The sequence below is a fragment of the Citrobacter sp. Marseille-Q5395 genome, assembly GCF_947057495.1.
Lineage (GTDB): Bacteria > Pseudomonadota > Gammaproteobacteria > Enterobacterales > Enterobacteriaceae > Citrobacter > Citrobacter murliniae.
The window spans coordinates 1-57,671 of the sequence record NZ_CAMSEL010000015.1 but is presented as its reverse complement, the minus strand read 5'-3'; the positions used below and the strand labels follow the sequence as shown (position 1 = coordinate 57,671).

Sequence of the window (57,671 nt, the reverse complement as noted above, 5' to 3'; positions counted from 1 at the left end):
CGCAACAGGCGAAAAAAAAGCCCGTACTTGAGTACGAGCTCTTCTTCAAATATGGCGGTGAAGCGGGGATTGACGCGCTTCGCTCGCCCGTCTGGGGCAGCCCACTCTCTGCGTTCGCGGTCTGTCCAACTGGCTGCGAAAGTTGTCGAACCCCGGCCGGGGATTCTCATCCCCCTGGACGGGTCACAGGCGAAAAAAAAGCCCGTACTTGCGTACGAGCTCTTCTTCAAATATGGCGGTGAGGCGGGGATTCGAACCCCGGATACGTTGCCGTATACACACTTTCCAGGCGTGCTCCTTCAGCCACTCGGACACCTCACCATATTGTATTGCTGCCTGACCGCTTGGGGGGCAACGGGGCGCTACTATAGGGAGTTGCGCTAAAACGGTCAAGCAGAATTTACGCGTTCATACTCGTTTGGTCACGCAATGTACATATTCTTCGCTCTGACAAGCACGGAGAATATTATTAGCGCTGAGAGTCCAGTTTTTCGCCGTTTGTCACGACCTCCTGGGCTTTGCTGTAGCTTTCGATCAGTAACTGATAAGCCGGGAATACTTTTGTATACACTTCCGCCCATTCTGCGGCGTCTTCACGGTTCCATGTACCCTGCAGTTCGGAGGCGACTGCTGCGGTATCCATTGGTACGACACCAGCCTGAACAACACGCGCGAGGGTGATTTCCTGCGCCATTTTACTGTATGTACCCGATGCGTCGATCACGGCGAAGACTTTATAACCCTCCGCAACTGCGCTGATGGCCGGGAAAGCCATGCATACGCTGGTAATGGTACCGGCGATAATCAGAGTCTTACGCCCCGTCGCTTTTACAGCATTAACAAAGTCTTCGTTGTCCCAGGCGTTGATCTCACCTTTACGCGCCACGTATTGGGCATGTGGCGCGTTGGCGTGGATCTCCGGTATCAATGGACCATTGGGGCCTTGTGGGACAGATGCGGTTGTAATCACTGGCATCTTCGCCAGAGTTGCCATTTTCGCCAGCGCGGCGGCACGAGCGCGAAGTTCCGGCATTGGCATATCGCCTACGGTCTGGAAGAGTCCACTCTGGTGATCGATAAGCAGCATGATCGAATCATTCACATCAATGACCGGGCGTGAACCATTAAAATTTGCAGGACTGGACATCGTATTCTCCTTCGATTCAGATTTGGCCAAAGCGGCCGGAGTTAAAATCGCGTACGGCTTTAGCGATTTCTTGTTTCGTGTTCATCACAAACGGGCCGTAACCTACAATCGGCTCATTCAACGGTTCGCCAGATAGAAGCAGCACGCTGGCATCGCTGCTGGCTTCAATGTGTACTGTTTTACCTTGCTGGCTTAATACCACTAGCTGCGCTTCACTCGCGGGCGTGGTGCCGTTGACACTAATATTTCCTTTCAGTACGACCAGTGCGGTGCTCCATCCTTCAGGCTGGGGCAACATGACCTGATGGTTGCGTTGCAGGTGCATATCCCAGACATTTAACGGGGAGAACGTATGTGCCGGACCTTTTATGTCCTGATAGCTACCCGCAATAACGCGAACAGTACCAGCATCATCTGGCAGGGTGACCGTAGGGATGACGTCGCTGCTGATACCCTGGTAACCCGGCGCAGTCATTTTGTCTTTTGCTGGCAGATTCACCCACAGCTGTACCATTTCCAGCTCGCCGCCTTTACGGGTAAATTCAGGCGAATGGAACTCTTCGTGTAAGATCCCGGCCCCCGCCGTCATCCACTGCACGTCACCCGGGCCGATAACGCCGCCGCGACCCGTTGAATCGCGATGTTCAACTTCACCACTGTAAACAATGGTCACCGTTTCAAAGCCACGATGAGGGTGCTCTCCCACGCCGCGCTTTTCGCTACCCGGCGTGAATGTATGCGGACCGGCATAATCCAGCAGCAGGAAAGGGCTTAACTGCTCACCATGAGACTGGTAAGAGAACATTGAGCGAACCGGGAATCCATCGCCAACCCAGTGTGGGCGAGGTGCTGTGTAGACGCCTGTTACTTGTTTCATATTTGTCTCCTCATGGGCATTAGCTTGATGTGAATAAGCTTATATTCATGACAGCGAGCTGAGTAGTCGCTAAAATAGTCTTCACAGTCTCATTAATAGGACAATGCGATGGCGAAGCTGGATCTCAATGATTTCGCGTGGTTTGTTCATGTAGTCGAAGAGGGGGGATTCGCTGCTGCCGGGCGAGCGCTGGATGAACCTAAATCAAAACTCAGCCGACGAATTGCGCAACTGGAGGAGAGACTGGGCGTCCGTTTGATTCAACGAACTACCCGGCAATTTAATGTCACTGAAGTTGGACAGACATTTTACGAGCATTGTAAGGCGATGCTGGTGGAAGCGCAGGCGGCACAGGATGCTATTGCCGCGTTGCAGGTTGAGCCGCGTGGAATTGTAAAACTGACCTGTCCGGTCACTTTGCTGCATGTGCATATTGGTCCCATGCTGGCCAGGTTTATGGCGCGTTATCCGGATGTGTCGGTACAGCTTGAGGCCACGAACCGACGGGTTGATGTCGTAGGGGAAGGTCTGGATGTTGCGATTCGCGTCAGGCCACGCCCTTTTGAGGACAGCGATCTGGTCATGCGGGTGCTTGCGGACAGGGGACATCGGCTGTATGCCAGCCCGACATTAATAGCTCAAATGGGCGCTTTACACTCTCCAGCAGACCTGACTCGCTGGCCGGGCCTGAGTCTGGCATCCGGTAAACATGTTCATCGCTGGGAGTTATTTGGACCACAGGGCGCGCGTGCGGAGGTTCATTTTACGCCGCGTATGATTACTACTGATATGCTGGCATTACGCGAAGCGGCGATAGCGGGAGTTGGTGTTGTTCAACTTCCGCAACTGATGGTAAAAGATCAATTAGCGGCGGGTGAACTGGTGGCATTACTGGACGGGTGGGAACCTAAGCGAGAGATTATTCACGCAGTCTTTCCATCACGCCGGGGATTATTGCCGTCGGTACGCGCATTGGTGGATTTCCTGACGGAAGAATATGCGCGAATGATCGAGGATTAAATTCTTAACCCCGATCCACAAAAAAGGTCGGCTAAACCGACCTTTTATTATCTGGACGCCGGTCTGGCGTGAAAACAATCAGCGACTACGGAAGACAATGCGGCCTTTGCTCAGGTCGTACGGGGTCAGCTCAACAGTCACTTTGTCGCCCGTCAGGATGCGGATATAGTTTTTACGCATTTTACCGGAGATGTGTGCAGTAACCACGTGACCGTTTTCTAACTCTACGCGGAACATGGTATTAGGTAACGTATCGAGAACGGTACCCTGCATTTCAATATTGTCTTCTTTGGCCATCTAATCCTCTGGGGTATCACTACCGTAATTTGAACCGGCAAGATAATGCCGAAGTTCTTTTAATAAGTAAAGATTTGCGCGTTTAAAACACAGCAAATCAGGTTTGGCGCATTACTCTAACCACACACGGCAAAGCCGCACTAAAAGCGCAACGTGTAAGGGAACGATGAGATAAACGATAGGCGTTGCCTGACGCGAACTGTTCCTTAACGGCGGCGGGGTAATGGGCTAAACCAACTCTGCGGCACAATTATAACACCCCGACAAAAAATGTGCCGAAAACATTCACACCTGAGGTGAAAATAACGTTCTCGGCACCCAAAAATGGCTGGGTAGCCGCTGCTGGCGCAGTCTGCTCAGGTGTTCAAGGTACTCCCGCCGGGGAGTTTCAACTGCGCCCAGCGACGCTGTATGGCTATTTAACACCTGGCAGTCGATGAGTTTTCCACCCTGACGTATAAATTCAGCGCAAAATACAAGCAGTGCGGTCTTGGAAGCATTTTCCTGACGACTGAACATCGATTCGCCACAGAAAAGTGTACCTTGTGATACGCCGTACATACCGCCCACTAATTCGTTTTGCCGCCATACCTCAATAGAATGAGCATGGCCCAGTTCATGGAGTCGATGGTATGCGTCAACCACATCATGCGTTATCCAGGTGCCTTCTTCCCGGTCATTTGCACAGCCTTCAATAACCTGGCCAAATGCATAATTGAGAGTTACGCGATAAGGTGAATGTTTATGAAAACGTTTCATGCTGCGGCTAATATGAAATGTCTCAGGCCACAAAATAGCTCGCGGATCGGGTGACCACCAGAGGATCGGGTCGCCAGGTGAAAACCACGGGAAAATCCCGCGCTGGTATGCCATGAGCAAGCGGGCAGGGCTGAGATCGCCGCCAAGCGCCAACAAACCGTTAGGTTCGCGTAAAGCGCCTTCCGGCGACGGGAAGGCGATAGAATTACGAGAAAGTTGCACCAGGCGCATGACAGCGAAACTCCACTACGCGAGTCGGATCGTTCAATAATAGCTTACAGACGTTGCTTAAACTGGTAATAACGACCCTGCCGGGCTAACAGATCTGCGTGATTACCTTGCTCAATAATGTGTCCGTTGTCCATCACTATTATTTGATCAAAACGTGACAGCCCGCGCAGACGATGCGTAACCATCAGTACGGTTTTATCTCGCATCACATCGCCAATTAATTCAAGCATTTGGCTTTCTGTTGTGGCATCCAGCCCTTCGGTGGGTTCATCCAGCAGCATCAATGGGGCATCGTGCAACAATGCACGAGCGATGGCCAGACGGCGGAGTTCGCCACCTGAAAGTTGACGACCACCTTCACCTAACCAGGCGTTAAGTCCATCATCCGCCAGCAGCTTTTCCAGACCGACCCGGCTGAGCATTCCGGACAATACCTCATCACTGGCGTGTGGTGCGGCCAGCAGCAGGTTATCGCGTAATGTCGCGCTGAACAGATGCACGCGTTGCGGCACAACGCTGATGCTTTGACGCAGACTGGATTCACTTAAGGCCGAAATTGGCTGATCGTTGATCAGAATTTCGCCGCTTTGTGGGTCCCAGGCACGCGTCAGCAATTGCAGAAGCGTTGACTTTCCGCAGCCGGTACGACCAAGAATCGCAATATGCTCACCGGGTTTAGCCTGCAAGGAAAGAGTATCCAGCGCGTTTTGCGCCTGTCCAGGGTAGCTGAAAGAAACGTCGCGCAGCGTGAGCGTTATTTGTTCAGTGACCGAGGAGCCCGCCTCAGGGAAGGTGACTTCCGGCTGCTGTTCGCTCAGTTCAGTGATACGCAGAGCCGAAGCAATCACCTGGCCAAGATGCTGAAACGCCCCGGTGACAGGCGCCAGAGCTTCAAAAGCAGCCAGCGCGCAGAAGACAAACAGGGCAATCAGTGCACCCGGTTGGGTATTTCCGCCCACACCGCCAGAGGCCATCCATAACATCATTATTACGGCCAGAGCGCCAACGAGTAGCATGACAGCTTGGGACAGCGCGGTTAATTCAGACTGACGACGCTGAGCTTCATGCCACTGCATTTCCGTCGCTTCCATTTGTGCACGATAGCGTTCGCTGGCACCAAAAATGGTGAGTTCAGCCTGCCCCTGCAACCATGAAGTTAACTGCTGACGATATTGACCGCGCAGATGCGTCAGACTTTGCCCGGTGCTTTTTCCGGCCTGATAAAAGATTGGGGGCAAAATAAACAAGGTGAGCAGCATAATACCGCCAAGTGTGATCGCCAGAGTTAGATCGAGAACGCTAAGTCCCAGCGTCACTACCACGATGACCACAAATGCCCCTGTTAGCGGGGAGAGCACGCGTAAATAGAGATGATCGAGCGTGTCGACATCAGCAACCACACGGTTAAGCAACTCCCCCTGGCCATACCGGGCCAGACCAGCAGGAGAAAGCGGCAGCAGTTTGCTAAAGGTATAAATACGCAGGTGCTGCAGCACGCGGAATGTCGCGTCGTGGCTGACCAGTCGCTCAAAATAACGGCCTGCGGTTCGGGTGATTGCTGCTCCCCGAACGCCTGCCGCCGGGAGCATGTAGTTAAAACTGTAAATCCCGGTCACGCCAACAACTGCGGAGGCGGAAAGGAACCAGCCTGACAGGGTCAGCAAACCGATACTTGCCAGCAGCGTGATTATCGCCAGAACAATACCTAGCGTTAACATCCATTTGTGACGTTTATACAGCGTCAGATAGGGTAGCAAGGCGCGCATTCAGATATCCTCCTGACGGTGAGCCAGCAACGTCGCAAAAGCGCCGTTGGCTGCGCTAAGTTGAGCATAAGTGCCTTGCTCGACGATTTGTCCATCCTGCATGACCCAGATAGCATCCCAGTCGGCAAGATCTTCGAGTTGGTGCGTCACCATCAGCGTGGTCTGGCGGCGTGATGCGGCATTCAATGCCTGCATTACGCGTTGTTCACTGTGAGCATCAAGGCTGGCAGCGGGTTCGTCGAGCAGCAGTAACTGACACGGATTAAGCAGAGCGCGGGCAACGGCAACGCGTTGTGCTTGTCCGACAGAAAGTCGAGCCGCCTGATCGCCTACTGGCGTATCTACACCCTGAGGAAGCAAAGGTAAAAACTCGCTTACCCAGGCACTGTCGAGCGCGGCCTGAAGCTGTTGTTCACTGGCATCAGGACGTGCCAGCAGCACATTATCTCGTAACGTCGCGGCGGGAAGTTGCGGGTTTTGACCAACCCATGAGAGCTGTTTACGCCAGGAGTCAGGCGATAAATCGCGAAGCTCAAAGCCGTTAATCCGCAATGACCCCTGATAAGAGAGAAAACCGGACAGAACGTTCAGAAGGGAGCTTTTACCTGAGCCACTACGACCAACCAGCACCGCACGTTGACCTGCTGGCAGAGAAAAATTGAGTGGCCCAGCCAGAACTTTGCCTTCCGGCGATGTAATGACCAGATCTTCCGCTTCAATCGAAACGGCTTCTTTTGCTGCTAACTCAATGTCACCACGCTCAGGGTGAGCAAGCGGCGTTTCCATGAATGTTTTCAGACTATCTGCAGCACCTACCGCTTGTGCTTTCGCGTGGTAAAACGTACCCAGATCGCGCAAAGGCTGGAAAAATTCTGGGGCAAGGATCAGAGCCAGGAAACCAGCAGCCAGCGTTACGCCAGTTCCGTAATGACCGAAGTTGAGTTCGCCGAGGTAAGAAAAACCGAAATAAACCGCCACCAGGGCGATCGACAGTGACGTGAAAAACTCCAGTACACCCGAGGAAAGGAACGCAAGACGCAGGACTTCCATGGTGCGCTGACGAAAATCTTGCGATGCGGCGCGAATGCTTTCTGTTTCAGCTTCTCCGCGACCAAATATTCTCAGCGTCTCCATGCCCCTTAAGCGGTCGAGGAAATGGCCACTGAGTCTGGCAAGTGCCTGAAAATTACGACGGTTAGCATCTGCTGCTCCCATACCGACCATTGCCATAAAGAGCGGGATCAGCGGTGCGGTGCCCAGCAGGATAAGGGCGGCTACCCAGTTTGAAGGGAAAATTGCTGCCACAATTAATATAGGTACACAGACGGCAAGCGCCATTTGCGGCAGATAACGCGCATAGTAATCATGCATATCGTCAATCTGTTCCAGCACCAGGGTGGCCCAACTCCCGGCGGGTTTACCTTGTATCCATGCCGGACCTGCCTGCTGCAGGCGGTCCAGAACTTGACGGCGAATTTCAAAGCGAATGTGTTGTCCCGCATGGAAACCGACTCGCTCACGTAACCAGACAACCCAAGCACGCAGGATAAATATCAATACCAGCACGATGAAGGGGAGGAGAAGGGCCTCTCGGGGAATGTTGTCCATGATCATATGCTCAAGAATACGAGCCATGAGCCAGGCCTGAGCGACAATTAACAGCCCGCTCACGAATCCCAGCAGACGTGAAATATTTAGCCAGCGTTGTGAAATGACACTTTGCTGTTTTAACCAGTGGGTTAGCTCTTTTTGACGGGTTTTATTCATTGCTCGCTTAGCAGGTGAGTTATTGGAATTTTTGGGCAGGACAATGTTACAACGAGGCAAAAATAAAGGCGACTTATAGTCGCCTTTTTTACTTTTGTTACTGATTTGTAAAAACTATTTGCAGGCGTCAGCCAGACCATCAAGATAGCGTTCAGCATCGAGGGCAGCCATACACCCCGTACCTGCCGAGGTAATCGCCTGACGATAGATATGATCCATTACGTCGCCGGCTGCGAATACGCCAGGAATGCTGGTTTGCGTTGCATTGCCATGAATGCCGGACTGGACTTTGATGTAGCCGTTTTCCAGTTCAAGCTGACCGTCGAAAATGGCGGTGTTCGGGCTGTGGCCGATAGCGACAAATAATCCTGCGACGTCGAGAGACTCAACGTTGTCAGTATTCTGGGTATCACGCAGACGCAGTCCGGTCACACCCATTTGATCGCCGGTAACTTCTTCCAGAGTGCGGTGAGTGTGCAGCACAATGTTGCCGTTCTCGACTTTATCCATCAAACGTTTGATGAGGATTTTCTCAGCACGGAAGCTGTCGCGACGGTGGATCAAATGAACCTCAGAAGCGATATTCGCCAGGTACAATGCTTCTTCTACAGCGGTATTACCACCGCCAATAACCGCAACCTTTTGGTTACGATAGAAGAAACCGTCACAGGTCGCACAGGCGGAAACGCCGCGGCCTTTAAATGCCTCTTCTGAAGGTAAACCAAGATAGCGTGCTGAAGCGCCAGTGGCGATAATCAGTGCATCGCAAGTATATTCGCCGCTGTCACCGGTCAGGCGAAACGGACGATTTTGCAGATCAACTTTACTAATGTGATCAAAAATGATTTCGGTTTCAAATTTCGTCGCGTGTTCGTGCATACGCTCCATCAGCAACGGGCCAGTGAGATCGTGCGGATCGCCAGGCCAGTTTTCCACTTCTGTCGTTGTGGTCAACTGACCACCTTTTTCCATACCGGTAATCAACACCGGTTGCAGGTTTGCACGCGCAGCATAGACCGCGGCGGTGTATCCCGCAGGGCCTGAGCCCAGAATAAGAAGTTTACTGTGTTTGGTCGTGCCCATGAGATCCCCATAGTTGTTGGCAGGCAATGAGCAGGATTGTAGGGAATTTACGAACGTAAAAAAAGAGTATGGCGATTTTGTTAACAATATGTGTAATAGCAGAAACCGATGATTGCTAAAAACGACGGTAATATTATAACGATTTCTACTTAAAATCGGTCAGTTATAAGGTGATAAAATGACGATTTTCCATCACTCCCAATGAATAACTGGCATGTTGTACTAAAAATCGATGTTTTGCTTTGACAATCCCCTGCTGTTTTGCGAAAACATTCAAGGAAGAAAAAAACTGTGTCATGTATATGCTGCATAATCATGCATGTAGATAACATGTTTACCGAGTTAGCGAAATCTACGCATGGCGTGGACAGATGCCATTCGTGATGTCGATAGCCGCCGACAGGCAACGGTCTTCTCACCGTAAACCCAGGCATTGCGCACCGTAAATCCCTCTGGGTTTCGGGTTATTATGATGGGTAGCGGCTCTAAACAGTGATGTTTGTAGAGTCAGGCAGGAGTAGGGAAGGAATACAGAGAGACAATAATAATGGTAGATAGTAAGAAGCGCCCTGGCAAAGATCTCGACCGTATCGATCGTAACATTCTTAATGAGCTGCAAAAGGATGGGCGTATTTCTAACGTCGAGCTTTCTAAACGAGTGGGACTTTCACCAACGCCCTGCCTTGAGCGTGTGCGTCGGTTGGAAAGACAGGGTTTTATTCAGGGCTATACAGCGCTGTTGAACCCGCATTATCTGGATGCATCACTTCTGGTTTTTGTTGAGATTACTCTGAATCGTGGCGCCCCGGATGTGTTTGAGCAATTTAACTCTGCAGTACAAAAACTTGAAGAAATTCAAGAATGTCATTTGGTGTCCGGTGATTTCGACTACCTGCTGAAAACACGCGTACCGGATATGTCAGCTTACCGTAAGCTATTAGGGGAAACCCTGCTGCGTCTGCCTGGCGTGAATGACACACGTACTTACGTGGTTATGGAAGAAGTAAAACAGAGCAATCGTCTGGTTATTAAGACGCGCTAACACGGAACAGGTGCAAAATCGACTCAGTTTGATTACACTCCTGTTAATCCATACAGCAACAGTGCCGGGGTAACCCGGTGCTGTTGTCCGTTTTAGCATCGGGCAGGAAAAGCCTGAAACCTGGAGAGCCGTTTTTGAGCCAGGAATACACTGAAGACAAAGACGTCACATTGACGAAGTTAAGCAGCGGGCGCCGACTTCTGGAAGCGCTACTCATCCTTATTGCCCTTTTTGCCGTCTGGTTGATGGCTGCCTTACTCAGCTTTAACCCTTCGGACCCCAGTTGGTCGCAAACCGCGTGGCACGAGCCTATTCATAATCTGGGGGGAATACCCGGCGCATGGCTGGCGGACACGCTGTTCTTTATTTTCGGCGTCATGGCCTACACCATTCCCGTAATCATTGTTGGCGGCTGTTGGTTTGCCTGGCGGCATCAGGCCAGTGATGAATACGTTGATTATTTTGCCGTGTCGCTTCGCATTATCGGCGTTCTGGCGCTGATTCTTACTTCTTGCGGACTGGCGGCAATCAATGCCGACGACATCTGGTATTTCGCCTCCGGTGGCGTGATTGGCAGTTTGCTAAGTACCACTTTGCAACCTCTGCTGCATAGCAGCGGGGGAACGCTCACACTGTTATGTATCTGGGCTGCTGGGTTAACTCTGTTTACCGGCTGGTCATGGGTGAGTATTGCGGAGAAATTAGGGGGCTGGCTGCTAAATATTCTGACATTTGCCAGCAACCGAACTCGTCGTGATGATACCTGGGTCGATGATGAAGAATATGAAGACGACGAGTTTGTCGACGCTGCCGAAGGAAAACCGCATGAATCGCGTCGGGCACGTATTCTTCGCGGCGCATTAGCGCGCCGTAAGCGCCTGGCTGAAAAATTTACCAACCCGCTTGGGCGTCACACCGATGCTGCGCTGTTCTCCGGCAAACGCATGGATGATGAAGATGAAATAGAATACAGCGCCCGTGGCGTCGTTGCCGATCCTAATGATGTCCTGTTCTCTGGAAATCGGGCGACGTTGCCAGAATATGATGAATTCGATCCGCTGCTCAATGGACACTCCGTAGCAGAGCCAGTGGCAGCTGCTGCGGCGGCCACTGCAGCAACGCAGGCCTGGAGCGCTCCCGTTGATCCATTGATGCAAACCCCGCCTGCATCGGGCACAGTTCCTGTTCAGCCTGCTCCTGCAGTTGCATGGCAATCTGCGCCGGGGCCACAGACTGGTGAACCGGCTATCGCGCCTGGACCAGAAGGGTATCCGCAGCCAAATCAGTACGCACAGCCATCTGTACAACCTTATGAAGCGTGGCAACAACCGGCGCCTGTTGAGCCCCAGCCGCAATATTCCGTTCCTCCTGTGGCTGACGTTGGTTATGAGCAGCCGATGATGCCAGAATCGCAAATGCCCTGGCAGACGCAAGAGCCGGTAGCGGAACAAAGCTGGCAACCTGAACCGGTTTATCAGCAGAATGCTCCTCTCCAGCCACAGTCTGTCTATCAGCAGGAGACTATTCCATCGCAACCAGTTGTTCATCAGCAATCCATTGTTGAACCGCCACCTGTTGTTGAGCCGGAACCGGTTGTTGAAGAGACTAAACCAGCTCGTCCTCCGCTCTACTATTTTGAAGAAGTGGAAGAGAAACGTGCGCGCGAACGTGAACAACTCGCAGCATGGTATCAGCCAATTCCGGAACCTGTGACAGAGCCAGAACGGGTGAAACCGTCTATGCCGACAACTGCCGCCATACCGCCAGTTGAGTCTGTCGTTGCCGCTGCACCAATGGCCACAGGGGCGAAAAATGCAGCTCTGGCTACCGGGGCTGCCGTTGCTGCCGCACCTGTGTTTAGTCTGGCTGGTGGTGCGCCACGTCCGCAGGTGAAAGAAGGTATTGGGCCGCAGTTGCCACGCCCGAACCGTGTCCGCGTGCCAACGCGTCGTGAACTGGCCTCGTATGGCATAAAATTACCGTCGCAGCGAATTGCTGAAGAAAAAGCGCGTGAAGAGCAACTTGATTCGGATACGCAATATAGTGACGATGAAATTGATGCAATGCATCAGGATGAGCTGGCACGTCAGTTCGCGCAGTCCCAACAGCATCGTTATGGGGAAGAGTATCAGGACGGCACAAACCAAGCTGAGGATGAAGATTCTGCTGCAGAAGCGGAGTTAGCCCGTCAGTTTGCATCTTCCCAACAGCAGCGCTATTCCGGCGAACAACCAGCGGGCGCTAATCCGTTCTCACTGGATGACTTTGCATTCTCACCGATGAAAGCTCTGGTCGATGACGGCCCGCATGAGCCGCTGTTTACCCCGAGCGTGATGTCGGAGGAGCCTGCACCAGCGCCGCATTATCAACAGCCGCCGCAGCCTGTAGCGCCGCAGCAGCATTATCAGCAGCCGCCGCAGCCTGTAGCGCCACAGCAACATTATCAGCAGCCGCCACAGCCTGTAGCACCGCAGCAGCATTATCAGCAGCCGCCGCAGCCTGTAGCATCGCAGCAGCATTATCAGCAGCCGCCGCAGCCTGTAGCGCCGCAGCAGCATTATCAGCAGCCGCCACAACCTGTAGCACCGCAGCCGCAGGATAGCTTGATCCATCCATTACTGATGCGTAATGGTGACAGCCGCCCGGTACAACGTCCAACCACACCGCTGCCCTCGCTGGATCTGTTGACGCCACCGCCGAGTGAAGTTGAACCAGTGGATACCTTTGCGCTGGAGCAAATGGCGCGTCTGGTTGAAGCCCGACTGGCGGATTTCCGCATTAAAGCTGATGTCGTGAACTATTCACCGGGTCCGGTTATTACCCGTTTTGAACTGAACCTGGCCCCTGGTGTGAAAGCTGCGCGTATTTCTAACCTCTCCCGCGATCTGGCTCGTTCGTTGTCGACCGTTGCGGTGCGTGTGGTAGAAGTGATTCCAGGTAAACCGTATGTGGGACTGGAACTGCCGAATAAAAAACGTCAGACCGTCTATCTGCGTGAAGTTCTGGATAACGCGAAGTTCCGCGAAAATCCATCTCCGCTGACAGTCGTGTTGGGTAAAGATATTGCAGGCGAGCCGGTCGTTGCTGACCTGGCAAAAATGCCTCATCTGCTGGTTGCAGGAACCACCGGCTCCGGTAAGTCGGTTGGGGTAAACGCCATGATCCTCAGCATGCTATACAAGGCACAACCGGAAGATGTCCGCTTTATCATGATTGACCCGAAAATGCTGGAACTTTCCGTTTACGAAGGTATCCCGCATCTGTTGACTGAAGTTGTTACAGATATGAAAGATGCGGCCAATGCTTTGCGCTGGAGCGTCAATGAAATGGAGCGTCGCTATAAGCTGATGTCGGCGCTTGGCGTACGTAACCTTGCTGGTTATAACGAGAAAATCGCTGAAGCAGCCCGTATGGGGCGTCCGATTCCTGACCCGTACTGGAAACCTGGCGATAGCATGGACGTTCAGCATCCTGTGCTGGAAAAACTGCCGTATATCGTCGTGTTGGTAGATGAATTCGCTGATCTGATGATGACCGTCGGTAAAAAGGTGGAAGAACTCATCGCTCGTCTGGCACAAAAAGCACGTGCGGCGGGCATCCACCTGGTACTGGCGACTCAGCGTCCGTCGGTTGATGTTATTACCGGTTTGATTAAAGCCAACATTCCAACCCGTATCGCCTTTACCGTTTCCAGTAAGATTGATTCACGCACCATCCTCGACCAAAGTGGCGCAGAGTCTCTGCTGGGCATGGGGGATATGCTTTATTCCGGGCCTAACTCCACTATGCCAGTGCGTGTGCATGGCGCATTTGTGCGCGACCAGGAAGTGCATGCAGTTGTTCAGGACTGGAAAGCGCGTGGGCGTCCACAATACGTTGATGGCATTACCTCCGACAGCGAAAGCGAAGGCGGTGGCGGTGGTTTTGACGGTGGTGAAGAGCTGGATCCGCTGTTTGACCAGGCCGTCAAATTTGTCACGGAGAAACGTAAGGCCTCAATCTCCGGCGTTCAGCGTCAGTTCCGTATTGGTTACAACCGTGCCGCACGCATCATTGAACAGATGGAAGCGCAGGGAATTGTCAGTGAGCAGGGACATAATGGTAATCGTGAAGTGTTGGCGCCGCCTCCCTTCGATTGATTGCAAAGTTAAGTAATTCAGTATTTTCTACTTTCCTCATGCTGATTTTTGGCCTGGAATGGATAGCAGAGGGATCTCCCCGTCGGGAGTGACGTATTTTGAGGAATAACGATGAAAAGAATCGCAATCACCTGTGCATTACTGTCGAGCTTTGTGGTTAGCAGCGTCTGGGCTGATGCTGCCAGCGATCTGAAAAGCCGTCTGGATAAAGTCAGTAGTTTCCATGCCAGCTTCACCCAGAAGGTGACGGATGGCAGCGGAGCGGCAGTACAGGAAGGTCAGGGTGACTTATGGGTTAAACGTCCGAACCTGTTTAACTGGCATATGACACAGCCTGACGAGAGCATTCTGGTATCCGATGGCAAAACGCTGTGGTTCTTTAACCCGTTTGTTGAGCAAGCAACGGCCACCTGGCTGAAAGATGCCACGGGGAATACACCGTTTATGCTGATTGCGCGCAACCAGTCCAGCGACTGGCAACAATACAATATCAAGCAAAACGGTGATGACTTTGTGCTGACCCCGAAAACCAGCAGCGGTAATCTGAAGCAGTTCACCATTAATGTCGGGCGTGATGGAACAATCCATCAGTTCAGTGCTGTCGAGCAGGACGATCAACGCAGTAGCTATCAGCTGAAGTCTCAGCAGAATGGTGCAATTGAACCATCAAAATTCACCTTTACCCCGCCACAAGGTGTGACGGTGGACGATCAACGTAAGTAGAGGCGCGTGAGTGGGCAATCTGTCGCTCGATTTTTCTGATAATACCTTTCAGCCACTGGCCGCGCGCATGCGGCCAGAAAATTTAGCACAGTATATCGGCCAGCAGCATTTGCTGGCCGCAGGCAAGCCCTTGCCGCGTGCCATTGAGGCAGGGCACCTGCACTCCATGATCTTGTGGGGACCACCCGGTACGGGTAAAACAACACTCGCCGAAGTGATTGCTCGCTACGCTGATGCAGATGTTGAACGCATTTCGGCGGTCACCTCTGGTGTGAAAGAAATTCGTGAGGCCATTGAGCGTGCGCGTCAGAACCGCAATGCAGGTCGGCGTACAATTTTGTTCGTGGATGAAGTTCATCGTTTTAATAAAAGCCAGCAGGACGCGTTTCTCCCGCATATCGAAGATGGCACCATTACATTTATTGGCGCCACGACCGAAAATCCCTCTTTTGAACTTAACTCGGCATTACTGTCGCGTGCGCGTGTCTATCTACTGAAATCGTTAACCACCGAAGATATTGAGCAGGTGCTGGACCAGGCGATGACAGATAAAGCGCGTGGCTACGGGGGACAGGATATTGTCCTGCCGAATGAAACACGTCGGGCGATTGCGGAACTGGTGAATGGTGACGCGCGAAGGGCGTTGAACACGCTGGAAATGATGGCTGATATGGCCGAAGTCGATGACAGCGGAAAACGTGTTTTACAGACAGCATTACTGACTGAGATTGCCGGGGAGCGCAGCGCGCGCTTTGATAATAAAGGCGATCGCTTTTACGATCTGATCTCGGCGTTACACAAATCGGTACGCGGCAGCGCACCGGATGCGGCGCTTTACTGGTATGCACGGATCATTACCGCCGGTGGCGATCCGTTATACGTCGCGCGCCGTTGTCTGGCAATTGCTTCCGAAGATGTGGGAAATGCCGACCCACGGGCTATGCAAGTGGCAATTTCAGCATGGGATTGTTTCACTCGCGTAGGGCCTGCAGAAGGCGAACGAGCGATAGCTCAGGCGATAGTTTATCTGGCCTGTGCGCCGAAAAGTAATGCAGTCTATACCGCCTATAAAGCAGCGTTGGCTGATGCCCGCGAGCGTCCGGATTATGATGTGCCTGTGCATTTGCGTAATGCCCCGACGAAGCTGATGAAAGAAATGGGCTACGGACAGGAATATCGCTACGCTCATGATGAGCCGAATGCGTATGCTGCCGGTGAAGAGTACTTTCCGCAGGAACTGGCACAAACGCGCTATTATCACCCCACAAACAGAGGTCTTGAGGGTAAGATTGGCGAAAAGCTCGCCTGGCTTGCCGGGCAGGATCAAAATAGCCCTATAAAACGCTACCGTTAGCGCGATCGTTGCGGTAATGTTGGCAATGTATCCCTGTGATCGCAGGCTGTGGTCACTTTCTCCTATTTTAATTCGATAAGCACAGGATAAGCATGCTCGATCCCAATCTGCTGCGTAATGAGCCAGACGCAGTCGCTGAAAAACTGGCAAGCCGGGGCTTTAAGCTGGATGTAGATAAGCTGCGCGCTCTTGAAGAGCGTCGTAAAGTTCTGCAGGTACAAACAGAAAACCTGCAGGCAGAGCGTAACTCTCGATCGAAATCCATCGGCCAGGCAAAAGCGCGCGGAGAAGATATCGAGTCTTTACGTCTGGAAGTGAACAAACTGGGCGAAGAGCTGGATACCGCGAAAGCTGAACTTGATGCCTTGCAGGCCGAGATCCGCGATATTGCACTGACCATTCCTAACCTGCCAGCGGACGAAGTTCCGGTGGGTAAAGATGAAAATGACAATATCGAAGTCAGCCGTTGGGGTACTCCTCGCGAATTTGATTTCGAAGTGCGCGATCACGTCACGCTGGGTGAAATGCATACCGGTCTTGATTTCGCTGCTGCGGTTAAGCTAACGGGTTCTCGTTTCGTGGTAATGAAAGGGCAGATTGCACGTATGCACCGTGCGCTGTCTCAGTTCATGCTGGATCTACATACCGAACAGCATGGTTACAGCGAAAACTACGTTCCGTATCTGGTTAACCATGACACGCTGTACGGTACAGGCCAGTTGCCGAAGTTTGCCGGTGATCTGTTCCATACGCGTCCGCTGGACGAAGAAGCCGATAGCAGTAACTATGCGCTAATCCCAACGGCAGAAGTCCCGCTGACCAACCTGGTACGCGATGAGATCATTGACGAAGATGCACTGCCGATCAAAATGACCGCGCATACGCCATGTTTCCGTTCTGAAGCCGGCTCTTACGGTCGTGATACTCGTGGTCTGATCCGTATGCACCAGTTTGATAAAGTTGAAATGGTGCAGATTGTTCGTCCGGAAGATTCTATGGACGCACTGGAAGAGATGACAGGCCATGCTGAGAAAGTACTTCAGCTGCTGGGACTGCCGTACCGTAAGATCATTCTATGCACTGGTGACATGGGCTTTGGCGCATGCAAAACCTATGATCTGGAAGTGTGGATCCCGGCGCAGAATACTTACCGCGAGATCTCCTCCTGCTCAAACGTGTGGGATTTCCAGGCACGTCGTATGCAGGCTCGTTGCCGCAACAAATCCGACAAGAAGACGCGTTTAGTGCATACGCTGAACGGTTCTGGTCTGGCTGTGGGACGTACCTTGGTTGCTGTGATGGAAAACTACCAGCAAGCTGATGGCCGCATTCAGGTTCCGGAAGTATTACGTCCCTATATGAATGGTCTGGAATACATCGGTTAAGCCATCTTTTTCTGTTAAAAAAGCGCCTGTGGGCGCTTTTTTTATGCCTGCTTGATACCGGACAATAACCCTTACCTCATTAGTGGTAATACTACCTTCGAATGAAGGTCAGTATTTATCTCTGTCTTTACGCAAATTCACTATATACCAGTCTGTATAACGATAATATCGATATATAAATATCTATACAACGAGTATTTCTTTTTTGTTTATTGTGAGCAGCAGAGTGAGTCACTATGAAAACTAAGATCCCCGATGCCGTACTGGCAGCTGAGGTGAGTCGTCGCGGTTTGGTAAAAACGACGGCGATAGGCGGACTGGCGATGGCCAGTAGCGCATTTACCCTGCCATTTACCCGCATAGCAAATGCCGCAGAAGCCATTAATCCGGCGCAGATCAATGAGAAAGTGATCTGGAGCGCCTGTACGGTGAACTGCGGTAGCCGCTGTCCGTTGCGTATGCATGTGGTGGATGGTGAAATAAAGTATGTTGAAACCGATAATACCGGCGATGACAATTATGACGGCCTGCACCAGATTCGTGCCTGTCTGCGCGGCCGCTCCATGCGTCGTCGCGTCTATAACCCGGACCGTCTGAAATATCCGATGAAGCGTGTCGGTAAGCGCGGTGAAGGCAAATTCGAGCGTATAAGTTGGGATGAAGCCTACGATATTATCGCCAGCAATATGCAACGTCTGATCAAAGACTACGGTAACGAGTCTATTTACCTCAACTACGGTACCGGTACGCTGGGAGGCACCATGACGCGCTCATGGCCGCCGGGAAAAACGCTGGTTGCTCGCTTGATGAACTGTTGTGGCGGCTATCTGAACCACTACGGTGACTACTCTTCTGCGCAAATTGCTGCTGGTCTGAACTATACCTATGGCGGCTGGGCGGACGGTAATAGCCCGTCTGATATCGAAAACAGCAAGCTTGTTGTTCTGTTTGGTAATAACCCTGGTGAAACCCGCATGAGCGGTGGTGGGGTAACGTATTACCTTGAGCAGGCGAGGCAGAAGTCAAATGCCCGTATGATCATTATAGATCCTCGTTATACCGATACTGGTGCGGGGCGCGAGGACGAATGGATCCCGATTAGACCGGGCACCGATGCGGCGCTGGTCAATGGTCTGGCGTACGTATTGATCAGCGAAAATATGGTTGATCAACCGTTTCTCGATAAATACTGCGTGGGATACGATGAGAAAACCCTTCCGGCAGGTGCGCCAAAAAATGGCCACTACAAGGCTTACATCCTCGGGCAGGGTAAAGATGGTATAGCGAAGACTCCGGAATGGGCTGCGCAGATAACAGGTATTCCGGCTGACCGTATCGTTAAGCTGGCACGTGAGATTGGTAGTGCCAAACCCGCCTATATCAGCCAGGGCTGGGGACCACAGCGTCATGCTAACGGTGAAATTGCTACCCGTGCTATTTCCATGCTGGCTATTCTGACCGGTAACGTCGGTATTAACGGCGGTAACAGCGGCGCGCGTGAAGGCTCTTACAGTTTACCGTTTGAACGTATGCCTACGCTGGAAAACCCTGTTGAAACCAGTATCTCGATGTTTATGTGGACCGACGCGATTGAACGCGGCCCGGAAATGACGGCGCTACGTGACGGCGTTCGTGGAAAAGATAAACTCGACGTTCCGATTAAAATGATCAGGAACTATGCTGGTAACTGTCTGATTAACCAGCATTCCGATATCAACCGCACTCACGAAATCCTTCAGGATGATAAGAAGTGCGAAATGATTGTTGTCATTGACTGCCATATGACGTCCTCGGCTAAATACGCCGATATTTTGCTGCCAGACTGCACAGCTTCCGAACAAATGGATTTCGCCCTCGACGCTTCGTGCGGGAATATGTCCTATGTGATATTCACCGACCAGGCCATCAAGCCACGCTTTGAGTGCAAGACTATCTATCAAATGACCAGCGAGCTGGCAAAACGCCTGGGCGTCGAGCAGCAGTTTACTGAGGGTCGTACTCAGGAAGAGTGGATGCGTCATCTGTACGAGCAGTCACGCAAAGCGATACCTGAATTGCCGACGTTTGAAGAGTTCCGCAAGCAAGGGATCTTCAAACAGCGCGATCCCGAAGGACATCACGTAGCTTACAAAGCATTCCGCGAGGATCCAAAAGCAAATCCACTTACCACGCCATCGGGCAAGATCGAAATTTATTCTCAGGAACTGGCGGATATCGCAGCAACCTGGGAACTGCCTGAAGACGACGTGATTGATCCATTGCCAATCTACGCCCCGGGATTTGAAAGCTTAAACGATCCGTTGGCGGATAAATTTCCCCTGCAGTTGACGGGATTTCACTATAAGTCTCGCGTTCACTCAACCTATGGCAACGTTGATGTTCTGAAAGCATCTTGCCGCCAGGAAATGTGGATTAACCCGCTGGACGCGCAAAGACGTGGTATTAACAACGGCGACAAAGTTCGTATCTTTAATGACCGTGGCGAGGTGCATATTGAGGCGAAAGTGACGCCACGTATGATGCCAGGCGTTGTGGCGTTAGGTGAGGGGGCATGGTATGACCCGGATGTGAAACGTGTGGATCAGGGCGGTTGTATTAACGTGCTGACAACCCAGCGTCCTTCTCCTCTCGCCAAGGGGAACCCGTCACATACGAACCTTGTTCAGGTTGAAAAGGTGTAAGGAGTAACCGATGACAACCCAGTATGGATTTTTTATTGATTCCAGCCGTTGCACCGGTTGCAAAACCTGCGAACTGGCCTGCAAAGACTACAAAGATTTAACTCCGGATGTCAGCTTCCGTCGTATTTATGAATACGCTGGCGGCGACTGGCAGGAAGATAACGGCGTCTGGCATCAGAACGTTTTTGCCTATTATCTCTCCATCGCATGTAACCACTGCGAAGACCCGGCCTGCACCAAGGTTTGTCCGAGCGGAGCTATGCACAAACGTGAAGATGGTTTTGTGGTCGTTGATGAGGACGTGTGCATCGGATGTCGCTATTGCCATATGGCCTGCCCTTATGGCGCTCCACAGTACAATGCTGCTAAAGGGCATATGACCAAGTGTGATGGCTGTCATGACCGTGTTGCAGAGGGTAAAAAACCAATCTGCGTTGAGTCCTGCCCGTTACGTGCACTGGATTTTGGCCCGATTGATGAACTGCGTAAAAAGCACGGAGAACTGGCTGCGGTTGCGCCATTGCCGGGTGCGCACTTCACCAAACCTTGTATTGTGATCAAGCCTAACGCCAATAGCCGCCCTACAGGGGATACCACGGGTTATCTGGCAAATCCGAAGGAGGTGTAAGATGGGAAGTGGATGGCATGAGTGGCCGCTGATGATCTTCACTGTTTTCGGACAGTGTGTGGTTGGTGGCTTTATTGTTCTGGCACTGGCGCTGATGAAAGGGGATTTACGCCCTGAATCACAACAACGTGTGATTGCCTGTATGTTTGGCTTGTGGGTGTTAATGGGGATCGGTTTTATTGCTTCCATGCTGCACCTGGGGTCACCTGTGCGAGCCTTTAACTCACTCAACCGTGTAGGTTCTTCTGCACTGAGTAATGAAATCGCCAGCGGCTCGCTCTTCTTCGCCGTTGGTGGTATCGGTTGGTTGTTGGCGGTATTGAAAAAAATGTCACCAGCATTACGTAATCTTTGGCTGGTTGCCACCATGGTACTGGGCGTAGCTTTTGTCTGGATGATGGTACGTGTGTATAACACCATTGATACGGTACCAACTTGGTTCAGTATCTGGACGCCGCTGGGCTTCTTCCTGACGCTATTTATGGGGGGGCCACTGCTGGGTTATCTGCTGCTGCGCGTTGCCGGAATTGATGGTTGGGCAATGCGACTGCTGCCGGCTATTTCAGTACTTGCACTGGTGGTAAGCGCCATCATGTCCGTGATGCAGGGGGCTGAGCTGGCAACTATCCACAGTTCAATTCAGCAGGCATCTACCCTTGTGCCGGATTACGGTTCGCTGATGGCATGGCGTATTGTGGCATTGGCTTTAGCGCTGTGCTGCTGGATAGTGCCGCAAGTAAAAGGCTATCAACCAGCAATACCACTGCTTTCAGTCGCATTTATACTGCTGTTGGTAGGTGAATTGATCGGTCGCGGCGTGTTTTATGGTCTGCATATGACAGTCGGCATGGCAGTTGCCAGTTAAAGTCTGTTTGTCGGCATGATATGAAAGCCGGGGTTAATACCCCGGTTTTTTTACATCTGACTGGTAATAACAGAAAAAAAGACAAAATGAACCATGAAATTTTTCGACTGAACGTAACGGGGCAGTTTTGTTTTAGATCAATTTAAACAATCAGATGGCGTCAGGCAGATTATCATCATTGATGATGAGAATTAGTATTTCAAATCGATCACATTGAAATCGTGCTACAGGCCGTAGTCAGCCGATTGACAATGTTTTTGGCAGTGGCATGATGCGCATGAAATTTGAACTTCCTCACGGTTTTTATTCATGTCCACCTATACCCGACCCGTCATGCTGCTGCTGTGCGGGCTGCTTCTATTGACCCTGGCGATCGCCGTGTTAAACACGCTCGTCCCGCTTTGGCTCGCCCATGAAAATTTGCCAACCTGGCAAGTGGGAGTGGTCAGCTCGTCTTATTTCACCGGCAATCTGATTGGGACATTACTTACCGGGTATTTAATTAGACACCTTGGCTTTAATCGCAGCTATTACATTGCATCGTTTATTTTTGCAGTGGGTTGTGTGGGATTGGGCGTTATGGTGGGATTCTGGAGCTGGATGACCTGGCGCTTTATTGCGGGCGTAGGTTGCGCCATGATTTGGGTGGTGGTGGAAAGCGCGCTAATGTGCAGCGGAACTTCGCGTAATCGCGGACGCTTACTTGCTGCATATATGATGGTCTATTACGTGGGGACGTTTTTAGGACAGCTGTTGGTCAGTAAAGTATCGACAGAATTAATGAACGTTCTGCCATGGGTTACTGGCACGATCCTGGCCGGGGTCTTACCGTTGCTCTTTACGCGCATTGTGAACCAACAGAGTGATGATCATCATTCGACGACCCCAATTGCCTCCATGTTGAAGCTTCGACAGGCTCGTCTGGGCGTGAATGGCTGTATTATTTCCGGAATTGTGCTGGGTTCTTTGTACGGTTTGATGCCGTTGTATCTCAATCATCAGGGAGTCAGCAATGCCAGCATTGGCTTCTGGATGGCCGTTCTGGTCAGCGCCGGGATTCTGGGGCAATGGCCGATTGGTCGTCTGGCGGATAAATTAGGTCGTCTGTTGGTTTTGCGTGTGCAGGTGTTCGTGGTGATCCTCGGTAGTATCGCTATGCTGAATCAGGCGGCGATGGCACCCGCGTTGTTCATGCTGGGAGCGGCAGGTTTTACCCTCTATCCGGTAGCAATGGCCTGGGCCTGCGAGAAAGTTGAGCATCATCAACTGGTCGCCATGAATCAGGCACTGTTATTAAGCTATACCGTGGGTAGCCTGCTTGGACCGTCATTTACCGCCATGCTGATGCAGAATTATTCTGACAGCGTGTTGTTTATTATGATCGCCAGTGTGTCGTTTATTTATTTGCTGATGCTGCTTCGTAAGGCTGGGCATACACCAAACTCTGTGGCGCATGTCTGAGTTGTATTAAGTAAAATAGCGTGAAGTTCCTGTTGGCTGCTAACAGTGGCGAGTTGTTGCAGATGCTCAGCCTCATCCAGCCAGCACACCAGCTGTTGAATAATCCTGATATGCTGAGTGCCATTAGATGCGACAAGTACAATAATTACCCTTACTTCAGGCTAGCCAGGAAAACATACTGGCGTGGTCAAGGCATAGCAATGACAAATGCGTCTCATGGCTGCTTTTCAGACGTTATGGTGCTCTTATTCCAGAGGCATAAGGGATTTGGGTATGACATAGTGCTTGCCATCATATCGTAGCAATGTTGTCGTTTTGCCTGGTTTGTCCTTTGATACACACTCGCCATTGGCGTCAGTATGTGTGGTGGATGCTACGTTTTTCTCGGTTACCCGTATATTGGCGTATCCCTTCTGTGAGCCGGGTTCCAGAGCCAGGGTGCGTTTAACATCGTTAAATGTGCCTGCACAGTTTCCATCCCATTCGCCGCTGCTATTTTCAAGCACAATACCGTTTAATATTGTCCGTAACTGGTTATCCTCAATGACAAACAGCGACAGTGCATCTTCACTCATAGGGTTCACTCGTGAGCTGCCGTTGCGCATGATATGCAAGCCGAATGCAGTCTGGTTAGGTTTAACTTTCCAGCGTGCTGTATCAAGAGTAATGCCTGTAATACGAAAAGCGTCATCGTCCATACGCGCAGTAAGATTTAATCGCTGTTTGACGTTGAGGGTAGCGGAATCCAGTACCAGAAGTTCCAGATCGCCTGAGTGATCGTAATCGGTATACTGCTGAGACATCAATGGAACCGCTGCCAGTGTCAGCTCCGGTTGTGCCGGCCAGACCTTGCAAATTGCGCTTTGGGGAGAATTGGCGCTGGTGGTGATAACCTGGTTATCTTTGGTGATGATGCCCTGCGGTGTAGATGTTGCATCTGGCCACGCATGCTGGACGATGGCATTGATATCGCAGCTGCTGGCGGCATTTACGCACTGGGCTGACAGCAGTAAAACTCCTGAGATGAATAAGCGCTTCACATCCTTTCCTTTGTTATGACCTGAATATCAGATGCTTTAGATAGCAAAACGGCTGCCCTGATGGCAGCCGTTTCGATGAGGCAAAAAATCAATACATCACTTTGTGACCATATTGCTCAAGGATACCTTTCACGCGCTCCATGGTCTCTTTCTTCGGCGGCTTAACACCATCCAGTTTGTACTCTTCGCCCATCGCCACCCATTTGTGTTTACCCAACTCGTGATAAGGCAGTAGTTCGATTTTTTCTACGTTGCCCATATCACGGGTAAACTCACCCAGACGGTGCGCGGAATCGTCATCGTCAGACCAACCGGGGACGACAACGTAGCGGATCCACACTTTAATATCTTTGTTAGACAGGTAGCGAGCAAATTCCAGTGTACGATGGTTAGATACACCTACCAGGTTCTGATGGATTTCGTCGTTCATCTGTTTAAGATCGAGCATTACCAGGTCAGTCACTTCCAGCAGTTCATCAATAACTGGATCGTAGCGGCGAACAAAACCGTTAGTATCAAGACAGGTATGAATACCTTCTTTCTTACAGGCACGAAACCAGTCACGAACAAATTCAGCCTGCAGGATGGCCTCACCGCCGGATGCCGTTACGCCGCCACCGGAAGCATTCATAAAGTGGCGATAAGTTACCACTTCTTTCATTAACTCTTCGACAGTAACTTCTTTGCCACCGTGCGTATCCCACGTATCACGGTTGTGGCAATACAGGCAGCGCATCAGGCAGCCCTGGAAGAAAGTGATAAAACGGATGCCTGGGCCGTCTACGGTGCCACAGGATTCAAAGGAGTGAATGCGACCAATAACTGACATTGCGGTGTTTCTCCAGGTGTGGCCCATCCGGGGCCTGTGTTAGTGCACAGTTGTTCACTGTGTCGAGTCTGTTTTGGCAGTCATCCATAAGTATAGATAGCTGGCGAAAGAGACTTAGTTGTTAAAAAGGCCCCACTTACGTGGAGCCTTTATTGTACGCTTTTTCAGTCAGACTGGGAATTACATGGTCTGAGTGAAGGTACGAGTGATAACGTCCTGCTGCTGTTCTTTAGTCAGGGAGTTAAAACGTACTGCGTAGCCAGAAACACGGATGGTCAGCTGCGGATATTTTTCCGGATGTTCCATCGCATCCAGCAGCATTTCGCGGTTCATGACGTTCACGTTCAGGTGCTGACCACCTTCGATGGACGCTTCATGGTGGAAGTAACCATCCATCAGACCAGCCAGGTTGGTCTTACGAACTTCGTCGTCTTTACCCAGAGCGTTCGGAACGATAGAGAAGGTGTAAGAGATACCATCTTTAGCGTAAGCAAACGGCAGTTTTGCAACAGAGGTCAGAGAGGCAACAGCACCTTTCTGGTCACGACCGTGCATTGGGTTAGCACCAGGTCCGAACGGCGCGCCAGCACGACGACCGTCTGGGGTGTTACCTGTTTTCTTACCATACACAACGTTAGAAGTGATGGTCAGAACAGACTGAGTCGGGATAGCGTTACGGTAGGTAGTCAGTTTCTGAATTTTCTTCATGAAACGTTCTACCAGGTCAACCGCCATGTCATCAACGCGAGAGTCGTTGTTACCAAACTGCGGGTATTCGCCTTCGATTTCGAAGTCAACAGCCAGGCCGTCTTCGTCACGAATCGGTTTAACTTTCGCATATTTGATTGCAGACAGGGAGTCAGCAGCAACGGACAGACCAGCGATACCACACGCCATGGTGCGGATAACATCACGGTCGTGCAGCGCCATCAGAGAGGCTTCGTAGCTGTACTTGTCGTGCATGTAGTGGATAACGTTCAGTGCGGTGACGTACTGTTTTGCCAGCCAGTCCATGAAGTGATCCATGCGCTCCATAACTTCGTCGAAGTTCAGGACGTCGCCTTTGATCGGCTCAGACTTAGGACCAACCTGCATTTTCAGTTTTTCATCAACGCCGCCGTTGATTGCGTACAGCATGGTTTTCGCCAGGTTTGCACGCGCACCGAAGAACTGCATTTGTTTACCAACAACCATTGGGCTGACGCAGCAAGCGATAGCGTAATCGTCGTTGTTGAAGTCCGGACGCATCAGGTCATCGTTCTCGTACTGCAGAGAAGAGGTATCGATGGACACTTTAGCGGCGAATTTCTTGAAGTTCAGAGGCAGTTTTTCAGACCACAGAACGGTGATGTTCGGCTCCGGAGAAGGACCCATGGTGTACAGGGTGTTCAGGAAGCGGAAGCTGTTTTTGGTAACCAGAGTACGGCCGTCAACGCCCATACCACCGATAGATTCAGTTGCCCAAATCGGGTCACCGGAGAACAGTTCATCATATTCAGGGGTACGCAGGAAGCGAACCATACGCAGTTTCATGACCAGGTGGTCAATCATTTCCTGAGCGTCTTGCTCGGTGATTTTGCCTGCTTTGATATCGCGTTCGATGTAAGCATCCAGGAAGGTGGATACACGACCGAAGGACATTGCTGCACCGTTCTGAGACTTAACAGCGGCCAGGTAGCCGAAGTAGGTCCACTGGATAGCTTCCTGAGCGTTGGTAGCCGGACCAGAGATATCGCAGCCATATTTAGCAGCCATTTCTTTGATCTGACCCAGCGCGCGGTGCTGTTCAGCGATTTCTTCACGCAGACGGATAGTCGCTTCCAGGTTTACGCCATTTTCCAGATCGGATTGCAGAGAAACGAACTGAGCGTATTTGTCTTTCATCAGGTAGTCGATACCGTACAGCGCAACGCGACGGTAGTCACCGATGATACGACCACGGCCATACGCATCTGGCAGACCAGTCAGAACACCGGATTTACGGCAGTTCAGAATGTCTTTGGTATAAACATCGAATACACCCTGGTTGTGGGTTTTGCGGTATTCGGTGAAGATTTTTTTCAGCATCGGGTCCAGTTCGCGATTGTACGCTTTGCAGGAACCTTCAACCATTTTGATGCCGCCAAACGGGATAATTGCACGTTTCAGCGGAGCTTCAGTCTGCAGACCAACAATTTTCTCGAGCGCTTTGTTGATGTAACCAGCGTCGTGAGAAGTGATGGTAGAAGCAACGGAGGTGTCAAAGTCAACAGGCGCGTGAGTGCGGTTTTCCTGTTTAACGCCTTCCATCACGCTGTCCCACAGTGCGGTGGTCGCTTCAGTCGCGCCAGCCAGGAAGGACTCGTCACCCTCGTACGGAGTGTAGTTTTTCTGAATGAAGTCACGGACGTTTACTTCATTCTGCCAATCACCTTTGGTAAAACCTTCCCAGGCTGTGGCTAACTTTTCATTAAGCTCGGACATGTAACACCTACCTTCTTAAGTGGATTTTTTATTTACTGCGTGTAATGAACATCAACAAATTAATGATGATCGTTACCACGCAGGTAAATGACCCAGTATGTCAACCCGACCAACAAACCGCCGCCGATAATGTTACCGATCGTAACCGGAATCAGGTTATCGGTGATGAAATTCATCACGGTCAGGTGAGAAAAATTCTCCGGAGAGGAACCGACTGCGGTCCAGAATTCCGGGGTGGCTAAATCGCGTATTACGATACCCATAGGGATCATAAACATGTTTGCGATACTGTGCTCAAAACCGCTGGCAACAAACATTGCGACCGGTAATACCATGATAAACGCTTTGTCCATCAGGCTGCGACCTGAGTAGCTCATCCATACGGCCAGACATACCATCAGGTTAGCCAGAATGCCAAGGCTAACAGCCTCAACAAAAGTATGGTGCACTTTGTGATCGGCTGTTTGTAGAACGTTAAGCCCCCATGCGCCATTGGCGGTCATGTACTCGCCAGAAAGCCACATCAGTAACACGAAGATGAGGGCGCCAATCAGGTTGCCGACATATACGTTAAGCCAGTTCTTTGCCAGTTGGCCCCAGGTAATACGACCACTCGCCTTAGCGACGACAATCAGTACCGTTGAGGTGAAGAGGTCTGCACCGCAGACAACACACAGGATCAACCCCAGGGAAAAGCAGATACCACCCACCAATTTTGCCATACCGAAAGGCATTGTTCCGGTGCCGGTGGTGGCGGTGATATAGAAAACAAAGGCAATTGAAATGAATACACCGGCAGTAATTGCCAGATAGAACGTCTTAAGCGGATGTTTCGTTGCTTTATAGACGCCTGCTTCTTCGGCAACTTTGGCCATTGCAGCAGGTAGAATAAGATCAAAAGGGTTGTCAGCTTTCACACTAACTCTCTCTTTATTAAGTCGGCGACGAGATACTAACAAAGCATTATAGATGAGAATTTGATATAGATCATATCTCGCCTGGCTTATAGGCCCGTAAGACGCATGGTTTTTATGCGATTACGGTGTAACTTTTTGATTATCCAAGTAAAAATAAATTTTAAAAATTATAAAGTGAGTTGAATTTTTTCCTTTTGCCCCCTGTTGAGCAGTTAATTAAAATGGAGTAATTGCAATAAAAGGTAACATTACTAAGTTAATTTTTTTAATATCAACTACTAATATTTAACCTTGCTTTTACATTTATTTTTGATTACGCAAAAATAAAAAAATGGGGCACTAAAAGCGCCCCGTAATATAGCGTAGTCAATTGTTGAAGCCTACTCAGAGTAGGCTGTTTGCCACTATTTTGACCAGTGTGCTGCTTTAGCACGCTGCAATTTTTCGTAGGCTTTCAGCAAAGACTGATGTGCCGGGAACGCTTGCAGATCGTTGTCAACGGGCTGGAGGCCATAGAAAGGCGCTTCTCCGCTCAATGCCGCACTTGCCGCTTCAACGGCATCAGCACCGTACATGCGAACAAAGGCATTCAGATATTGCAGCGGTTGCCGATCTTCTTCTTGCGACAGCAGCAACAGCGTTTGCAGACAACGGTAATAGTTTGCACGTTCGGCGCTAAAGACAGAGGCGTTAAATTCCATCGTCCATTCCGTCCAAATCAATGCCTGCTCCAGGTCGCCACCAGCCAGAGCCAGCATGACTTTTAACTCGCCAATGCGCAGGGTAGACCAACCGTTGTCCGGACCAGTCGCCAGGCCCAGCAGTTCACGCACGCGAGTAAAGTCGTCAAAACCTTCTTCATCCAGTTGTTCGAGCAGATTGAGATAGTCTTCTTTATCCCATTCACTGCCCGGCAGAGAAAGGATTGTCTCACGCAAATGCGCGCCCATACCGTTGTTCGCTAACCACAAATCTTCAGCCGGATAGATGTCAGACATACCGGGAACGATAATGCGGCAAGCGTACACGCCCAGGTGTTCGTAGTCGGCGATATACACTTCTTTATCTTCAGTGTTGAAGATAGCCATCAGGGTGGCGAACTCCTGTTCCGTGGTTCCGGAGAAATTCCAGTCGACGAACGGATAATCAGCATCCTGTTTGAACAGATCCCAGGAGATCAAGCCGCTGGAATCGATGAAATGAGTTTCGAGGTTGGTGTGTTCAGCGACTTCTTCGTCGTCGAAGGTCGGTGGAGTGAACACATCGAGATCTTTCAGACCACGGCCTTGTAACAGTTCGGTGACTGTACGTTCCAGTGCCACGCCAAAATCAGGATGTGCGCCGAATGAAGCAAAGCAGGTGCCATTGGCAGGGTTAAACAAAACCACGCAGATTACTGGGTATTTGCCGCCCAAAGAGCCGTCATACGCGAAAATCGGGAAACCTTCCGCTTCCAGTTTGGCGATGGACTCGACAACCGCCGGATAGCGCGCCAGCACGTCGGCAGGAATTTCCGGCAGGCTGATGCTTTCCGCGATAATACGATTCTTCACATAACGTTCAAAGACCTCAGACAAACCCTGAACACGCGCTTCATTAGGCGTGTTACCGGCGGACATCCCGTTAGATACGTACAGGTTGCCGATAATGTTCATCGGAATATAGACGGTCTGGTTATCAGACTGGCGGGTAAACGGCAGGCCGCAGACACCGCGTTCTTCATTGCCTGACTGCAGATCGATAAGCATGCTTCCGGTCAGTTCATTTTCTGGATCGTAGAATGCGCGCAGACGCGGATCCAGCAGACCTTCCGGAACGTTGTCGTCTTCGGTCAACGGGAACCACTTTTCGTTCGGATAATGCACGAACGGACTGTTAGCGATGGTTTCACCCAACCAGAAATCAGCAAAGAAGTAGTTAGTGGACAGACGCTCAAAATATTCACCCAGCGCGGAAGCCAGCGCTGCTTTTTTCGTCGCGCCCTTGCCGTTGGTGAAGCACAGTGCGCACTCTTTATCGCGGATATGTACAGACCAGACGTTAGGAACGGGGTTTAACCATGAAGCTTCTTCAATATGGAAACCGAGGTCGAGCAATTTTTGCTGGAAGCGGGCGATGGAATCTTCCAGAGCGGCATCTTTGCCGGGGATAAATGTTTGCGTCATGAAAATCACTTTTGTCGTACGGAAAGCGCGCAATGATACGGGTTTTGAATGAATGGCGCTATCGCCGCTACCACTGCGGCGTAAATAAAAGTATTGGCTATGCTTTCACACAGTCCACAACGTTTAGAGCGTAAGTATGAAAGCATTTGATTTGCAGCGTATGGCTCTTGATAAGGTGCCAATGGATTTTCTTGGCGAGGTTGCTCTGCGTAGCCTCTATACCTTTATATTAGTTTTCCTTTTCTTAAAGCTCACAGGACGGCGTGGCGTTCGTCAGATGTCACTTTTTGAAGTGCTGATTATTTTGACGCTGGGTTCAGCTGCGGGTGATGTGGCGTTCTATGACGATGTCCCTATGCTTCCGGTACTGGTCGTTTTTATGACCCTGGCGCTGCTTTATCGTTTAGTGATGTGGTTAATGGCACATAGCGAAAAGCTGGAGGATTTGCTGGAAGGCAAGCCAGTGGTCATCGTTGAGGATGGCGAACTGGCATGGTCAAAGCTTCACAACGCCAATATGACGGAATTCGAATTCTTTATGGAGCTACGTCTCAATGGTGTCGAGCAACTTGGGCAGGTCAGGCTGGCGATTCTTGAAACGAACGGGCAGATTAGCGTCTATTTTTTCGAGGATAAACAGATCAAACCCGGACTAAGCATTCTTCCCAAACACTGCACACAACGATTTAAGGTTGTACCTGAAGCGGGAGACTATGCCTGCGTACGTTGTAGTGAAGTGATCCAAATGAGTGCGGGCGATCATCAATTATGTCCGCGCTGTGCAAATCCAGAATGGTCGAAGGCCAGCCGGGCAAAACGCGTCACCTGACAGCGAAAATCTCGGTTTTTTTCCGTCAATCCGATAGATTCTGTTGTGTGATGCATCGCTCATTTTTACCCTGGTCATTTTTACCCATTGCGGCGCGTGTCACTGAATGATAAAACCGATATCCACAGGAATAACTTATACCCAATGTCTGTCACAGGAATTATCGTAACGACAGGATGTTGATCGGATAACAACACAACGTGGTGAGGGGAAATGGCTCAGGTCTTCAATTTTAGTTCAGGTCCGGCAATGCTACCGGCAGAAGTACTTAAACTGGCTCAACAGGATCTTTGTGACTGGAATGGTCTTGGCACGTCGGTAATGGAAATTAGCCACCGGGGTAAAGAGTTTATTCAGGTCGCAGAGGAAGCCGAGCAGGATTTTCGCGATCTTCTCAGTATCCCCTCCAACTATAAAGTGTTGTTCTGCCATGGTGGTGGTCGTGGGCAGTTTGCCGGTATCCCATTAAATATTCTGGGTAATAAAACTACGGCGGATTACGTTGATGCCGGTTACTGGGCAGCCAGTGCTATTAAAGAAGCGAAAAAGTACTGCACGCCGAATGTTATTGATGCCAAAGTTACCGTTGACGGCCTGCGTGCTGTCAAGCCAATGAGCGAATGGCAGCTTTCTGATAACGCGGCGTACTTGCACTTTTGTCCGAATGAAACCATCGATGGCATTGCGATCGATGAAACGCCGAAGTTTGCCAGCAATGTGGTGGTGACGGCGGATCTATCCTCCACCATTCTTTCCGGCCCGCTGGATGTTAGCCGCTATGGCGTTATCTATGCTGGTGCACAGAAGAATATCGGTCCGGCAGGGCTGACGATTGTTATCGTTCGTGAAGATTTACTGGGTAAAGCCCACGTGTCCTGTCCGTCGATCCTTGACTACACCGTACTGAACGACAATGACTCCATGTTCAATACACCACCGACTTTTGCCTGGTATCTTTCTGGTCTGGTCTTTAAATGGCTGAAAGAACAGGGTGGTGTTAATGCTATGGATAAAATTAACCAGCAAAAAGCAGAGCTATTGTATAGCGTGATTGATAACAGTGACTTCTACCGCAATGATGTCGCGAAGTCTAACCGCTCACGCATGAACGTACCGTTCCAGTTAGCTGACAGCTCTCTGGATAAACTCTTCCTGGAAGAGTCGTTCGCAGCGGGTTTGCATGCGCTGAAAGGACATCGGGTTGTCGGCGGTATGCGAGCGTCTATCTACAATGCCATGCCGCTTGAAGGTGTGAAAGCGCTGACCGATTTCATGATCGATTTCGAGCGTCGCCGCGGTTAATTTGTTATTTCTTTTCATCCCCGCAGCCAGCCTGTGGGGTTTTTATGTCTGTTTTTGAGAGTTAAGTTTCATGGAATCCCTGACGTTACAACCCATTGCGCGGGTGGATGGCACCATCAATCTGCCTGGATCCAAAAGTGTTTCTAACCGCGCTTTGCTGCTGGCTGCATTAGCGAATGGTACTACTGTCCTGACAAACCTGCTGGACAGCGATGATGTTCGCCATATGCTCAATGCTCTGAACGCGTTAGGGATTAGCTATACCCTTTCAGCCGATCGCACTCGCTGTGAAATTACTGGCAATGGTGGCCCATTACATGCCGAAGGCGCTGTCGAACTGTTTCTTGGCAATGCCGGAACCGCGATGCGCCCTTTAGCTGCTGCGCTGTGTCTGGGAAATAATGATATCGTGCTGACGGGTGAACCGCGCATGAAAGAGCGCCCGATTGGTCATCTGGTAGATGCACTACGCCAGGGCGGAGCAGAGATTGAATACCTTGAGCAGGAAAACTATCCGCCTTTACGTCTGCGCGGTGGTTTTGTTGGCGGGCAGGTAGAGGTTGACGGCAGTGTTTCCAGCCAGTTCCTGACGGCGTTATTGATGACCGCACCGCTGGCACCGCAGGATACGACGATCGCGATTAAAGGCGAACTGGTGTCAAAACCCTACATCGACATCACACTGAATTTGATGAAAACGTTTGGTGTTGAAATTGAGAACCAGAATTACCAGCGCTTTGTGGTGCAGGGGGGGCAGCAGTACCAGTCTCCGGGTCATTACCTGGTAGAAGGGGATGCGTCATCAGCCTCTTACTTCCTCGCTGCCGGAGCGATTAAAGGCGGTACAGTAAAAGTCACTGGGATTGGCCGCAATAGTATGCAGGGCGATATTCGTTTCGCTGATGTGCTGGAAAAAATGGGCGCGACCATTACCTGGGGCGACGATTTCATAGCCTGTACGCGCGGCGAATTAAACGCTGTTGATATGGACATGAATCACATCCCGGATGCGGCAATGACCATTGCCACCGCAGCGCTTTTTGCTAAAGGTACGACGACATTGCGTAATATCTACAACTGGCGTGTCAAAGAGACCGACCGTCTGTTCGCAATGGCGACAGAGTTACGTAAAGTTGGTGCTGAAGTGGAAGAGGGGCATGATTTTATCCGTATTACACCGCCAGCATCGTTAACATTCGCGGACATCGCGACCTATAACGATCACCGTATGGCGATGTGTTTCTCTCTGGTGGCGTTATCTGATACGCCAGTTACTATTCTTGACCCTAAATGTACCGCAAAAACCTTCCCGGATTACTTTGAACAGCTGGCGCGTATTAGTACGCCTGTCTGATTTGATCGCCGCACCATCGGGTGCGGCACATTCTTACGCTTTCTGACATCCCCGATTGTCCATTTATTCTACACTCAGCTTCAATGACTCTGTATTTTTCACACAAAGATAACGATCGTTGACGTTGGCGCGTATAATGCGCGGCGTTCACGTTAACGGTATGCCTGTTTAAGGAGAAAAAGATGACGGCAATTGCCCCGGTTATTACCATTGATGGCCCAAGCGGTGCAGGTAAAGGCACCTTGTGCAAGGCAATGGCGGAAGCATTGCAGTGGCATCTGTTAGATTCTGGCGCGATTTATCGTGTACTGGCGCTCGCGGCGTTACATCACCATGTTGATGTCGCTTCTGAAGATGCGCTGGTCCCGCTTGCGTCGCATCTGGATGTGCGCTTTATCTCAACAGACGGCAATCTGGAAGTTATTCTGGAAGGTGAAGATGTTAGCGGTGAAATCCGCACCCAGGAGGTGGCTAATGCTGCATCTCAGGTGGCTGCGTTTCCTCGTGTTCGTGAAGCACTTTTACGTCGCCAACGCGCCTTTCGCGAAGCGCCGGGATTGATCGCTGACGGACGTGATATGGGGACAGTGGTGTTCCCTGACGCACCGGTGAAAATTTTTCTGGACGCGTCCTCGCAAGAACGTGCGCATCGACGTATGCTACAGTTGCAGGAGAAGGGCTTTAGTGTTAACTTTGAACGCCTTTTGGCCGAGATCGAAGAACGCGACGACCGCGATCGTAATCGTGCTGTAGCGCCATTAGTTCCTGCTGCCGATGCTTTAGTTTTGGACTCAACCCGATTAAGCATTGAGCAAGTGATTGAAAAAGCGTTACAATACGCGCGCCAAAAACTGGCACTCGCTTAAGTGCGACCGAATTTGCAGTACCCCCGTTGCAATGGAATGACAGCGGGTATGTTAAACAACCCCATCCGGCATGGAGCCAGGTGGACGTTAAATATGAAACCTGAAGATTAAACATGACTGAATCTTTTGCTCAACTGTTTGAAGAATCCTTAAAAGAAATCGAAACCCGTCCGGGTTCCATCGTTCGTGGTGTTGTTGTTGCTATCGACAAAGATATCGTACTGGTTGATGCCGGTCTGAAATCTGAGTCTGCCATTCCGGCAGAGCAGTTCAAAAATGCCCAGGGCGAGCTGGAAATCCAGGTTGGTGACGAAGTTGATGTTGCTCTGGATGCAGTAGAAGACGGCTTCGGTGAAACTCTGCTGTCCCGTGAAAAAGCTAAGCGTCATGAAGCTTGGATCACGCTGGAAAAAGCTTACGAAGAAGCTGCGACCGTTACTGGTGTTATCAATGGCAAAGTCAAGGGTGGCTTCACTGTTGAGCTGAATGGTATTCGCGCGTTCCTGCCGGGTTCCCTGGTAGACGTTCGTCCGGTCCGCGACACGCTGCACCTGGAAGGCAAAGAGCTTGAGTTCAAAGTAATCAAGCTGGATCAGAAGCGTAACAACGTTGTTGTTTCCCGTCGTGCCGTTATCGAATCCGAAAACAGCGCAGAACGCGATCAGCTGCTGGAAAACCTGCAGGAAGGCATGGAAGTTAAAGGTATCGTTAAGAACCTCACTGACTACGGTGCATTCGTTGATCTGGGTGGCGTTGACGGCCTGCTGCACATCACCGACATGGCATGGAAACGCGTTAAGCATCCGAGCGAAATCGTAAACGTTGGCGACGAAATCACTGTTAAAGTGCTGAAGTTCGACCGCGAGCGTACTCGTGTATCTCTGGGCCTGAAACAGCTGGGCGAAGATCCATGGGTAGCTATCGCTAAGCGTTATCCGGAAGGTACCAAACTGACTGGTCGCGTGACCAACCTGACCGACTACGGCTGCTTCGTTGAAATCGAAGAAGGCGTTGAAGGCCTGGTTCACGTTTCCGAAATGGATTGGACCAACAAAAACATCCACCCGTCCAAAGTTGTTAACGTTGGCGACGTAGTGGAAGTTATGGTTCTGGATATCGACGAAGAACGTCGTCGTATCTCCCTGGGTCTGAAGCAGTGCAAAAACAACCCATGGCAGCAGTTCGCGGAAACCCACAACAAGGGCGACCGTGTTGAAGGTAAAATCAAGTCTATCACTGACTTCGGTATCTTCATCGGCCTGGACGGCGGCATCGACGGCCTGGTTCACCTGTCTGACATCTCCTGGAACGTTGCAGGCGAAGAAGCAGTTCGTGAATACAAAAAAGGCGACGAAATCGCAGCAGTTGTTCTGCAGGTTGATGCAGAACGTGAGCGTATCTCTCTGGGCGTTAAACAGCTCGCAGAAGATCCGTTCAACAACTGGGTTGCACTGAACAAGAAAGGCGCAATCGTAAACGGTAAAGTGACTGCAGTTGACGCTAAAGGCGCAACCGTAGAACTGGCTGACGGCGTTGAAGGTTACCTGCGCGCTTCTGAGGCTTCACGTGACCGCGTTGAAGATGCAACTCTGGTTCTGAGCGTAGGCGACGACGTTGAAGCTAAATTCACCGGCGTTGATCGTAAGAACCGTGCAATCAGCCTGTCTGTTCGTGCTAAAGACGAAGCTGATGAGAAAGATGCAATCGCAACTGTTAACAAACAGGAAGATGCAAACTTCTCCAACAACGCAATGGCTGAAGCTTTCAAAGCAGCTAAAGGCGAGTAATATCGAGTACTCTCTCATTCCTTTGTGCTATCAACAGCACAAAGGGTGACGAGTAGCTTGACAGATGACAGGATTCGTCCTGTAATCAATGACAAAGGGCGGCTACGGCCGCCCTTAATCAATGCAGCAGCTAATTTTGCCTTTAAGGAACCGGAGGAATCATGACCAAGTCAGAATTGATTGAAAGACTTGCAACCCAGCAACCTCATATTCCCGCGAAAGCGGTTGAAGATGCAGTAAAAGAGATGCTGGAACATATGGCCTCGACTCTTGCGCAGGGCGAGCGTATTGAAATCCGCGGTTTCGGCAGTTTTTCTTTGCATTACCGCGCACCACGCACCGGACGTAATCCGAAGACTGGCGATAAAGTGGATCTGGAAGGGAAATATGTTCCGCACTTTAAACCGGGTAAAGAACTGCGCGATCGCGCCAATATTTACGGTTAAGTTTTAAAAGAAACTTAAGCGCGAAAAAGCACCTGAATGGGTGCTTTTTTCATTTTGACACCCATATTTGAATGCCTCCTCGCAGTTAATTTGCACGTTACATTTCCCATGTAAAAACCGCGGAACCCACCGCGTTTAACGGACAATTTTCACCAGACAACCGTTAAGCTGTACTGCACACTTCCGCCAACAGGGAGGTGTCTGATGAAAATAACAACGGTGAGTTTGTGTGCGTTGTGCGGCATGCTGCCACTTACGCTATTGCCAGTGCTGCCTGGAGCGCTGTATTTCAGTGGTCTGTTTTGTCTGGCATGTATGCTCTGTCTTATTCCTCGCAAATATCTGCAATACACCGGATTAACCCTGTTGTTCTTTCTCTGGGGAATACTGGCGGCGAAAGAAGCGATCTGGGCGAGTAATACGCTCCCTGCCAGGACCCAGCAGGCCATCGTCCAGATTACCAGTACGGACAATAAGACGACACACTACGGGAAAATAACGCACCTTCAGGGACGCCGGATATTTCCAGCAGTGGGGATCGTGCTGTACGGACAGTATTTACCCGGCGATGTTTGTGCGGGCCAGCAATGGGATATGACGCTCAAGGTTCGTGCGGTACATGGGCAGTTGAATGAAGGTGGATTTGATAGCCAGCGTTATGCGCTAGCACAGCATCAGGTGCTGACTGGGCGTTTTCTGCAGGCCACGGTTATCATGCCCAAATGCAGTTTGCGTGCTCGTTACCTCTCTTCACTCAATACCGCTCTGGCCACGTATCCCTGGCAGCAGGTCATACTGGGCTTGGGAATGGGGGAACGATTATCCGTTTCGCAAGAGGTGAAAACCATAATGCGTGATACCGGCACTGCGCATTTGATGGCCATTTCCGGGCTGCACATTGCTTTTGCCGCACTACTGGTCGGCGGGTTGATACGCGGCGGACAATTTTTTATGCCGACACGATGGCTCCACTGGCAGGTACCGCTGGTTGGCGGAATAGCCAGTGCGGCATTCTATGCATGGCTAACGGGTTTACAACCTCCTGCATTACGTACGGTGGTTGCACTGATTGTGTGGGGAGCGCTTCAATTAAGTGGCAGGCGGTGGAGTGGGTGGTCGGTCTGGGTATGTTGCCTGGCCGCCATCGTACTGGTGGATCCAGTCAGCATTCTTTCTCAGAGCCTCTGGTTATCGGCTTTTGCTGTTGCGGGACTGATATTCTGGTATCAGTGGGTTCCGATGTCGGATCGGCCGCTATCCCGTGTCGGACATGTAATCCTGGCGCTGATCCATCTTCAGTTGGGTATTACCGTTCTGTTGATGCCTGTGCAAATCGCTTTTTTTCACGGCATCAGCCTGACATCTTTTCTGGCTAATTTATTTGCCGTCCCGCTGGTTACGTTCGTTTCCGTCCCGCTGATACTCGCCGCAATGATTGTGCATTTAACCGGTCTGGTGATGCTCGAATCGGGACTATGGTATTTGGCTGACCGTTCTCTGGCGCTTCTATTCTGGACGCTCAACAAGCTGCCTGAAGGGTGGGTTAACATTGATGAACGCTGGCAATGGCTAGCATTATCTCCCTGGTTGATGCTTATCGCATGGCGGCTGAATATCTGGCGTACCCTGCCGATAGTCTGTATTTCTGGACTGCTTTTGCTGAGCGTGCCGCTCTGGATAACGCCGCGAAATGACGTGTGGCAGGTGCATATGCTGGATGTCGGGCAGGGGCTGGCGATGGTGATTACCCGTAATGGGAAGGCGATACTTTATGATACCGGTCTGGCCTGGCCGGAAGGCGACAGTGCGCAACAGGTCATTATTCCCTGGTTACGCTGGCACAACCTGGAACCGGAAGGGATTATTCTCAGTCATGAGCATATGGATCACCGGGGGGGATTACGCTCACTACAAAAGACCTGGCCATCTTTGTGGACAAGAAGTCCGTTGGGCTGGGAAGGGCATCTTCCTTGTTTTCGCGGGGAGAGGTGGCAATGGCAGGGTTTAACGTTTAGCGCACACTGGCCAATCAGAAGAAATAAAGAGCAGGGAAATAATCAATCCTGCGTGGTAAAAGTTGATGATGGAAATCACAGCATCCTTCTGACAGGTGATATTGAATCTTCTGCTGAACAAAAAATGCTAAGTCACTACTGGCAGCATCTTCGGTCTACTTTTATTCAAGTTCCGCATCATGGCAGTAATACCTCCTCATCATTAGCGCTGATTCAGCGGGTTGGCGGACAAGGCGCTTTAGCCTCAGCGTCACGCTACAATGCCTGGCGCCTGCCATCCAGGAAGGTGAAGCAGCGTTACCTGCAACAGGGTTATCAATGGCTGGATACACCTCATCAGGGACAAGTTACACTGGATTTTTATCAGAAAAGTTGGCGAGTACGCAGTTTAAGGGATCAGATTTTACCCCGTTGGTATCATCAGTGGTTTGGCGTGCCGGAGGATAACGGGTAGAATATGCGGCTATTCTAACAAATGCTGGTTTTTTGAATGCATAACGATAAAGATCTCTCTACGTGGCAGACATTTCGCCGACTATGGCCAACCATAGCGCCTTTTAAATCGGGTCTGATCGTGGCGGGTATAGCGTTAGTCCTTAACGCGGCCAGCGATACCTTCATGTTATCGCTCCTTAAGCCATTACTGGATGATGGTTTTGGTAAAACAGATCGCTCAGTGCTGCTGTGGATGCCGCTGGTGGTTATTGGGCTGATGATTGTACGTGGCTTAACCAGCTACGTCTCCAGCTACTGTATTTCATGGGTGTCAGGCAAAGTGGTTATGACCATGCGCCGCCGCCTGTTTGGTCATATGATGGGCATGCCCGTCGCCTTTTTTGATAAGCAGTCTACCGGTACGTTACTGTCACGTATTACCTATGATTCAGAGCAGGTGGCGTCTTCGTCTTCCGGCGCGTTGATCACCGTGGTGCGTGAAGGGGCCTCAATTATTGGCCTGTTTATCATGATGTTTTATTACAGCTGGCAGCTGTCATTAATCCTGATTGTGCTGGCCCCTATTGTATCAATTGCGATTCGTGTTGTTTCCAAGCGCTTTCGTAGCATCAGTAAAAACATGCAAAATACGATGGGGCAGGTTACAACCAGTGCAGAGCAAATGCTGAAAGGCCACAAAGAAGTTCTGATATTCGGTGGTCAGGAAGTTGAAACCAAGCGTTTTGATAAAGTCAGTAACAAGATGCGCTTGCAAGGCATGAAGATGGTTTCTGCATCTTCCATCTCCGATCCTATCATCCAGTTGATTGCCTCTTTGGCTCTGGCCTTCGTGTTATACGCAGCCAGTTTCCCAAGTGTGATGGAAAACCTGACTGCGGGGACAATTACGGTTGTCTTCTCCTCTATGATCGCCCTGATGCGTCCGCTGAAGTCTCTGACTAACGTCAACGCACAGTTCCAGCGTGGTATGGCTGCATGCCAGACCTTGTTTACTATTCTGGATAGTGAACAAGAAAAAGACGAAGGTAAACGTGTGATTGAACGTGCTACCGGCGATCTGGAATTCCGTAATGTGACCTTTACCTATCCGGGTCGTGAAGTTCCAGCGTTGCGTAACATTAATCTGAATATCCCGGCGGGTAAAACCGTGGCGCTGGTAGGCCGTTCCGGTTCAGGAAAATCCACCATTGCGAGTCTGATTACGCGCTTCTACGACATTGATGAAGGGCAGATTCTGATGGACGGACACGATCTGCGTGAATACACCCTGGCATCCTTACGCGATCAAGTGGCTCTGGTCTCGCAGAACGTACACCTGTTTAACGATACGGTTGCGAACAACATTGCCTACGCGCGCACAGATATGTACAGCCGGGAGCAGATTGAAAAAGCGGCGCAGATGGCTTATGCCATGGATTTCATCAACAAAATGGATGATGGTCTGGATACGGTGATTGGCGAGAACGGCGTCCTGCTGTCCGGCGGTCAACGCCAGCGTATCGCTATCGCCCGTGCTTTGCTGCGCGACAGCCCGATTTTGATCCTTGATGAGGCAACGTCAGCTCTGGATACAGAGTCCGAACGCGCAATTCAGGCTGCACTGGATGAGTTACAGAAAAACCGTACTTCGCTGGTCATTGCTCATCGCCTTTCAACTATCGAACAAGCGGATGAAATCGTGGTGGTGGAAGACGGGCTGATTGTTGAGCGCGGCACCCATAGCGAACTGCTCGAACAGCGCGGTGTGTATGCACAACTGCACAAAATGCAATTTGGCCAATGATTGCGCGCATCTGGTCTGGTGAATCGCCGCTGTGGCGATTATTACTTCCGCTCTCCTGGCTCTACGGACTGGTGAGCGGAGGTATCCGCTTATGCTACAAGTTGGGACTTAAACGTGCATGGCGCGCGCCAGTGCCGGTTGTTGTTGTCGGAAACCTGACTGCGGGTGGCAATGGTAAAACGCCAGTGGTAATTTGGCTGGTTGAACAATTGCAGCAACGCGGCATTCGTGTGGGCGTTGTTTCTCGTGGCTATGGCGGGAAAGCACAGGCTTATCCGCTTTTACTGACAACAGAGACGACCACGGCAGAAGCGGGTGATGAACCTGTGCTGATCTTCCAGCGTACCGGTGTGCCAGTGGCTGTCTCTCCGGTAAGAGCGGATGCGGTAAAAGCCATTCTTGCCCGGCACGACGTGCAGATTATTGTTACCGATGATGGGTTACAGCACTATCGTCTGGCGCGTGATGTTGAAATTGTAGTGATTGACGGTGAACGTCGGTTCGGTAATGGCTGGTGGCTTCCGGCTGGTCCAATGCGCGAGCGTGCCGGACGCCTCAAATCAGTTGACGCGACGATCGTGAATGGTGGCACTCCATTGCCGGGGGAAATTCCCATGTGCCTTGAGCCAGGCCTGGCCGTTAATTTACGTACAGGTGAGCGGCGTAATGTAGCGCAGCTACCCAATATTGTTGCCATGGCGGGTATTGGTCATCCCCCCCGTTTTTTTGCCACACTTGAGGCATGCGGCGCCCGTCCGCAGAAGTGTATCGCGCTGGCAGACCACCAGTCTCTGACCTACAGTGACGTCAGCGTGTTGTCAGGTGAAGACCAAACGCTCGTCATGACGGAGAAAGACGCAGTTAAATGTCGCGCTTTTGCCGATGACAACTGGTGGTACTTACCCGTTGATGCTCATCTGTCGGGTGAACAACCTGGTGTCTTACTCGATAAGTTAACCTCGCTGACTCGCTAACAGATTCAAGCCGCGGCAGCGAATCATTTATGAGGTCATAAATGTCGTTGCCGCACCTTTCTTTGAAGGATGCCCGTCATCTTCACCTTGCTGCACAAGGTTTGCTGAAAAAAACTCGTCGCCGGGCAACCTCTGCTGACATTCTCGCGACCATTTCGCAAATGTCCTTACTCCAAATCGATACTATCAATATTGTGGCGCGCAGCCCTTACCTGGTGCTGTTTAGCCGTTTGGGTGACTATTCGCCGCAATGGCTCGATGAATCATTACTGTGCGGTGAGCTGATGGAATACTGGGCACATGAGGCCTGCTTCCTGCCGCGTAGCGACTTTATGCTGATACGGCATCGCATGCTGGCTCCTGAGAAAATGGGCTGGAAGTACAAAGCAGAGTGGATGAAAGAGCATGCCCATGAGATTGAACAACTGTTACAGCATATCCAGCATAACGGACCAGTAAGATCCGCGGATTTTGAGCACCCGCGTAAGGGAACCAGCGGTTGGTGGGAATGGAAACCGCATAAGCGTCATCTTGAAGGACTTTTCACCGCCGGGAAGGTGATGGTGGTGGAGCGGCGTAATTTCCAGCGAGTCTATGATTTAACGCATCGCGTCATGCCGCACTGGGATGATGATCGTGACCTTCTCTCAAAGGCTGAAGCGGAAATAGTTATGCTTGATAACAGCGCCCGCAGCCTCGGTATTTTTCGTGAGCAGTGGCTGGCAGACTATTACCGCTTGCAGCGTCCGGCGTTAAAAACCTGGTGTGAAGTACGGGCAGAGCAACAACGAATTATTCCTGTAGACGTTGAAGGCCTGGGAACTCTGTGGCTCCATAGCGACCTGCAACCACTTCTTGAGCAGGCACTGGCGGGTAAGTTAACAGCGACCCATACTACGGTTTTATCACCATTTGATCCGGTGGTTTGGGATCGTAAACGGGCTGAACAGCTGTTCGATTTTAGCTACCGGCTGGAATGCTACACGCCAGCACCGAAACGTCAGTATGGCTATTTTGTCTTGCCCCTGCTGCATCGGGGACAGTTGGTTGGGCGTATGGATGCCAAAATGCACCGAAAAACAGGCGTGCTGGAGGTCATTTCTCTTTGGCTGCAAGATGAGGCCAAACCTGGGGTTACCTTGCAAAAAGGATTGTTCCAGGCGATCGATGATTTCGCTCGCTGGCAGCAGGCTGTGCGAGTCACGATAGGCAGGTGTCCTGACGGTTTATTTACTGACTTGCGTCAGGGCTGGGAAATAGACCCAGCCCAGTAAGCGATTATGTTAATATTTACGTATTCACAATCCGGTCCATCTGGAGGAACTATGGATCATCGTCTGCTTGAAATCATTGCCTGCCCGGTATGCAATGGCAAACTCTGGTACAACCAGGAAAAACAAGAACTGATTTGCAAACTGGATAACCTTGCTTTCCCACTGCGAGAGGGAATTCCCGTGTTGCTGGAAACGGAAGCTCGTGTCCTGACTGCTGATGAGAGTAAATCATGAGTTTTGTGGTCATTATTCCTGCGCGTTATGCGTCCACACGTCTGCCTGGTAAGCCGCTGCTGGATATTAACGGTAAGCCGATGATAGTACATGTGCTGGAGCGTGCGCGTGAATCTGGCGCTGAACGTATTATTGTTGCTACCGATCATGAAGATGTTGCGCGTGCTGTAGAGGCCGTTGGTGGCGAGGTGTGCATGACTCGCGCCGATCACCAGTCTGGTACGGAACGCCTGGCTGAAGTTGTCGAAAAATGTGGTTTTAGCGACGATACCGTCATTGTGAACGTTCAGGGTGATGAGCCGATGATCCCGGCGGTTATTATTCGTCAGGTAGCCGAGAATCTGGCGCAACGACAGGTCGGCATGGCGACGCTTGCAGTCCCCATTCACAGCGCGGAAGAGGCGTTTAATCCGAATGCGGTGAAAGTAGTGTTGGATGCTGAAGGGTATGCGCTTTACTTTTCCCGGGCGACAATTCCCTGGGATCGTGAACGTTTTGCAAAAAGTCTGGAAACCGTAGGTAATACTTTTCTGCGCCATCTGGGGATTTACGGTTATCGCGCGGGCTTTATTCGTCGCTATGTGAACTGGCAACCTAGCCCGCTTGAACAGATTGAAATGCTGGAGCAGCTTCGTGTGCTTTGGTATGGCGAAAAAATTCATGTTGCCGTCGCCAAAGAAGTGCCGGGGACAGGGGTGGATACGGCCGAAGATCTTGAGCGCGTCCGCGTCGAAATGCGTTAATCTTTTCACGGCACTCCACCCGTTTTTGGGAGGGGTGTCGTATCGTTACTCTTTTCCCGCCACTTTTCTTTTCATCAATTGATCTCATCCGGGTGACATCTGTCTATTCGACGCTCATTATGAAAGCAGTAGCATTTATGAGGGCAATCTGAAATGGAACAGTTGCGTGCCGAACTCAGCCATCTGCTGGGCGAAAAACTCAGTCGTATAGAATGCGTGAACGAAAAAGTAGATACGGCGCTGTGGTCACTGTACGACAGCCAGGGAAATCCGATGCCGCTGATGGCCCGAAGTTTCACCACCCCGGGCATGGCACAGCAGTTGGCATGGAAAACTACCATGCTGGCGCGCAGTGGTACGGTACGTATGCCGGTCATTTATGGGGTATTAACCCACGAAGAACATCCCGGCCCTGACGTTCTGTTACTTGAACGCTTACGTGGCGTGCCAGTGGAAGCGCCCGCCCGAACGCCAGAACGCTGGGAACATTTAAAAGATCAGATCGTGGAAGGTTTGCTGTCATGGCATCGTCAGGATAGTCGAGGCTGTGTTGGCGCGGTGGATAACACGCAGGAAAATTTATGGCCATCCTGGTATCGCCAACGAGTTGAAGTGCTGTGGAGCACGTTAAACCAGTTCAACAATACCGGCCTTACAATGCAGGACAAACGGATTCTGTTTCGCACCCGTGAATGTTTGCCAGCGTTGTTTGAAGGCTTTAACGATAACTGCGTTCTGATCCACGGTAATTTCAGCTTACGCAGTATGCTCAAAGATGCCCGTAGCGATCAGCTTCTGGCAATGGTGGGGCCTGGTTTGATGCTATGGGCGCCAAGAGAGTATGAGCTGTTTCGACTAATGGATAATGCCCTGGCGGAAAGCCTGCTCTGGCAGTATCTGCAACGCGCGCCAGTGGCAGAGTCGTTTATCTGGCGGCGCTGGTTGTACGTATTGTGGGATGAGGTTGCGCAACTGGTTAATACCGGTCGTTTTAACCGTTCCAATTTTGACCTGGCGACCAAATCACTGCTGCCCTGGCTCGCCTGACGAGCCTTTCAGCCACTGCCAGATCCTGCCCAGTGTTTCGTAACCGACGCGATCGCTATGCATAAGCCAGACGGGCGACGGAATGGCACGTTCCCACGGATTCAGCGGCGAGTCTATTGCCAACTGGTTGGCTGGTGCTGGCAGTGGATGCAGCCCGGCTTGTTGGAAGAAAATCATCGCTCGCGGTAAATGCGACGCAGAAGTCACCAGCAGGAAAGGCGCGTTGCCGATAGCCTGTTTTACCGCAGCAGCTTCTTCCTCGGTATCTTTTGGTGTATCCAGCGTAATAATGTTACGGCGAGGAACGCCCAGCGACTCGGCCACGCGCGCCCCCGCTTCTGCGGTACTGACGTTGTTGGTCTTCGCTGCTGCGCCGGTAAAGATCAGCTTTGATCCTGGATTGGCTTGCCACAGACGAATTCCCTCATTTAGCCGTGGAAGACTGTTATTGATCAGATTAGAACTCGGTGCCCACCGCGGGTTCCAGGTATAGCCCCCGCCCAGAACCACAATGTATTCCACTTTTTGCGTATCTTGCCAGGTGGGATATTTGTCCTCAATAGGTTTAAGCAGACTATCAGCGACCGGTTGCAAGCTGAGCAGTAACAGCGCGAGCCAGCTCAGGCTGATGAACACTTTCCCTGTTTTCTGAAAGCGACTAAACCAGACCAGCGCCAGCCCTGTGCCCATAACAATTAGCATCAATGGAAGCGGCAGCATCATACCGCCAATCACTTTCTTCAGCGTAAAAAGCATCCTTTTTGGTTCCTTTTTTAACCATACAGCAGGGGATCTGCAGGGATATTACACCAGGAAGGTTCATTCTCGGCGTGGGTGTGACAAAATAGCGGTTTTACTTAGTCACCCTAAAGCCAGTATGCGGAGAGCCCGATGCGGGATCGCAATTTTGATGACATTGCAGAGAAGTTTTCCCGTAACATTTACGGTACCACCAAAGGTCAACTGAGACAGGCTATTCTTTGGCAGGATCTGGATCGCTTACTGACGACGTTTGGTGGGCAAAAACTACACATTCTGGACGCCGGCGGTGGTGAAGGACAGGCGGCCATCAAAATGGCTGAATGTGGGCATTTCGTGACATTATGCGATCTGTCCGGCGAGATGATTGCCCGTGCGCAACAGGCGGCAGAGGCAAAAGGTGTGAGCGGAAACATGCATTTTATACAATGCGCCGCTCAGGACGTTGCTTCGCATTTGGAAAGCCCGGTTGATCTGATATTGTTTCATGCTGTGCTGGAGTGGGTGGCTGAACCGGTCAGCATGCTGCAGACTCTGTGGTCGGTATTACGTCCCGGCGGCGCGCTGTCGTTAATGTTCTACAATGCTAACGGTCTGTTGATGCATAACATGGTCGCAGGGAATTTTGACTATGTGCAGGTTGGGATGCCAAAACGTAAAAAACGTACGCTTTCACCAGACTACCCGCGTGATCCTCAGCAGGTTTACCAGTGGCTGGAGGATATCGGTTGGCAGATAACCGGTAAGACTGGCGTACGCGTGTTTCATGATTATCTGCGAGAAAAGCATAAACAGCGTGACGGTTATGAAATGTTACTTGAGTTAGAAACGCGCTATTGCCGCCAGGAGCCGTATATCAGCCTTGGTCGTTATATTCATGTCACCGCGCGCAAACCGCAGATGCAAGGATAACTTATGAGTGAATTTTCCCAGACAGTCCCCGAACTGGTTGCCTGGGCCAGAAAAAATGACTTCTCTATCTCTCTGCCGGTAGACAGACTTTCGTTCCTGTTGGCTGTGGCTACGCTAAACGGCGAACGACTGGACGGCGAGATGAGTGAAGGTGAACTGGTGGATGCGTTCCGCCATGTGAGTGATGCGTTTGAGCAAACCAGCGAAACCATCGGCGTTCGCGCCAACAACGCGATCAACGATATGGTGCGTCAACGTCTGCTGAACCGCTTTACCAGCGAACAGGCGGAAGGGAACGCCATTTATCGTTTGACGCCGCTCGGGATTGGCATCACCGATTACTATATTCGCCAGCGAGAATTCTCCACGTTGCGGCTGTCAATGCAGTTGTCGATCGTGGCAGGTGAGCTAAAGCGTGCAGCAGACGCGGCGGATGAAGGCGGCGATGAGTTCCACTGGCACCGCAACGTTTACGCTCCGCTGAAATACTCGGTGGCGGAAATTTTTGACAGCATCGATCTGACGCAGCGCATTATGGATGAGCAACAGCAACAGGTTAAAGATGACATTGCGCAATTGCTGAATAAAGACTGGCGGGCTGCAATTTCCAGCTGTGAAATGCTGCTGTCTGAAACTTCCGGTACGCTGCGTGAGTTGCAGGACACGCTGGAAGCGGCGGGTGATAAGCTACAGGCTAATCTGTTGCGTATTCAGGATGCCACGATGACGCATGACGACCTGCATTTCGTTGACCGTCTGGTATTTGACTTACAAAGCAAACTTGACCGAATTATTAGTTGGGGCCAGCAATCCATTGATTTGTGGATTGGCTACGATCGACACGTACATAAATTTATCCGCACCGCGATTGATATGGATAAAAACCGCGTCTTTGCCCAGCGCTTGCGCCAGTCTGTCCAGACATATTTTGACGATCCGTGGGCATTGACTTATGCCAATGCTGACCGATTGCTGGACATGCGTGACGAAGAGATGGTGTTGCGTGATGAAGAGGTTACCGGGGAGCTTCCGCCGGACCTGGAATATGAAGAATTTAACGAGATCCGCGAACAACTGGCGGCGATTATTGAAGAACAGTTGGCTATCTATAAATCCAGACAAACGCCACTGGATCTCGGTTTGGTAGTGCGCGAGTATCTGGCGCAATACCCACGTGCGCGTCACTTCGACGTAGCGCGTATTGTTATCGATCAGGCGGTACGCCTTGGCGTAGCGCAAGCAGATTTCACCGGACTGCCAGCCAAATGGCAGCCGATTAATGATTACGGAGCCAAGGTACAGGCGCATGTCATTGACAAATATTGAAAAAGTGATGCCGGTTAAGCTGGCGCAAGCGCTGGCGAATCCGTTATTTCCGGCGCTGGACAGCGCATTGCGTTCGGGTCGACACATTGGCCTGGATGAGCTGGACAATCATGCCTTCCTGATGGATTTTCAGGAATACTTTGAAGAGTTTTACAGCCGCTATAACGTGGAATTGATCCGTGCTCCGGAGGGGTTTTTCTACCTTCGTCCGCGTTCGACGACGCTCATTCCGCGTTCCGTCTTGTCTGAACTGGATATGATGGTGGGTAAAATTCTTTGTTACCTCTATCTCAGCCCGGAACGCCTGGCGAATGAAGGGATTTTTACCCAGCAGGAGCTGTATGACGAACTGCTGACGCTGGCTGACGAAGCAAAATTGCTCAGACTGGTGAATAACCGCTCTACGGGTTCGGACGTTGACCGCCAGAAGCTGCAGGAAAAGGTGCGTTCTTCTCTCAACCGCCTGCGTCGCTTAGGTATGGTGTGGTTTATGGGCCATGACAGCAGCAAATTCCGTATTACGGAATCTGTTTTCCGCTTTGGCGCGGATGTCCGCAGCGGCGACGATCCGCGCGAAGCGCAGCGTCGCTTAATTCGTGATGGTGAAGCGATGTCGGTCGAAAACCGCCTGCAACTCAATGATGAGCCAGAAGAGAATCAGCCGGACAGTGGAGAGGAAGAATAATGATTGAACGCGGTAAATTTCGCTCACTTACGCTGATTAACTGGAATGGTTTTTTTGCCCGTACGTTTGATCTCGATGAACTGGTTACCACCTTGTCGGGGGGTAACGGTGCGGGTAAATCCACTACCATGGCGGCGTTTGTTACGGCGTTAATCCCGGACTTAACCCTGCTGCATTTCCGTAACACCACGGAAGCCGGTGCGACCAGCGGTTCACGTGATAAAGGCCTGCACGGTAAGCTAAAAGCGGGTGTCTGCTATTCCATGCTCGATGTCCTCAACTCGCGTCATCAGCGCGTAGTCGTCGGCGTTCGTCTGCAACAGGTGGCCGGGCGCGACCGTAAAGTTGATATCAAGCCGTTTGCCATTCAGGGGCTGCCGATGTCGGTACAGCCAACCGAGCTGGTAACGGAAACGCTGAACGAGCGCCAGGCTCGCGTCCTGTCTCTTCCTGAGCTGAAAGAGAAGCTCGATGAGATGGAAGGCGTGCAGTTTAAGCAGTTCAACTCAATAACCGATTACCACTCACTGATGTTCGATTTGGGCATCATCGCCCGTCGTCTGCGCTCAGCTTCCGACCGTAGTAAATTCTATCGCCTGATCGAAGCTTCACTGTACGGCGGGATTTCCAGCGCCATTACCCGTTCACTGCGCGACTATCTGTTGCCAGAAAACGGCGGGGTGCGTAAAGCGTTCCAGGATATGGAAGCCGCATTGCGGGAAAACCGCATGACGCTGGAAGCAATACGCGTAACTCAGTCTGACCGCGACTTGTTTAAGCACCTGATCAGCGAGGCAACGAACTATGTGGCGGCGGACTATATGCGCCACGCCAACGAGCGTCGCATTCATCTGGATAAAGCGTTGGAATATCGTCGCGAGTTGTATACCTCGCGCAAACAGCTGGCGGCGGAACAGTACAAGCATGTCGAGATGGCGCGCGAGCTGGGCGAACATAACGGTGCGGAAGGCGACCTTGAAGCCGATTATCAGGCGGCCAGCGATCACCTGAATCTGGTGCAAACCGCGCTCCGGCAGCAGGAAAAAATCGAACGCTATGAAGCGGATCTCGAAGAGTTGCAGATCCGCCTCGAAGAACAAAATGAAGTGGTAGCGGAAGCCGCTGACCGCCAGGATGAAAATGAGGCTCGTGCGGAAGCCGCCGAACTGGAAGTGGATGAGCTGAAAAGCCAGCTTGCCGATTACCAGCAAGCGCTGGACGTTCAGCAAACACGAGCCATTCAGTACACCCAGGCGATTCAGGCGTTGAGCAGGGCTAAAGAGCTTTGCCATTTACCGGATCTGACGGCGGACAGCGCGGCGGAATGGCTGGAAACCTTCCAGGCAAAAGAGCAAGAAGCTACTGAAAAACTGCTTACGCTGGAACAGAAAATGAGCGTGGCGCAAACCGCGCACAGTCAGTTCGAACAGGCTTACCAGTTGGTAGTGGCGATCAACGGCCCACTGGCGCGCGGGGAAGCCTGGAGCGTTGCACGTGAATTGTTGCGTGAAGGTGTTGAGCAGCGTCATCTGGCGGAACAGGTTCAACCGCTGCGTATGCGCCTGGGTGAGCTGGAACAGCGCCTGCGCGAACAACAGGAAGCGGAACGTCTGCTGGCGGAGTTCTGTAAACGTCAGGGCAAACATTTCGATATTGATGAGCTGGAAGCCCTGCATCAGGAGCTGGAAGCTCGTATCGCTTCCTTGTCTGATAGCGTGTCGTCTGCCAGCGAACAGCGTATGACGCTGCGTCAGGAGCAGGAGCAACTGCAATCCCGCATTCAGCATTTAATGCAACGTGCTCCTGTCTGGCTGGCGGCGCAAAATAGCCTGAATCAGCTCAGCGAGCAGTGCGGCGAAGAGTTCACCTCCAGCCAGGAGGTTACTGAATATCTGCAACAACTGCTGGAACGTGAACGTGAAGCCATTGTTGAGCGTGATGAAGTCGGTGCGCGTAAAAACGCCGTTGATGAAGAGATTGAGCGCTTAAGCCAGCCGGGTGGTGCGGAAGATCAACGTCTGAATGCGCTGGCGGAACGCTTCGGCGGCGTGCTGCTGTCTGAAATCTATGACGACGTTAGCCTTGAAGATGCACCGTACTTTTCCGCGCTGTATGGTCCGTCACGCCATGCCATTGTTGTGCCGGATCTCTCACTCATCACCGGGCAACTCGAAGGACTGACAGATTGCCCGGAAGATCTCTATTTCATCGAAGGGGATCCGCAGTCGTTCGATGACAGCGTCTTCAGCGTGGATGAGCTGGAAAAAGCGGTGGTGGTGAAAACCGCTGAACGTCAGTGGCGTTATTCCCGCTTCCCGACAGTACCAATTTTTGGTCGTGCCGCGCGGGAAAGCCGCATTGAAACCCTGCATGCTGAACGTGAGGGGCTGTCCGAACGTTTCGCCACGCTCTCTTTTGACGTCCAGAAAACTCAGCGTTTGCATCAGGCATTTAGCCGTTTTATCGGTAGCCATCTGTCGGTTGCGTTTGAAGCCGACCCGGAAGCGGAAATTCGTCAATTAAACAGCCGTCGTGTAGAACTGGAACGTGCGTTGACCAATCATGAAAATGATAACCAACAGCAGCGTATGCAGTTTGAACAGGCGAAAGAGGGCGTCTCTGCCCTGAACCGCCTGTTGCCGCGATTGAATCTGCTGGCAGATGATACGCTCGCCGATCGCGTGGACGAAATTCGCGAACGCCTGGATGAAGCCGAGGAAGCGGCACGCTTTGTTCAGCAGCATGGCAATCAACTGGCCAAACTGGAACCGATCGTTTCGGTTCTGCAAAATGACCCCGAGCAGTTTGAACAACTCAAAGAAGACTACGCGTATTCCCAGCAGGTACAGCGTGATGCACGTCAACAGGCTTTCGCGCTGACCGAAGTCGTACAGCGTCGGGCGCACTTTAGCTATTCTGACTCTGCTGAAATGCTTAACGGCAATAGCGATCTGAACGAGAAGCTACGCGAACGTCTGGAACATGCGGAAGCGGAGCGTACTCGCGCCCGTGAAGCGCTGCGCAGCCATGCTGCACAGTTGAGCCAGTACAGCCAGGTCATGGCCTCACTGAAAAGCTCCTACGACACCAAAAAAGAGCTGCTGAACGATTTACAACGCGAACTGCAGGATATCGGTGTTCGCGCTGACAGCGGCGCGGAAGAACGCGCGCGTATTCGTCGTGATGAACTGCATGCACAGTTGAGTAACAACCGTGCGCGCCGAAACCAGCTGGAAAAAGCGCTCACCTTCTGCGAAGCAGAGATGGATAACTTAACCCGCAGGTTGCGTAAGCTGGAGCGGGATTATCACGAAATGCGTGAGCAGGTAGTCACGGCGAAAGCCGGGTGGTGCGCGGTGATGCGGATGGTGAAAGATAACGGTGTTGAACGCCGTCTGCACCGTCGTGAACTGGCTTATCTTTCCGGTGATGAACTGCGTTCGATGTCGGATAAGGCGCTGGGTGCGTTGCGTCTGGCGGTGGCAGATAACGAACATTTGCGCGACGTGCTGCGCATGTCTGAAGATCCAAAACGGCCAGAACGTAAAATTCAGTTCTTTGTAGCGGTTTATCAGCATCTGCGCGAACGTATCCGTCAGGATATTATTCGTACCGACGATCCGGTTGAGGCCATCGAACAGATGGAAATTGAGCTGAGCCGCCTGACGGAAGAATTAACCTCCCGCGAACAGAAGCTGGCGATCAGCTCACGCAGCGTGGCGAACATCATCCGTAAGACTATCCAGCGCGAGCAAAACCGTATTCGTATGCTGAACCAGGGGCTGCAAAGCGTATCGTTCGGTCAGGTGAACAGCGTTCGTCTGAACGTGAATGTGCGTGAAACGCATGCCACCTTGCTGGATGTACTTTCTGAGCAACATGAACAGCATCAGGATCTGTTTAACAGCAACCGTCTGACCTTCTCCGAAGCGCTGGCGAAGCTGTATCAGCGTCTTAATCCGCAGATAGACATGGGACAACGCACGCCGCAAACCATCGGTGAAGAACTACTGGACTACCGTAACTATCTGGAAATGGAAGTCGAAGTTAACCGTGGTTCCGACGGCTGGTTGCGTGCTGAATCCGGTGCTCTGTCAACGGGTGAAGCGATCGGAACCGGGATGTCGATTTTGGTGATGGTTGTGCAAAGCTGGGAAGATGAAGGCCGTAGGCTGCGCGGGAAAGATATTTCCCCATGTCGCCTGCTGTTCCTTGATGAAGCAGCCCGACTGGATGCGCGCTCTATCGCGACCCTGTTTGAGCTTTGCGAGAGGTTGCAGATGCAGCTTATTATCGCTGCGCCGGAAAACATCAGTCCTGAGAAAGGCACCACCTATAAACTGGTGCGTAAGGTCTTCCAGAATACCGAGCACGTTCATGTGGTTGGCCTGCGCGGCTTTGCACCTCAGTTACCGGAGCCGCTGCCGGGAATCGAAGATGCCTCCTCGCAGGCAAGCTAAGTATAAGTAATAAAGCGGCCAAAAGGCCGCTTTATTCTTTTATGAAAACCCGGTTTGCTGGGTGAAATTTCTTTAAACTTCTTTACATTAGGTCAGGCAAAAAATTTTTGATGTTTATATACTGAAGGTAAGCCTGACGAGTAAACCAGGCTTGCTCGTCATACTTTAGATTGTATTGGCGTTTTTCAGGTCCAGCCCATGATGAATGGAGATGAGCATGCGGCCTGGCTATTCAGAGTATGATAAAGAAAACAGGGGGCAAGGGATGTTGCTTAATAAAATGTGTGGTCGTCGGCTGTCGGCAATCAGTTTGTGCCTGGCCGTAACATTCGCTCCACTGTTCAATGCACAGGCCGATGAGCCTGAAATGATTCCTGGTGACAGCTCTGCGGTTGTTAGTGAACAGCCAACCGCGCTATCACAACCGCAGGCACAATCTTTTGCGACAGCCATTATGGCGGGGATTCAACCTCTGCCGGATGGCGTGTCTGTGGATAAAGCCCGCGCAGAATTACAATCTCAACTTCCGGCAGGTTATACGCCAGTTTATATGAGCCAACTGGAACTGCTGTACGCCGCACGCGAAATGAAACCGATGTGGGAAAATCGTGATGCGGTAAAAGCTTTTCAGCAACAGTTAGCCGAGGTGGCTATTGCCGGTTTTCAGCCGCAGTTTAACACCTGGGTAGCGTTACTGACCGATCCAGGCGTAACGGGGCTGGCGCGGGATGCTGTTCTTTCTGACGCGATGATGGGCTATCTTCACTTTATTGCCAATATCCCCGTTAAAGGTAACCGCTGGCTTTACAGCGATAAGCCTTATGCGCTGGCGACGCCGCCGCTCTCGGCGATTAACCAATGGCAGGTGGCCCTCGATAATGGTCAGTTAACCTCGTTTATTGCCAGCCTGACGCCTCAGCATCCGCAGTATTCAGTGATGCATGAGTCATTGCTGAAGCTGGTGGGGGATTCACGCCCCTGGCCGCAATTAACCAGCACGACTACGCTGCGCCCGGGTGAGTGGAGTAAAGACATTCCGGCGCTGCGCGAAATTTTGCGGCGTACCGGGATGCTGGATGCGTCAGTCAGCACGGCAGCAAAAGAAGGGCGTAGCGCTTACGATCGTGAGCTTGTCGACGCGGTGAAGCGTTTTCAGGCCTGGCAAGGTCTTGGGGCCGACGGTACGATTGGACCTGCCACCCGTGACTGGTTGAACGTGACTCCAGCGCAGCGTGCCGGCGTGCTGGCCCTGAATATTCAGCGTTTGCGCCTGCTGCCGGGTGATTTATCGACCGGTATCATGGTCAACATTCCCGCTTATTCACTGGTTTATTATCAGAATGGTAATCAGGTGCTGGCGTCCCGCGTTATCGTCGGGCGACCTGACCGTAAAACGCCGATGATGAGCAGTGCGCTGAATAACGTGGTCGTTAACCCACCATGGAACGTCCCACCGACGCTGGCACGTAAAGATATTCTGCCTAAGGTATGGAACGATCCGGGATATCTTGAGCGCCACGGATATACCGTGATGCGTGGCTGGAACAGCAAAGAGGCGATAGATCCATGGCAGGTCGATTGGGCAACCATTACGCCTTCAAATCTGCCGTTCCGCTTCCAGCAAGCGCCGGGCGCGCGCAACTCATTGGGACGATATAAATTCAATATGCCAAGTTCAGATGCTATCTATCTGCACGATACGCCGAATCATACGTTGTTCCAGAAAGATACTCGCGCGCTGAGCTCTGGTTGTGTGCGCGTCAATAAGGCTTCTGAACTGGCGAATATGCTGCTGCAGGATGCGGGCTGGAATGATACGCGGATCTCGGATGCTCTGAAGCAGGGGGATACCCGGTATGTGAATATTCGCCAGAATATTCCAGTCAATCTCTACTACCTGACTGCATTTGTTGGAGCCGATGGTCGTACCCAATATCGTACAGATATTTACAATTACGATCTGACGGCGCGATCCAGTGCACAAATTGTGTCAAAAGCTGAACAATTAATCAGATAAATTAAGCAGTTCGAGGAAAATGATTGTCGTAAGTTATGCTGGAAACGGGGCGAAATGGCTGTAAGCCCCGTGTTTCCTGGGGTTGGGAGCCTTGACGTGGACTACTTAGCCAGATAAGGTTTCCCGCGTGCGCTGAAGCATACATACGATAACATTGACCTGTAGACTTAATACCATGGACAAATTTGACGCTAATCGCCGCAAATTGCTGGCGCTTGGTGGCATTGCCCTCGGCGCTGCCATCCTGCCTACGCCTGCGTTTGCTACACTCTCTACCCCACGTCCGCGCATTTTGACTCTGAATAACCTTCATACCGGAGAGTCAATTAAAGCAGAGTTTTTTGATGGCAGGGGCTATATTCAGGACGAATTAGCTAAACTTAATCACTTTTTCCGTGATTTTCGCGCGAATAAAGTGAAATCCATCGACCCGGGATTGTTCGATCAACTCTTCCGTCTGCAAGGCCTTCTGGGCACGCGTAAACCCGTACAGCTTATTTCTGGTTACCGCTCTATTGATACCAATAATGAATTACGTGCGCACAGCCGTGGTGTGGCAAAGAAAAGCTACCACACGAAAGGGCAGGCCATGGATTTCCATATTGAAGGCATCGCATTAAGTAATATTCGCAAAGCTGCGTTATCTATGCGCGCAGGTGGTGTAGGATACTACCCACGCAGTAACTTTGTGCATATTGACACCGGACCGGCGCGTCACTGGTGATCCATAAGCTTAATGAAACAGGAGCCGTATGAACTATCGTATTATTCCGGTCACTGCATTCGCCCAGAATTGCTCGCTGATCTGGTGTGAGCAAACCCGTCTGGCTGCGCTGGTCGATCCCGGCGGCGATGCTGAGAAAATCAAACAGGAAGTGGATGCCAGCGGCCTGACGCTAATGCAGATCCTGCTTACGCACGGTCATCTTGACCATGTAGGTGCAGCGTCTGAACTGGCGCAACACTACGGCGTACCGGTTATCGGTCCGGAAAAAGAAGATGAGTTCTGGTTGCAGGGGCTTCCCGCTCAGAGTCGCATGTTTGGTCTGGGAGACTGCGAGCCGTTGACGCCCGATCGCTGGTTGAACGAAGGCGATAGAGTAAGCGTTGGGAATGTGACGCTACAGGTGTTGCATTGTCCGGGTCACACCCCGGGACATGTGGTCTTCTTTGATGAACAGTCACAGTTACTGATTTCAGGTGATGTGATTTTCAAAGGTGGCGTTGGACGCAGTGATTTTCCACGTGGGGATCACAGCCAGTTGATCGATTCGATTAAACGTAAATTATTGCCGCTGGGTGATGATGTGACGTTTATTCCGGGGCACGGCCCACTTTCGACGTTGGGCAACGAACGGCTACATAATCCGTTCCTGCAGGATGAAATGCCAGTCTGGTAATCTACCCCGATTGACTAGTCCTGATATAGGTTGACAGTTTTTTGTCTGTAAAACGCCTGATGAACATCATCGGGCGTTTTGTATTTCAGGGCCAGATGCGGCCGTTCATGGTTATAAATTGCCACGGACTCTTTTACCATCATCCGGGCTTGTGCAAGAGCCTCCGGGCGCGAGAGTAAAAACTCATTTTTCAGTATCCCGTTTATTCTCTCAGCCAGCGCATTCTGGTAGCAATCGTAACCATCGGTCATTGAACAGGTTATTCCGTTTCGCTCATGAACTGACTGATAAAGTACCGAACAGTATTGCAGTCCTCTGTCAGAGTGATGTACCAGCGGACCTGTCGTTTTTCTCCGCCTCAGA

44 protein-coding genes, 1 tRNA gene and 1 pseudogene are annotated in these 57,671 nt (G+C 51.3%); 30 read left to right on the top strand and 16 right to left on the bottom strand.

Features of this window, described 5'->3' with window-relative positions; genetic code table 11:
• Nucleotides 1–233: 233 nt before the first annotated feature.
• From OH663_RS17055 to OH663_RS17045, 3 genes are all read right to left on the bottom strand, one after another.
• A tRNA-Ser gene (locus OH663_RS17055) sits at nucleotides 234–321 on the bottom strand.
• Between the two features lie 148 nt (nucleotides 322–469).
• On the bottom strand, nucleotides 470–1,147 hold the full coding sequence (locus OH663_RS17050) for an isochorismatase family protein (RefSeq protein WP_045441241.1): 678 nt from the start codon (nucleotides 1,145–1,147) through the stop codon (nucleotides 470–472).
• Between the two features lie 16 nt (nucleotides 1,148–1,163).
• A complete protein-coding gene (locus tag OH663_RS17045; protein ID WP_200010723.1) occupies nucleotides 1,164–2,024 on the bottom strand; it encodes a pirin family protein in 861 nt (286 codons plus the stop codon).
• Between the two features lie 108 nt (nucleotides 2,025–2,132).
• On the opposite strand from OH663_RS17045, the gene OH663_RS17040 reads away from it, so the two are divergent.
• Nucleotides 2,133–3,044, top strand: a complete 912-nt coding sequence (locus OH663_RS17040) for a LysR family transcriptional regulator (protein WP_045441243.1) — start codon at nucleotides 2,133–2,135, stop codon at nucleotides 3,042–3,044.
• Between the two features lie 78 nt (nucleotides 3,045–3,122).
• Here the strand turns inward: OH663_RS17040 and infA are convergent, their stop codons facing one another.
• From infA to trxB, 5 genes are all read right to left on the bottom strand, one after another.
• Entirely contained in the window at nucleotides 3,123–3,341 is a 219-nt protein-coding gene (gene infA, locus OH663_RS17035; protein WP_002211347.1) for a translation initiation factor IF-1, read from the bottom strand.
• A 285-nt stretch (nucleotides 3,342–3,626) separates the two neighbouring features.
• Entirely contained in the window at nucleotides 3,627–4,331 is a 705-nt protein-coding gene (gene aat / locus OH663_RS17025; protein ID WP_200010726.1) for a leucyl/phenylalanyl-tRNA--protein transferase, read from the bottom strand.
• A gap of 44 nt (nucleotides 4,332–4,375) precedes the next feature.
• Complete coding sequence (cydC, locus tag OH663_RS17020) at nucleotides 4,376–6,097, bottom strand: heme ABC transporter ATP-binding protein/permease CydC (RefSeq protein WP_200010729.1); 1,722 nt, start codon at nucleotides 6,095–6,097, stop codon at nucleotides 4,376–4,378.
• Nucleotides 6,098–7,864, bottom strand: a complete 1,767-nt coding sequence (cydD, locus tag OH663_RS17015; RefSeq protein ID WP_200010731.1) for a heme ABC transporter permease/ATP-binding protein CydD — start codon at nucleotides 7,862–7,864, stop codon at nucleotides 6,098–6,100. It lies immediately after the preceding gene.
• Nucleotides 7,865–7,978: 114 nt separating this feature from the next.
• A complete protein-coding gene (gene trxB, locus OH663_RS17010; protein WP_045441247.1) occupies nucleotides 7,979–8,947 on the bottom strand; it encodes a thioredoxin-disulfide reductase in 969 nt (322 codons plus the stop codon).
• Nucleotides 8,948–9,494: 547 nt separating this feature from the next.
• Between trxB and lrp the strand changes: the two genes are divergently transcribed.
• The 9 genes from lrp (at nucleotide 9,495) to OH663_RS16965 (ending at nucleotide 23,225) form a co-directional block, all read left to right on the top strand.
• Complete coding sequence (lrp, locus tag OH663_RS17005) at nucleotides 9,495–9,989, top strand: leucine-responsive transcriptional regulator Lrp (RefSeq protein ID WP_002439523.1); 495 nt, start codon at nucleotides 9,495–9,497, stop codon at nucleotides 9,987–9,989.
• A 134-nt stretch (nucleotides 9,990–10,123) separates the two neighbouring features.
• Nucleotides 10,124–14,128, top strand: coding sequence for a DNA translocase FtsK (gene ftsK, locus OH663_RS17000; RefSeq protein WP_200010733.1), 4,005 nt, complete (start codon nucleotides 10,124–10,126; stop codon nucleotides 14,126–14,128).
• Between the two features lie 111 nt (nucleotides 14,129–14,239).
• Nucleotides 14,240–14,851, top strand: coding sequence for an outer membrane lipoprotein periplasmic chaperone LolA (gene lolA, locus OH663_RS16995; protein ID WP_040233939.1), 612 nt, complete (start codon nucleotides 14,240–14,242; stop codon nucleotides 14,849–14,851).
• 10 nt (nucleotides 14,852–14,861) lie between these two features.
• Entirely contained in the window at nucleotides 14,862–16,205 is a 1,344-nt protein-coding gene (gene rarA, locus OH663_RS16990; RefSeq protein WP_045441249.1) for a replication-associated recombination protein RarA, read from the top strand.
• A gap of 92 nt (nucleotides 16,206–16,297) precedes the next feature.
• Complete coding sequence (gene serS / locus OH663_RS16985; RefSeq protein WP_045441250.1) at nucleotides 16,298–17,590, top strand: serine--tRNA ligase; 1,293 nt, start codon at nucleotides 16,298–16,300, stop codon at nucleotides 17,588–17,590.
• A 236-nt stretch (nucleotides 17,591–17,826) separates the two neighbouring features.
• Nucleotides 17,827–20,271: a dimethylsulfoxide reductase subunit A gene (gene dmsA, locus OH663_RS16980; protein ID WP_263525782.1), complete on the top strand. Its 2,445-nt coding sequence runs from the start codon at nucleotides 17,827–17,829 to the stop codon at nucleotides 20,269–20,271.
• 10 nt (nucleotides 20,272–20,281) lie between these two features.
• Entirely contained in the window at nucleotides 20,282–20,899 is a 618-nt protein-coding gene (dmsB, locus tag OH663_RS16975; RefSeq protein ID WP_045441252.1) for a dimethylsulfoxide reductase iron-sulfur subunit DmsB, read from the top strand.
• A 1-nt stretch (nucleotide 20,900) separates the two neighbouring features.
• On the top strand, nucleotides 20,901–21,764 hold the full coding sequence (locus tag OH663_RS16970; RefSeq protein WP_045441253.1) for a dimethyl sulfoxide reductase anchor subunit family protein: 864 nt from the start codon (nucleotides 20,901–20,903) through the stop codon (nucleotides 21,762–21,764).
• Nucleotides 21,765–22,073: 309 nt separating this feature from the next.
• Nucleotides 22,074–23,225 (top strand): MFS transporter, encoded by a 1,152-nt coding sequence (locus tag OH663_RS16965; protein ID WP_200010737.1) that lies wholly within the window; start codon nucleotides 22,074–22,076, stop codon nucleotides 23,223–23,225.
• Here OH663_RS16965 and OH663_RS16960 read toward each other — a convergent pair.
• The 6 genes from OH663_RS16960 to ycaO form a co-directional block, all read right to left on the bottom strand.
• On the bottom strand, nucleotides 23,165–23,326 hold the full coding sequence (locus tag OH663_RS16960; protein ID WP_231593096.1) for a hypothetical protein: 162 nt from the start codon (nucleotides 23,324–23,326) through the stop codon (nucleotides 23,165–23,167). The two genes, OH663_RS16965 and OH663_RS16960, sit on opposite strands and share 61 nt — an antisense overlap.
• Before the next feature lie 144 nt (nucleotides 23,327–23,470).
• On the bottom strand, nucleotides 23,471–24,265 hold the full coding sequence (locus OH663_RS16955; protein WP_200010739.1) for a PA3715 family protein: 795 nt from the start codon (nucleotides 24,263–24,265) through the stop codon (nucleotides 23,471–23,473).
• Nucleotides 24,266–24,353: 88 nt separating this feature from the next.
• Nucleotides 24,354–25,094, bottom strand: coding sequence for a pyruvate formate lyase 1-activating protein (pflA, locus tag OH663_RS16950; RefSeq protein WP_045441255.1), 741 nt, complete (start codon nucleotides 25,092–25,094; stop codon nucleotides 24,354–24,356).
• Nucleotides 25,095–25,274: 180 nt separating this feature from the next.
• A complete protein-coding gene (pflB, locus tag OH663_RS16945; protein ID WP_045441256.1) occupies nucleotides 25,275–27,557 on the bottom strand; it encodes a formate C-acetyltransferase in 2,283 nt (760 codons plus the stop codon).
• Nucleotides 27,558–27,616: 59 nt separating this feature from the next.
• On the bottom strand, nucleotides 27,617–28,474 hold the full coding sequence (gene focA, locus OH663_RS16940; protein WP_200010741.1) for a formate transporter FocA: 858 nt from the start codon (nucleotides 28,472–28,474) through the stop codon (nucleotides 27,617–27,619).
• Nucleotides 28,475–28,878: 404 nt separating this feature from the next.
• The gene (gene ycaO, locus OH663_RS16935; RefSeq protein ID WP_045441257.1) at nucleotides 28,879–30,639 is read right to left on the bottom strand and encodes a 30S ribosomal protein S12 methylthiotransferase accessory factor YcaO; all 1,761 of its coding nucleotides are present in this window, start codon (nucleotides 30,637–30,639) and stop codon (nucleotides 28,879–28,881) included.
• A 136-nt stretch (nucleotides 30,640–30,775) separates the two neighbouring features.
• Here ycaO and OH663_RS16930 point away from each other — a divergent pair, with 136 nt between their 5' ends.
• The 13 genes from OH663_RS16930 (at nucleotide 30,776) to OH663_RS16870 (ending at nucleotide 45,749) form a co-directional block, all read left to right on the top strand.
• Nucleotides 30,776–31,468 carry a DUF421 domain-containing protein gene (locus OH663_RS16930; RefSeq protein ID WP_045441258.1) on the top strand — a complete coding sequence of 231 codons (693 nt, stop codon included), beginning with the start codon at nucleotides 30,776–30,778 and terminating at the stop codon, nucleotides 31,466–31,468.
• Between the two features lie 213 nt (nucleotides 31,469–31,681).
• Nucleotides 31,682–32,770 carry a 3-phosphoserine/phosphohydroxythreonine transaminase gene (gene serC / locus OH663_RS16925; protein ID WP_200010745.1) on the top strand — a complete coding sequence of 363 codons (1,089 nt, stop codon included), beginning with the start codon at nucleotides 31,682–31,684 and terminating at the stop codon, nucleotides 32,768–32,770.
• A gap of 70 nt (nucleotides 32,771–32,840) precedes the next feature.
• A complete protein-coding gene (gene aroA, locus OH663_RS16920; RefSeq protein ID WP_045441260.1) occupies nucleotides 32,841–34,124 on the top strand; it encodes a 3-phosphoshikimate 1-carboxyvinyltransferase in 1,284 nt (427 codons plus the stop codon).
• Between the two features lie 182 nt (nucleotides 34,125–34,306).
• A complete protein-coding gene (cmk, locus tag OH663_RS16915) occupies nucleotides 34,307–34,990 on the top strand; it encodes a (d)CMP kinase (protein WP_045441261.1) in 684 nt (227 codons plus the stop codon).
• A gap of 113 nt (nucleotides 34,991–35,103) precedes the next feature.
• Complete coding sequence (gene rpsA, locus OH663_RS16910; RefSeq protein ID WP_045441262.1) at nucleotides 35,104–36,777, top strand: 30S ribosomal protein S1; 1,674 nt, start codon at nucleotides 35,104–35,106, stop codon at nucleotides 36,775–36,777.
• 161 nt (nucleotides 36,778–36,938) lie between these two features.
• Nucleotides 36,939–37,223 carry an integration host factor subunit beta gene (gene ihfB / locus OH663_RS16905; RefSeq protein ID WP_003035780.1) on the top strand — a complete coding sequence of 95 codons (285 nt, stop codon included), beginning with the start codon at nucleotides 36,939–36,941 and terminating at the stop codon, nucleotides 37,221–37,223.
• Between the two features lie 204 nt (nucleotides 37,224–37,427).
• Nucleotides 37,428–39,692, top strand: a complete 2,265-nt coding sequence (locus OH663_RS16900; RefSeq protein ID WP_200010747.1) for a ComEC family protein — start codon at nucleotides 37,428–37,430, stop codon at nucleotides 39,690–39,692.
• 36 nt (nucleotides 39,693–39,728) lie between these two features.
• Nucleotides 39,729–41,477, top strand: a complete 1,749-nt coding sequence (gene msbA / locus OH663_RS16895; RefSeq protein ID WP_048221756.1) for a lipid A ABC transporter ATP-binding protein/permease MsbA — start codon at nucleotides 39,729–39,731, stop codon at nucleotides 41,475–41,477.
• A complete protein-coding gene (gene lpxK, locus OH663_RS16890) occupies nucleotides 41,474–42,451 on the top strand; it encodes a tetraacyldisaccharide 4'-kinase (RefSeq protein WP_200010749.1) in 978 nt (325 codons plus the stop codon). Before msbA ends, lpxK begins: the two co-directional genes overlap by 4 nt.
• A gap of 41 nt (nucleotides 42,452–42,492) precedes the next feature.
• Entirely contained in the window at nucleotides 42,493–43,725 is a 1,233-nt protein-coding gene (locus OH663_RS16885) for a winged helix-turn-helix domain-containing protein (RefSeq protein WP_200010750.1), read from the top strand.
• A 51-nt stretch (nucleotides 43,726–43,776) separates the two neighbouring features.
• The gene (ycaR, locus tag OH663_RS16880) at nucleotides 43,777–43,959 is read left to right on the top strand and encodes a protein YcaR (protein ID WP_045441267.1); all 183 of its coding nucleotides are present in this window, start codon (nucleotides 43,777–43,779) and stop codon (nucleotides 43,957–43,959) included.
• Nucleotides 43,956–44,702: a 3-deoxy-manno-octulosonate cytidylyltransferase gene (gene kdsB / locus OH663_RS16875; RefSeq protein WP_200010751.1), complete on the top strand. Its 747-nt coding sequence runs from the start codon at nucleotides 43,956–43,958 to the stop codon at nucleotides 44,700–44,702. The genes ycaR and kdsB overlap by 4 nt, the downstream gene beginning before the upstream one ends.
• Before the next feature lie 153 nt (nucleotides 44,703–44,855).
• Nucleotides 44,856–45,749, top strand: coding sequence for a YcbJ family phosphotransferase (locus OH663_RS16870; protein WP_045441269.1), 894 nt, complete (start codon nucleotides 44,856–44,858; stop codon nucleotides 45,747–45,749).
• On the opposite strand, the gene elyC is transcribed toward OH663_RS16870, so the two are convergent.
• Nucleotides 45,726–46,505 (bottom strand): envelope biogenesis factor ElyC, encoded by a 780-nt coding sequence (gene elyC / locus OH663_RS16865; RefSeq protein ID WP_200010752.1) that lies wholly within the window; start codon nucleotides 46,503–46,505, stop codon nucleotides 45,726–45,728. The two genes, OH663_RS16870 and elyC, sit on opposite strands and share 24 nt — an antisense overlap.
• A gap of 135 nt (nucleotides 46,506–46,640) precedes the next feature.
• Here elyC and cmoM point away from each other — a divergent pair.
• From cmoM to OH663_RS16830, 7 genes and pseudogenes are all read left to right on the top strand, one after another.
• Nucleotides 46,641–47,431 (top strand): annotated as a pseudogene (gene cmoM, locus OH663_RS16860) (tRNA uridine 5-oxyacetic acid(34) methyltransferase CmoM).
• Complete coding sequence (mukF, locus tag OH663_RS16855) at nucleotides 47,424–48,746, top strand: chromosome partition protein MukF (protein ID WP_045441272.1); 1,323 nt, start codon at nucleotides 47,424–47,426, stop codon at nucleotides 48,744–48,746. The pseudogene cmoM and the gene mukF overlap by 8 nt, the downstream one beginning before the upstream one ends.
• On the top strand, nucleotides 48,727–49,431 hold the full coding sequence (mukE, locus tag OH663_RS16850; RefSeq protein WP_045441273.1) for a chromosome partition protein MukE: 705 nt from the start codon (nucleotides 48,727–48,729) through the stop codon (nucleotides 49,429–49,431). The genes mukF and mukE overlap by 20 nt, the downstream gene beginning before the upstream one ends.
• On the top strand, nucleotides 49,431–53,891 hold the full coding sequence (gene mukB, locus OH663_RS16845) for a chromosome partition protein MukB (protein ID WP_048221752.1): 4,461 nt from the start codon (nucleotides 49,431–49,433) through the stop codon (nucleotides 53,889–53,891). Before mukE ends, mukB begins: the two co-directional genes overlap by 1 nt.
• A 265-nt stretch (nucleotides 53,892–54,156) precedes the next feature.
• Nucleotides 54,157–55,908 carry a L,D-transpeptidase gene (gene ldtD, locus OH663_RS16840; RefSeq protein ID WP_200010769.1) on the top strand — a complete coding sequence of 584 codons (1,752 nt, stop codon included), beginning with the start codon at nucleotides 54,157–54,159 and terminating at the stop codon, nucleotides 55,906–55,908.
• Nucleotides 55,909–56,083: 175 nt separating this feature from the next.
• Nucleotides 56,084–56,632, top strand: a complete 549-nt coding sequence (mepK, locus tag OH663_RS16835) for a peptidoglycan L,D-endopeptidase MepK (protein ID WP_016152461.1) — start codon at nucleotides 56,084–56,086, stop codon at nucleotides 56,630–56,632.
• Between the two features lie 28 nt (nucleotides 56,633–56,660).
• Complete coding sequence (locus OH663_RS16830) at nucleotides 56,661–57,308, top strand: MBL fold metallo-hydrolase (protein ID WP_045441276.1); 648 nt, start codon at nucleotides 56,661–56,663, stop codon at nucleotides 57,306–57,308.
• Between the two features lie 14 nt (nucleotides 57,309–57,322).
• Here OH663_RS16830 and OH663_RS16825 read toward each other — a convergent pair.
• Nucleotides 57,323–57,671: integrase core domain-containing protein (locus OH663_RS16825; RefSeq protein WP_263525781.1), on the bottom strand; the 349-nt coding region annotated here is incomplete at its 5' end.

Bases quoted from the DNA above. Each gene is read 5' to 3' on its own strand.
- dmsB (WP_045441252.1), top strand. From the start codon at position 20,282: ATGACAACCCAGTATGGATTTTTTATTGATTCCAGCCGTTGCACCGGT.
- OH663_RS16900 (WP_200010747.1), top strand. From the start codon at position 37,428: ATGAAAATAACAACGGTGAGTTTGTGTGCGTTGTGCGGCATGCTGCCA.
- trxB (WP_045441247.1), bottom strand. From the start codon at position 8,947: ATGGGCACGACCAAACACAGTAAACTTCTTATTCTGGGCTCAGGCCCT.
- cydD (WP_200010731.1), bottom strand. From the start codon at position 7,864: ATGAATAAAACCCGTCAAAAAGAGCTAACCCACTGGTTAAAACAGCAA.
- mukB (WP_048221752.1), top strand. From the start codon at position 49,431: ATGATTGAACGCGGTAAATTTCGCTCACTTACGCTGATTAACTGGAAT.
- aroA (WP_045441260.1), top strand. From the start codon at position 32,841: ATGGAATCCCTGACGTTACAACCCATTGCGCGGGTGGATGGCACCATC.
- mukE (WP_045441273.1), top strand. From the start codon at position 48,727: ATGTCATTGACAAATATTGAAAAAGTGATGCCGGTTAAGCTGGCGCAA.
- OH663_RS17045 (WP_200010723.1), bottom strand. From the start codon at position 2,024: ATGAAACAAGTAACAGGCGTCTACACAGCACCTCGCCCACACTGGGTT.
- lpxK (WP_200010749.1), top strand. From the start codon at position 41,474: ATGATTGCGCGCATCTGGTCTGGTGAATCGCCGCTGTGGCGATTATTA.
- ihfB (WP_003035780.1), top strand. From the start codon at position 36,939: ATGACCAAGTCAGAATTGATTGAAAGACTTGCAACCCAGCAACCTCAT.
- pflA (WP_045441255.1), bottom strand. From the start codon at position 25,094: ATGTCAGTTATTGGTCGCATTCACTCCTTTGAATCCTGTGGCACCGTA.
- ldtD (WP_200010769.1), top strand. From the start codon at position 54,157: ATGTTGCTTAATAAAATGTGTGGTCGTCGGCTGTCGGCAATCAGTTTG.
- OH663_RS16965 (WP_200010737.1), top strand. From the start codon at position 22,074: ATGTCCACCTATACCCGACCCGTCATGCTGCTGCTGTGCGGGCTGCTT.
- OH663_RS16930 (WP_045441258.1), top strand. From the start codon at position 30,776: ATGAAAGCATTTGATTTGCAGCGTATGGCTCTTGATAAGGTGCCAATG.
- cydC (WP_200010729.1), bottom strand. From the start codon at position 6,097: ATGCGCGCCTTGCTACCCTATCTGACGCTGTATAAACGTCACAAATGG.
- ycaO (WP_045441257.1), bottom strand. From the start codon at position 30,639: ATGACGCAAACATTTATCCCCGGCAAAGATGCCGCTCTGGAAGATTCC.
- kdsB (WP_200010751.1), top strand. From the start codon at position 43,956: ATGAGTTTTGTGGTCATTATTCCTGCGCGTTATGCGTCCACACGTCTG.
- msbA (WP_048221756.1), top strand. From the start codon at position 39,729: ATGCATAACGATAAAGATCTCTCTACGTGGCAGACATTTCGCCGACTA.
- OH663_RS16830 (WP_045441276.1), top strand. From the start codon at position 56,661: ATGAACTATCGTATTATTCCGGTCACTGCATTCGCCCAGAATTGCTCG.
- serC (WP_200010745.1), top strand. From the start codon at position 31,682: ATGGCTCAGGTCTTCAATTTTAGTTCAGGTCCGGCAATGCTACCGGCA.
- cmk (WP_045441261.1), top strand. From the start codon at position 34,307: ATGACGGCAATTGCCCCGGTTATTACCATTGATGGCCCAAGCGGTGCA.
- infA (WP_002211347.1), bottom strand. From the start codon at position 3,341: ATGGCCAAAGAAGACAATATTGAAATGCAGGGTACCGTTCTCGATACG.
- mukF (WP_045441272.1), top strand. From the start codon at position 47,424: ATGAGTGAATTTTCCCAGACAGTCCCCGAACTGGTTGCCTGGGCCAGA.
- dmsA (WP_263525782.1), top strand. From the start codon at position 17,827: ATGAAAACTAAGATCCCCGATGCCGTACTGGCAGCTGAGGTGAGTCGT.
- aat (WP_200010726.1), bottom strand. From the start codon at position 4,331: ATGCGCCTGGTGCAACTTTCTCGTAATTCTATCGCCTTCCCGTCGCCG.
- OH663_RS16870 (WP_045441269.1), top strand. From the start codon at position 44,856: ATGGAACAGTTGCGTGCCGAACTCAGCCATCTGCTGGGCGAAAAACTC.
- OH663_RS16885 (WP_200010750.1), top strand. From the start codon at position 42,493: ATGTCGTTGCCGCACCTTTCTTTGAAGGATGCCCGTCATCTTCACCTT.
- pflB (WP_045441256.1), bottom strand. From the start codon at position 27,557: ATGTCCGAGCTTAATGAAAAGTTAGCCACAGCCTGGGAAGGTTTTACC.
- OH663_RS16970 (WP_045441253.1), top strand. From the start codon at position 20,901: ATGGGAAGTGGATGGCATGAGTGGCCGCTGATGATCTTCACTGTTTTC.
- lrp (WP_002439523.1), top strand. From the start codon at position 9,495: ATGGTAGATAGTAAGAAGCGCCCTGGCAAAGATCTCGACCGTATCGAT.
- OH663_RS17050 (WP_045441241.1), bottom strand. From the start codon at position 1,147: ATGTCCAGTCCTGCAAATTTTAATGGTTCACGCCCGGTCATTGATGTG.
- elyC (WP_200010752.1), bottom strand. From the start codon at position 46,505: ATGCTTTTTACGCTGAAGAAAGTGATTGGCGGTATGATGCTGCCGCTT.
- rpsA (WP_045441262.1), top strand. From the start codon at position 35,104: ATGACTGAATCTTTTGCTCAACTGTTTGAAGAATCCTTAAAAGAAATC.
- serS (WP_045441250.1), top strand. From the start codon at position 16,298: ATGCTCGATCCCAATCTGCTGCGTAATGAGCCAGACGCAGTCGCTGAA.
- OH663_RS17040 (WP_045441243.1), top strand. From the start codon at position 2,133: ATGGCGAAGCTGGATCTCAATGATTTCGCGTGGTTTGTTCATGTAGTC.
- mepK (WP_016152461.1), top strand. From the start codon at position 56,084: ATGGACAAATTTGACGCTAATCGCCGCAAATTGCTGGCGCTTGGTGGC.
- lolA (WP_040233939.1), top strand. From the start codon at position 14,240: ATGAAAAGAATCGCAATCACCTGTGCATTACTGTCGAGCTTTGTGGTT.
- ycaR (WP_045441267.1), top strand. From the start codon at position 43,777: ATGGATCATCGTCTGCTTGAAATCATTGCCTGCCCGGTATGCAATGGC.